This is a genomic window from Lysinibacillus sp. FJAT-14222, from assembly GCF_001278875.1.
Lineage (GTDB): Bacteria > Bacillota > Bacilli > Bacillales_A > Planococcaceae > Lysinibacillus > Lysinibacillus agricola.
On sequence record NZ_LIYL01000016.1, the window covers coordinates 111,315 to 168,985 of the forward strand.

Genomic DNA, 57,671 nt, shown 5'->3' on the forward strand with positions numbered 1-57,671 from the left:
CGAAAGCGAAAGCAACAATGTTTTTTCTGTGCGAAAGCGAAGCAGCAGCAACAATGTTTTTTCTGTGCGAAAACGAAGCGGCAGCAATAAAAGCGGCTCATCGGACACCCCCAGGAAGCTCTGCTCTGCGCGAAAGCGAAGCGTCAGCGGCAAATGTTTTATCTGTGCGAAAGCGTAGCGGCAGCAACAAAGCGCCCAGTCGGAACGGAAATCAACCACACGTATTGGTGATAGACTAAGCATTTGAGGTTTTATTTCTTTCTCCAAGAAAAAAACGCCCACCAAAGTGAGCGTCTCTTCTTCAATCATTTATTCATTTGTACCTTTTTCTACATCATATTGTGTAATCCAGTCACTAAAGCTACCTACATACAGTTGAATATTTTCATAACCTTCATCTGCTAGCACTGCATATAATGGTGATGCTGTAACACCACTTCCACAATAGACAACAACGTGCTCGTCGCGTGCAACCTTGTTGCGTAACGCATCATTGGCTTGCAATTGACCATCTGACTTTAATTGCTCCCAGTCAAAGTTTTTCGCTGTTGGAATATGCCCAGCTACTTTATCAAGAGGCTCCATTTCACCACGGTAGCGAGCTGCAGCACGCGCATCTAATAACGTTGCTTCCACCTCTCCGTCCACAATGGCTTTAACTGCTTCACGCGGAGCATACAGTTCATCTCTCCATTCAAATTCAATTGTAGTCGGTGGATATTTTATAATGTCCTTAGTGAAAGATACTTTTTCCTCGAGAGCAGGGGCACCACCATTCACAATCACTACATTTGGAAAGCCTGCATACGTCAGCATCCACCAAGCGCGAGGTGCAAATGGTGCAGCTCCTTGATCGTAAACGACAATTTGATCCTCATAGCGTAACCCTAATCCTTGAAATATTGCCGCTAGCTTTTCCTTTTCTGGCATTGGATGACGACCATTACTGGACTCCATATCTGATAGCTCCTGCTCTAAATCGACATAAATAGCACCTGGTGCATGACCTTCTTCAAATGCTTTTTTTCCTGCCTCTTTGTTTTGTAAATCAAAGCGAGCATCGACGAAACGGATTTCGTCTAATTGAATATCCTCAACTGATTTGAATACTTTTCCCAAGTGAATCACCTCATGTGTATTGTAATTGAGAGTATATAGCTTTCCAAGAAACTAAGCGGCTTTCTTCCTGAAGTGCAAGTCTTTCTGTTTCAATTTGTTCAAGTGCCTGATGGTAAATATGCAAACGTAATTTCTCCGCTTCCTCAGCAATAAAGGTAATAGCCCATGTCATGAGAGATACTTTTTGTGAATCTAAATAATTTTGCGCATCTGGTTTTGTTAATCCCTCTAGCGCCTCACTTAGCTTCACTTTTTCATTTTTCTCAAAGAATGCCTTTGGATTGCGGAAGTGAGATTTCACTCCTGAATATTTCGTGATATCTGTAAATGGTCCTTCAAAATCAAGTAAATCCGGCTCAGAGGATTCAAACGCTAAGAATGAGAAGCTACGGTTTAATTCTTTAAGCTCACGCACTTCATCTCTAAAGCGCAGTTGCATCTTCTTACTAATAAACTGTGATAAACGGAAGTTTGTTACACGCATTTCTTGCGTAAAATCAAATCGTAAACTTTGCATTACTTCCTTTAAAGCATGCTCTAGTGCTTGCTGAGCTGGCATTGCTGCAAATGTTGATGGATTGTAGCCTTCCTTAAAGAACTCTGGGTAACGATAATACACACGCTGAAGGACATAATAAAGTAATTCATCCAGTTCTTGCTTCGTTTCACTTTCTACCATACTTGCATTAAGCGAATTGAACTTCGATTTTATATGCTGTTCAAGAGTTGCTAATTCCTCTAATCGCTCATCCTTACGCTTTAAGTTCTCTTCTGTCTGCGCAATTAAGTCACCTAAACGTTGCTCCGTTTTATCGACTTCCTCTGCAAGTGCCTGAACAGCCAATGCGCTTAATTCATCATTTAAGAATGTGTGGAAGGCATCCTCGAACGGTGGCATACCTGATGTTAAATCAGCACCCTCTACTTTTTCCTTTAATGCCAGTAAGCTTGACACACCGTAAAGTCGAGGGAAGCGAATGCCAAAGCGTTGTAATTCTGAACGTACATAGCCTTTTACATCTTCCTGTTCTTCTTCTGTTGTCGCTAAATCAATCGCATTGACGATAAAGAACATTTTATCAAGTTCGAAGGCATCCTTCACACGACCAAGCTGGATTAAAAACTCACGGTCAGCTTTAGCAAAAGCATGATTATAATAAGTAATAAACAAGATTGCATCAGCATTTCGAATATATTCAAATGCCACACCTGTATGACGCGCATTAATAGAATCTGCTCCTGGTGTGTCAACAAGTGTCACACCCATGCGTGTTAACGGACTATCATAATAGAAATCAATATTATCGACAAAGCATGATTTATTTTCCTGCGCAACAAATTTTTCGAACTCTTCACGATTAACACGTAATACTTTTCCAAGCTCAGACTTAAATGTTGGGAACCCTTCTTTATATGCACGAATAAATGATTTATGCACATTTAATCGTTCGTCCGATAGCTGCACCGCAAGTCCTTCATCTGCACGATTAAACGCCTCTTCTAAAGAAGAAACCGATAAACCCACTGCTGCGTATGAAGCTTGAATATCCTCTAGCATTTGGTCAGCTGTTTTTAACAGTACATCTGCTGTTTCATGCGGATGCTCTGGTGTCACAGGACGAATTTTATTAATAGCCGCTGTTGTAGGGTTTGGAGATACAGGTAAAACTTTGGCACCCATTAAGGCATTAGAGAACGAAGATTTCCCTGCACTAAATGCACCGAAAAGCGCGATTGTGAAATCCTTTTTCTGTAATCGTTCTACTTTATTTTCTAAGTAACTCGCCACTTCCGCAAAGCCTTGTACATCTTTTACTGCATTTGCCGTATGAAGTGCACGCTTAACTACACCTTCAATAGGAAGGCTTGTTGCACTTACTGCTTGCTGTGCCTCTTCCTGTTGTAACATCTCCTCTTTTGGCTTTAACATTGATTCATCAAACAATCGAATATCTGCTAAATCTTGCTTAAAGGAATGATCCCAATTTGTCAGCTGTTGATTGGCTATCTTTCGTATTTCATTACTTGCCTGATGCATAATACTTGCACTATATTGCTGATAACCCTCTATTTCAAGCACTGCTTGAATGGCATCAACTTTCGCTTGCATTCCAGCCATTTTTAATTTAGATGGAGCAGCTGTTTCAGTAGCAACCGCTTCTAAAGTTGCTGCTTGTGCATCCTTCCAATTATCTGTTTCCTGGATATAGTAGCGTTTAGTCGCCTCTGCCACACGGTTGGCAAAGTTTAGAATGGCATCTCCAGTTAATAGAGCACCAACTTGTACCTGCTGCTCAATAAGTGAGAATGGTAATTCAAAGGCGTAGGCATCAATAGCTGTAGCACGTTCTTCATTTAATGCACTAACATCCTTTAACACCTTTTTCATTAACCCTTTTAAATGTCCAGTAATTTGTGCATGCACAACATTTTGATAGGCACTATAGGCATCCTCTTTGCGACGGTTACGCTCTTCCTCTGTCTTTTTCTTAGCGGTAAATAAGCCCCCCACCTTGAAACCGTCCTGCTGACTCTCTAAATACAGACGTAATTTATCGCGTAAATCTGCAGGCATAATGGCTGCATTCGCCAGTAGTTCTTTACGTTGCTCTTCGAACGTTTCATTCCATGCCTCTACGGAGAACAGTTCAACTTGACGATTTAACTTATTGTACTGCTCTAAAATATCTTTATGGTTTGCCCAGTCATCGGCACTTAAAACATCTTCATCGATGTCTAAACGATCCTGTCTTTCTTCCGTTAAATAATTGTCATGCTCACTTTGTAATAAACGCAGTGTATTTGATGCAGTCTGTACAAGTTGATCCTGCCAATCATTCATACTATCCATAACGATTTTCTTTACGACCTCAAAATCGTTATAAGGGTGCTTAGGCTCTCTTAATGAAGTGAAAAATACGCCCTTCGGTACTACACCCCAAGCCTCAAAGGAATTGTGAACTGTTGCTTTAAATTCCTCAAAGCTTAATTCATTTTCATTATGTTTATCAATCATGTTAACGATTAAATAAACGTTTGGATTGTACTTCATTAATTGCTTTGTAAATTGAAAATTCAATTCTGATTGCACGTGATTGTAGTCCATTGTATAAAATACGATATCAGCAATATGAAGAGCTGACTCTGTTGACATGCGGTGTGCATCATCTGTCGAGTCGACACCCGGCGTATCCATAACAGTAACGCCTAGTGGTAATGTCGATGTGCTATGACCGATTTCAATTTGTGACACTAGATCCCCATTTTTACTTAGCTCTTTAACTGTTTTAAAATCATAGCCTGCTTCAAATTTTACAGGCTTTTCATTATGCATGTAGACAACCGCAAAGTCTTCTTCTGATTTATGGACTTTGACGATATTAGCACTCGTTGGAATAGGGCTTGCCGCAAGTAAATCTTCACCAGATAGAGCGTTAATCATACTTGATTTACCAGCAGAGAAATGGCCCGCAAAGCCAATGACATATTCTTTTTGCTGTATTTTACGTGCAAAAAGTGATGTCTTATCCATACGCTCTGTATCAACATTATGCTGATAGATTATGTATTGTAACGAGGCTTGCTTTAATAGCGCCTCCAACTGTTGTTCAAAATCTTTCATAAAAACCAGTAACCCCTTTATTCATAAATTGTTCATAATTAGTATTCTACCTTATTCGACAAGCAAAGTATAACACTAATTTACTTTAATAAGCATTGATATAAGGGTTTCAGACGCCATATTCATCCATATTGTCCTGTTTAATCAAAAAAACAAAGCATTATTTAGGCCCATTATCAAAACGTGTGGTTGATTTCCGTTCCGACTGGGCGCCTTTGTTGCTGCCGCTACGCTTTCGCGCAGAGCAGAGCTTCCTGGGGGCGTCCGATGAGGCGCTAATCCCCAAGGAGTCGCCCAGCCTCCACTCCAATCAACTTATCTACATGCATACGTTTTAACAAATGTCATCTTCACCTTTTTGGTGATGAGCCAGTATTCTTCTAAAAAAACTACTAATTTCTATTTCATAGAGGATGCACAACTAAGCAAATACTAATTTTCTTCTTATTTTAAGGTAAGGAAATTTAAGTTTAAAAAACTGTTTGATGAGCAATTGAACAAAGATATATGGGGGCAACAATAAATAAATGGAGTGATAAAAATATGGTGAATCATAGGAATCATCGAAAAATTGAGCGACAATGTGCATGTGATTGTGAAGATCGGTTTACATGGCCTCGTATAAAAGCTATTGCCGTATCTTCAATTCCCCCTCCCCCAGTCAATTTCCCTGATGGAACTATTATTCCAACGATAAATAGATATTTCTATATTGTTACATCAGATATTAATTTGACTAATGGGGCGACCCTAGCTGTTAGCCAATTTTGGGATGATAATGGGAACCCAGCAACTGAATTTATGATTTTTAATCCGAATGGCTACGTTAATCTTTATATCAATGCCGTCATGCAGGAAGGTGGAATTTACACTTTAACTCCAACCTCGTTAACTCTGAGTCCAGATAATTCAACAATTTATAGAGGTACTCCAATCATCATAGAATCATTAGGGTTTTCTACCAAGTAAAATTATGAATGGAGGTGAAAATTGTGGCGCTTTCCATTATTAATATAAATGTAAATGTTACAGGCGCTTCAACAAGATTTTTCTATGTTTTAGCTACATCATTAACTATCACAGATGGCACAACGGTTGAGGCTACTACCTTTTTAAATGATAGCAGTACTGCTGCAACTACTTTTCCAATCGTAACAAACGGGTACTATAATTTATATATAAATGGGGTGCTTCAGGAAGGTGGTTCTTACTTAGTTTCTGCAACAGAATTAACATTCCATACTGTTACAGGCACTTTACCAGCAGGAACACCAATTATTGTTGAAGCTGTTGAATTAGTGACTACAATTTAATTATTCTGAGTAAATCGGATAGAGAAATATATGTTGTTGTACGAATCTATCCAATAATATGTTCCATCTATAAAAGAATAAACTTCATATAATTAAAATAATGGATGCCTTAAAATATTTTAGGGCATCCATTGTTTTAATTATCCATTTGACATTTAAGCTCATAAATTTTTTTTGCATAATCCAGTGCATGCGGACCGTCTCCGTGTATACATAATGTTTGCGCGGAAATTTTAATTTTCTTTTGCTGTACTGACACCACTTCATTCGATGTTAAAATACTTTTGACATGTACAAGCATTTCTTCCTCTGTTTGAATCAATGCATTTGATTGTAGTCTACTTACTAAAGTACCATCATCATTGTAATTCCGATCAGAAAAAACTTCTTCATAAACTTGTAAGCCTTTTTCTTTCGCAATTTTAGCCATTTTACTCCCAGCCAAACAATATAAAATATACGCTGGATTTAAATCATATATTGCATTGACAATAGCTGTCGCCATCTCTTGATCATTAGCACTTTGATTATAGAGGGCTCCGTGTGGCTTTACATGATGAAGTGTTTCATTCTCTACTGATACAAATGCTTGCAATGCCCCTACCTGATAGACAATCATATCGTATATTTCCTCTGCACTAAAATCCATATTACGACGGCCAAAACCATCGCGATCAGGGTATCCTGGGTGTGCTCCAATAAGGACATTTTTTCGAATGGCATTTCGTACAGTCTGACGCATTATCGTATGATTACCTGCATGATAGCCACATGCAATATTAATGGACGTCACATAGTTTAAAACCTCTTCAACATTGCCCCTGATAAGAGCATTATTGCTTTCACCCATATCACAATTAATATCCATTGGCATACCTATTCCTCCATTAGTACAAAGTTGATTGTGTTAAACATGCGCATTTGAGCGACTTTATGTAAATCATCTTCATGTATTGTTGCAATTATAGGATAACCCCCAACCGTTTGAGCATCTGCCATTAATACGATAGGTTCACCACTTTGAGGCACTTGAATTGTCCCAAACTGTGTCGCTTCTGAAAGAATATCTTTTGATTCTTTTAGCTGTAGCGCAGCACCTTTTAAATAATAGCCCATACGATTTCCACCTGAAAATTGAAATGGAATGTTTAAAAATTGATGCTGGCTCTCATCCGTAAATAAATCAAAATGTGGGCCTTTAAAAATTCTTACTGTAATAGAAGTTTTAAATGTTGGACGAAAAGGTGCATAAAGTCCTCTTGTAAATCTTAACGTTTTTGACTTCTGTCCGAATATAACGCTACCTTCATTTATTGCGTCACCTAGATTTCCAAGTGGAAAGTACGAGCCGCTTCCAAGTATTGGCTCTATTTGAAATCCTCCTTTAGGCGTAAGATAAACAATAGAGCCGAGACTTACACTTTTTATAGACAAGATATCTCCCTTTGCTAAATGGAAAGTCTTCCACATTTCTACCGGAACATCATTTAACAAACATTTACATTTTGCTCCAGTCAATACATAAGTACCTTCATTTAAAGCTTCAAATTCAAAGCCACCAACAAATATTTCAAATGAAGTTTGGTTTTTGTCGTTACTTAATATATATTGCGCTGCTTGAAATGACACTTTATCCATAGGTCCAGATAGAGGAATACCATACGCCCGATAGCCGTATCTCCCTTGGTCTTGCAAGCTCCCATATACACCTTTCTTTTTTATCATAAGAAGTGGCTTCAATTGCTACACTCCTTTACTTTTTATTTCAATAAACTCCTGTTTTGTTATTTCATAAAATTGTACTTGATCTCCAAGAGAAAAAATAAAAGTATCTTCCCGATGCACATCAAATAAATTTAGCGGAGTCTTACCAATGATATTCCATCCACCCGGTGAATCTAGTGGATAAATCCCCGTCTGTATACCACCTATACCAACAGAACTTGCAAATACAGAATTTCGGGGCTTTTTTAATCGTGGTACAAACAATTCTCTATCTAATTCCCCCAAATAAGGAAATCCAGGTAAAAATCCAATTAGATATACACTATAAAGCTTTGACATATGTATTTTTTTAATTTCCTCATACGATAAACCCGTATAATCCATCACACGATACATATCTAAGGCAAATTCCTCATCATAGCAAACTGGAATTTGTAACTGTCGATTTGTTACATCGTCAACTGTTGGTGAAACTTGCATCCAAAGCCAATGTTCTTGTAAAAAATCTAAATCGATTTTTTGTTTAATATAAGCTGTAACTGTATGATAGCTTGCAACACTTTCAACAAGGTTTTGTTGTAGCATTTTTTTCAGAAAACGATTGAATTTTTGTACTACCAGAAAATTTTCTTGAGATATTTCCTCATGAAATGCAAAACGAATTGTGTGTTGACTAATCCACATCGTAGTAGGAAAATCAATCATTTGTTGCACGAAGGGTCTCCTCGATACAGAGCCTTATAGAAGTTATTAAGTCTTGGATATTCCATCCCGGTATTTTTCCATGCTGAATCGCCAAATCAAATGACGCAGGAATATGAATAAATCCAGCACGGACCCCTTCATGTTGCTTTGCATAAACTAGCCCTTCATACATAATATTGTTGCATAAATAGGTACCCGCCGTATTTGAAATTTCCGCTGGATATCCTTCTTTGCATAATCGATTGACCATATTTCGGATAGGTAAATTCGTTATATATGCATCTGCACCATTATTATAAATGCTCTCATCTACTGGTGTATAACCATTATTATCCTCTTCACCATCTTTAATATTAATCGCAATTCGCTCTGGCGTTATTTTAAAACGCCCTCCAGCTAATCCTAATGAAATAATGATTTGTGGCTTTATCTCAGCAATATATTGTTTCAGCTGCAGAGCAGATTGCTGAAAATCTACAGACAAAATGCGTCCTACAATTTCATAGCCATCCATCTTTTCTCCATTTAAATTTTCTACAATTTGCATTGTTGGATTCATTTTATACTCAAGAAATGGTACAAACCCTGTTAACAATATTTTTGTCATGCTTTCTTCACCTAAATTTCTATAGGACGTTGCTTGATTGCCCATCCATTTTTATTATTTTTAATTACTGGTGCAGATACTGCCATTTGAATAATAGCTTGATTGAAAAGCTTATGAGCCTGAATACATGAATTTAATTCTTCATCATACACAATTTCATCTGCAACTTCTGAAATTATATCTAGTGCCACCCATTTAGGGTAACGCAAGATACTAACAGATGAGTATGTTGGTGTCACTTCCATTTCACGGTAAAAATTAATATTATCCATTTCTTCAATTGGATATTTTTGCGGTTCCCACTTTGTACCGTATTTATAATAACGAGCGCGCCAATAGGCATTTTCCTGTGCGAAGGTTGTGCCTTCAAAAATAATATTTACTTTTTCTGCTACATGCTCTAAATTTTTAGCCTGAATCTCCTTTGTGTCACTATCTGCGTAACGACCAATTCCATATATCTTAGCGCTTGGTAGTGTATAGGAGACAGGGAAAATCGGTGGGCAAGCATATCCTGCAAACGGTTGAACCCATTCACGTGCAGGAATTCCGTGATCGTCAATCACAATATCTGACGCCCATTTTTTTAAGACTATCGGTAAAACATTAGCCTCACCGAATACACTTTTTTGGAATTTCACATGTGCAAATTCTAATCCTACCGCATTGTATCTCGCAGCATGATGTTTCCATTTTGGATGCTCTTGTGTCAATTTTTTCATTATCTCATAGCCATCAGGGTTCGCAAGGGGTATCACGATTATATTGATTTTCTTTAGCACCTCTGGTTGCTGACGAATAATATCCTCCATAAGCTCTAATATAGCAGGGGTACTTGATACTTCATTTGGATGATGTCCCGCTTCAATGATAATTGTATGCTTTTCATTGGATTTCTTTAGCCCTGAAAAATATTCACCAGTAATAGGTTCTGTCACTTCAAAAAACGGAATTAAATTCCCTTTGTATGATAAATCCGCATAATTTATCTTAACTTCAGGAAAATTATTGTACCTGCTTGATAACTGATAGACGTTCTTAATTTTGTATTTTAGTTGCTGATTCACTGTAACTACTTTACGCTTATGCCCCATATGCATTTCAGCATTAGCAAATTGACCGTTTTCATCAAATACAATTCTCTTAGTTGTATAGACTTGATATCCCTCTTCATTCCATTGATAAATCCGCACAAAGCTATGGATAGGTTCATATATATTTTCTTGCATATGGATAAATGGAATAATTCCCCCTGGTGCCTTATATGGTCGATTGGCTATTTGGTTACCTAACGTATAAAAGTAGTCTAGTGTATTAAAATATAAATCTTCATACAATGCCTCGAATGATGAGTTTGCCTCTTGTTTAATGGATAGCTCTTCTTCAATTCCAGAAGAAGTAAAGTCAATTTCAATTCTGTCAAACAACGGAAATAATTGTCCTTGACTAACATTACTTTTATCAATTGGTAATCTCTCCACCATATGTGGTAAGCAGTCATCGATATAATATTTATAAAAACGTTCCCGATCAGACAACACAGCTTTTTCTTGAATAATATCCTCATCTTTAAATAATCGGTAGCCCGCTGTAGTTGGATACGTTTTTTTAATGCCATCCACATAATCTAATTCACTAATTAGAGGATTTAGCACAGCTACTAATAGGTCATCTACATAAACACTATAAACATACTGCTGCGTACATGATAGTTCAAATATTACATTTTCTTTCGGTACCCCGTAATGTATCTCGATTAATTCATCAATCGGATACAGCTCCATAATCCAACGATTTCGTTGCTCTAAACCATTTTTCTTGCTCCCATCCTTACAGACAATTCTCACCTGTGTAAATGGTCTTTGAACAGAGACGAGAACTTCTTCTAATATCCAGTATAATCCTGTTTTAAATGCAGAGCGTACTTTAATTGACTTTAAATTTGAAAATTTTCCAAACAAATCTAAACGATATCGATCTCGATTTTCCTTTGATGCGGTTAAATAGATTTCAGCATCTACCATTGATTGTGTTTCATCTTGTAATGCATTTAAAATATACGAAGCTTCTGATTGGTCTTGCCATTCCTCTTCATATAAGAGTTGTGCTTCATTGACTTGTTTTTCGTTAAGCTCCCAAATACCAAGTAAACCACCTTCAGAAACGTGTTTTTCTTTTGCAATCGAATGAAGAACAGCTGGTAGACATTCTTTCGTTCCTATAATTTGAATGGTATTTTGAGCAACTAGCTCCATCGCATTTTCTATCCCTTGCTTGATGACGATGGACAAATGACGTTCTTCCTGAGTAACAACAGGTAATGCAACCGAAGTAGAATATAATCCTAAACGGAACCCAAGACAGCAAATTTCTTTTAAAATGGCATGTGTCTTAATTTCTTGCTGTAATTTAATTTGTACACTTAAATGTTGTAAGGGATTGGCTTCATCCTTTTCACCTGTACCATACGCTGTCCAAAGATGACTTAAACTCTCATAATAGATAAATGATTTTGTTTCACTTGTATCGGAAATACCTTCACAAGCTAAAGTACTTAACAAAGTCGATAATGATTCCTCTGTTTCATAATAGACAATAAAAGTGGATTCCTTTTTTGTTACATATGTGGTGTGGTGTTGAAAAAATTCCATAGAGAAGTCTTGATTGGCTTGTTGAAATAAATTAAAATCAATTTCATTGGATTCTAAGCCTAATCGCACACAAAAATCAATTAGTCCTAATGGTGCAAGATGAGCAGGTAAATCGATATATAATGAAGGTTTTTTTAACGGTTGATTCATATTAAATAAACTTGAATAAATACTTGTATTCACATTTTCACCTAAACTTTCATATTGGGATCTAAGCGGTCACGTAGCCAATCTCCTAATAAGTTAAAGCCTAATACAGTTAACATTATCGCAATACCTGGGAATACAGAAATCCACCATGCAGATGTCATATAATTTCGACTATCTGCTAGCATCCCACCCCAAGAAGGCACAGTAGGTTCAACCCCTAATCCTAAAAATGTTAAAGATGCCTCTAATAGGATAAACTCTGCAATGCACATTGTTGCTAATACTAAAATAGAGGAAGCAACATTTGGAAGAATATGCTTAAGAATTATTTTAAAATGCGTTCCTCCTATAGCTTTCGCAGCTTGAATATATTCCTGTTCTTTTAAAGCTAAAATTTCTCCACGGATTAATCTCGCAAAGTTAACCCAGTATGTAAGCCCTAGAATAATAATAATTTTCTCTAATCCTGTCCCAAAAACACTCATAATAATGATCGCTAATAAGATAAAAGGTAGACCTAATTGAACTTCTGCTATTCGCATAATTAAATCGTCTATCCATTTGCCAAAATAACCTGAAACAATTCCTAAAACTGTTCCTAGCGCTAAAGAAATGGCCACCCCACAAATACCAACTAAAAGTGACACTCGTGCACCATAAATAATTCTACTTAACAAATCACGACCTACTTGATCTCCCCCGAGTAAATATTGAGATTTTCCTGTATCATCTAACCACTTAGGCATATCTAAGCGATGCCCTAAACTTGCAGCACCTGGATCATACGGGGCGATATATGGTGCAAAAATGGCGCATGATACAGAGGCTATAACTAATAACAAACCTATTATTCCTGTCGGATTGTCCTTTATAAACTTTAAAACTCTTAAAATTTTACTGGTCTTTTTTATTGTTACTGTCTCTATTGCTTGTGTCATTAATTATCACCTCTCCCTATTCGAATTCTCGGGTTAATCAATGAATAACATAAATCAACTATCAAATTGACCATAATCATTATAAGAGCTAAAAGTATTACTCCCCCTTGTACCACTGGATAATCGCGCTGATTAATGGAATCTACAATCAAACGACCAATGCCTGGCCATGAAAATACTTGCTCTACAATAACAGCACCTCCTAACAGCCCTCCAAACTGAAGACCAACAAATGTTACCGTAGGTAATAACGCATTTCGGAAAGCGTGTCTTACGATTACAAGCCATTCTCTAATTCCCTTCGCTCTTGCAGTCGTCACATATTGCATTTTAAGAACCTCAAGCATCGATGTACGAATCAATCGAACTAGAATACCTGATAAAATAAGTCCTAATGCAATCGATGGTAAAATTAATGAACTAAATCCGTCAAATCCTGATACAGGTAGCCATTTTAGCTGTACCGCAAAAATTAAAATTAACATAAAGGCTAACCAGAAGTTTGGAAATGATATGCCTAGCAATGAGAAAATTCGACCAAAAATATCTATCGGTTTCCCTTTATATACAGCAGAAAAAATTCCTAAAGGAACAGCTATTAACAATGCTACAGTCATGCCACCTAAAGCCAGTACTATAGTTGGCCATGCTCGATCCAATAGCATTTCTAGAACTGGACTATTAGAGCGATAAGAAGTACCAAAGTCAAGCGTTAATAAATCTTTCATAAATATGAAATATTGCTCCCAAACAGGCTTATCTAAACCTAATTTAGCTGATAGATCATCAATTGCTTGCTGTGTTGGTTCCCCCGCACCGAACATAATACTTACGGGGTCACCTGTTAAGCGAATAGAGAAAAATATTATTAATGAAACAGCAATTATCACCAACACTGTATGCGATAAACGCTTCAATATATAGGAAAGCATAATTCCATCCTCCTAACTTGAAATGAAAAGGGGCTATCTAAAAGGTACTTCATAAGAAATCTAGCATATTTAAAAATGGTAAAAATCCGCTTCGTCGCAAAACGAAATATCGCTATCAATCCCTGTCGAATCTTTTGCTCTTCCTTGTCCCAAAATGGTTTCTAATGAATCGAAATCTATAGAGTCTAGCGGATTTTTACCTTTATATCAGAAATTAACATTTCTTTGAACATACTTTATCTACTTTTAAGGCAGCACGGTGGTTTACTACTTACTCCACAGTGACGCCTTCAAATCTAAAACGACTGTCATGTGGTGGTTGGAAATTTTTCACTCTCTTATTTACTGCGTATAGTTCTACGTCAGAATATAAATTCACTTCAGCTGCATCTTCATGTAATACTTCTGTCAATTCTTTAAAGATTTTTTCACGTTCTGCACTATCATTAGTAGCACGCTCCTTAGCCAATAATTGCTCAACTTTATCGTTTTTATAGGATGGATTCCAGAACTCTCCCTCGTGATACATTAAATAAGCTGTATTATCGAAATCTAAAGTCCAGCCACCCCAACCATTTTTATACATGTGTCCAGCTTCACCTTTTGGTATTAATTCAGATTGGAAAGTTGTATTCTCTACACTATTAATGGATACTTTTAAACCAACTTCTTCTAGATAGAAAGCTACCGCTTGAGCAATCTCTTTAAATGTTCCATCTGTACCTGGAATATAAAAATCCAATGTTGTTCCCTCAGCAACATTTGCTTCAGCAAGCAATTTTTTTGCCTTTTCCGGATCATACGGATATGGTTTTAAATCTTTGTTATAACCAAAAGAAAGGTCACTTTGGAATGAGCTAATTAAGTTACCATAACCGCCTAGAATTTCTTTCACGATTGTTTCTTTATCAATTGCATAGTTAATAGCTTGACGTACTCGAACATCATCTACAGGTGCTTTTGCGGTATCAAAGCGAATAGAGTATGCAGTAGGGGTTGATACATCCATTAAAGTGATGAAATCTGTTCCTTTTGCTGTCGCTGCTTGAGAAACTTCTAAGCGTGTCATAATATCTATATTCCCTGTTTGTAATTCTGCTAACGCTGTTGCTGTTTCTGGAATGACCTTAAATGTTACTTTATTTAATTTTATTGCTTCTTTATTCCAGTAATCCTCATAACGCTCAATAACTACTTGTTTATCACGTTGATACTCTGTCATTTTGAATGGGCCAGTGCCGACAGGGTTCATGTCAAAGTGCTCTGCTCCATTCTCTGCAATGTACTTTGGTGGAACAATTACTGCACCATAGCCAGATAATTTTGTTAATAGTACAGGATCTATTGTATTAAGGTGCATCGTTACTTCATATTCACCAGTTACTTCAACGCGATCAATTGATGTATAGTTTGAATATTGTGGCCCTTTTTGACCCTCCTCACCTAGTAAACGGTCAAATGTAAATTTAACTGCTTCTGCATTAAAGGGTTCTCCATCGTGAAAAGTAACACCTTGGCGTAATTTAAATACTATCGTTTTATCATCTACATACTCCCAAGACTCTGCTAACCCTGGTTGAATTTCTAAATCCAGCGAACGACTTGTTAAACCTTCAAATACCGATGTTCCAACTGTACTCCAAGCAATCAAATATGTATCGATTGGATCCCAGTTTTGTGGGTCACCTGCAACACGTACGACTAATTCATTGTCGCGTCCTTTTGCTGGATTTTCTCCAGACACTTTTTCATTGTTTTTATTACCATCTTTTGTTGATGTTCCGCTACTACATGCTGATAATATGAGCATCATACATACAAGTAGCAACGTTATCCATTTGTAATTCTTCATACAGTACATCCCCTTTGTTGTAGTATTTATTATTTATTCGCCATAAGGATATGGCTGTGAATAACCTAATTCAGCTGAAATCAGGGCAGCTGTATTCCATAGTCCTTCTAAAAATACGTTTATTTTTTCTTTAGGTAATAGTGATTCTATTCCCGCTATACTTATAGAATATTCTACCTCCCTATTGCTATTAAAAATTGGTACTGCTATTGATACTGTCCCTTCTTCTAATTCCGAAACACTGTAGGCATATCCATCATTTTTCCCCGATTCGATCAGTTCGTAGATTTCTTTGTCTCTTACAGGAGTTCCACTGGCGTATTTTTTACGCGGTTTCTGTAATACATTTTTTATTTTTTCTTCTGATTGAAAAGATAATATTATACGTGAGCATGCACCAGCATATAGTGGCGCTCTTCTCCCTACTCGTGTATATAATAGAACAGGTCTTAAACTTTCGATTTTTTCAATATAAAGACCATCTGTTTCATCCATCACTATTAGTTGAACTGCCAAGTCAAATTTTTGCTGTAGCATTTTCATATATGGTATTGCAAGTGAACGAATTTCAATTGAATTGGCAGCGATTGCTCCTAATTCTATTAATTTATTTCCTAAAAAATAATGATCGCTCAATACTAATTGACCTCCACTTTGAATATAAGGACGTTTTAGCACCCCTAAATCAGTAAATGTCTTAAGAAATCTATGTAAAGTAGGTTTTGGAATATCTGTTTCATTCGCCAATTCATCCAAACTCCATGAAGAGTGTTCTTCTGTAAATAATGTCAAAATGTTAATGCCTTTTTCTAATGTTTTACTCATAATAATCGCTCCATTTTCTCTTCATAAAGTAAACAGGATACATCATGCTTTTCACTAATACTTTTTAAAGTTGGAGGCGTCACTTTACATATTTCCATACAATTTGGGCATCTAGTATGGAAGGTGCAACCAGAAGGGGGGTTTGCAGGATTTGGAACATCTCCATTTAGCACTATACGTTCTTTTTCTTTAGAAGGATGAGATTTTGGTAATGCAGAAAGTAATGCTTTTGTATAGGGATGTTTTGGATTATTAAATAACTCTTGTTTACTCGCGACTTCTACTATCTTTCCTAGGTACATCACCCCTATACGATCACAAAAATGATGCACTACACTTAAATCATGTGAAATGAAAATATATGTAAGATTCATTTCATTTTTCAAGTCTTTCATAATGTTCAATACTTGAGATTGAATCGATACGTCCAGTGCAGAAACAGGCTCATCCGCTACAATAAGCTTAGGATTCGACACAAGTGCTCTAGCAATCCCAATACGCTGTCTTTGACCACCTGAAAATTCATGAGGGTAACGGTCTAGTTGCTTTTGTGTAAGTCCCACTTTTTTGGCCACTTCGAAAACTCGCTGTTTTCTTTCTTCTTTTGTACCAATCCCAAAATTAACTAAAGGTTCCTCAATAATTTTAAAAACCTTCATTCGTGGATTAAGTGAAGCATATGGATCTTGGAATATAATTTGCATATCGCGACGTGTTTGGCGTACCTTTTTTGGACTAAATGATGTTATATTTTCTCCATTGAGTAAGATTTCACCCTCCGTTGGTGTTAGAAGTTGAATCAGTGTTTTTCCCATAGTAGACTTACCGCAGCCTGATTCACCAACTATACCTAGAACTTCGCCTTCATTTACAGTGAATGAAACATCATCTACTGCTTTTAAATAATCAGCTCGCGATCCTGTTAATGGAAAGTATTTCTTTAAATGCTTTACTTCTAATAATGGGCTGACCATCTACAATCCCCCCTCCAATTCACCGTTCTCATATAACCAACATCGTACAGTAGTGCCAATACTAGTTGTAAATAAATCTGGTTTATTTTTACACTTTAAAGTTGCAAAACTACATCGATCGAAAAATCTACACCCTGTTGGCATATCCACCGGCGCAGGTACAACACCATCAATCGACGGTAGATATTCTTGTTCTTCCTCAATATTTGGTAATGAGTTTAATAGCCCTTTTGTATATGGGTGTAAAGGATGATTAAATAGATTTAGTACAGTTGCTTCTTCAACTATCTCTCCGGCATACATAACAATCACTCGCTCACAAATTTCAGCAACGACACCAAGATCATGGGTAATTAAAATGATAGACATTTGCAGTTTCTCTTGAAGGTCTTTCATTAGTTCCAGAATTTGTGCCTGTATAGTTACATCTAATGCAGTAGTAGGTTCATCTGCAATTAATATTTCTGGGCCACATGCTAATGCCATGGCAATCATGACTCGTTGACGCATTCCTCCTGACAATTGATGAGGATATTCATTAACTACTCTTTCTGGACGAGGGATTCCAACTAACCGAAGCATGTCAACGGCACGTTCATATGCTTCTTTTTTAGAAATTCTTTCATGACTAAGTATCATTTCAACTATTTGTGAACCAACTTTATAAACTGGGTTTAGCGAACTCATTGGTTCCTGAAAAATCATCGCTATTTTTTTCCCACGAACCTTCCGCCATTCCTTGTTTGAATTTTTGTTAATATGCATTTGATTTATATAAATATTTCCATTTTGCCAATCGACACCATTAGGTAATAAACCCATAAGTGAAAGGGATGTCATACTTTTACCACAACCTGATTCACCAACAATTCCTAAAGTTTTACCTTTCTCAAGTTGTAAAGAGACACCGTTCACAATTGGAACTTCTTTTTTGTCATGTTTAAAACCTATTTTTAAATCTTTAACTTCTAAAATATTTACTCCCATTTCCGACCTCCGTTCCAAAATATGAAAAGCGATTCCATTTTTTAAAATACTACATAAAACGACAAACTATTTCAATAGTTTTCAGAAAAAAATAAATATTCAATTTTATAAAATTTTTGTACAAAAATAAAAAAATTCACTCTATTTTACTTATTTTTTGTCAAAACAGATGGTTTTCAAAGATTTCTACAAGAGGATTTTTATGAAATTATGGCAAATTATTTTGCTAACATTATATTTTTTGTACAAAAAAAGAGTATGACTCAACAAATTTTGTCGAGGCCATACTCTACCTGTCTTTAAATAATAATTATACTATCAGCTGAAACAAGCTACATTTTATCGAAGTCTATTATTTTAAATGTGCAGTCGCCTGTTTCATAACGTGTTTCCCCACTCCAATATAGATAACCACTGCCGCTCCAATAAATACAAATGTCATCGCTGACCGCTCCTTTTATATAAAAATTTCTATTTGAAAAAACTTAAACGTCAATTTATTGATTTTGAAAATCATTCTCATTAATATAATATAAATTTCCCGCTAATTCGTCAAGACATACTTTCATCTTACCCTTTTTACATGGTAAGATGTAGAAAAGTCGGAAAAAGGATGCGGTAATGATGAGTAATTCGAAGTACTTTCAAACTATTTTAAACGGGACAATTCACGCTTTAAAATCGATTCTACCTATGGATATCGAAGTGAAATCACCAAGTATTATTTCTGAACCCTTTCAACAACAGCAAATGGGTGTATTAATTGGCTTAATAGGAGATTTAAAAGGCCGTGTAATCATTGATTCCTCGCCTGATATATTTAGTGGCATCGGTAATACAATGTTTGGAATGCCTCTTGAAGGCGAAATGCTAGAATCCTTCACAGGAGAATTTGGAAATATGATCGCAGGTAATTTATGTACAACCGTAGGACAAGAAAGCTTAGAAATTGATATCACTCCGCCAACAGTGATGGTTGGCAATACAAAATTATACGGCTTTGAAAAGGCATTTGTACTCCCAGTTACAATTCCCAGCATTGGTGCGCTGACAGTTCTATTAACAATTGAAGAAGAATAGTATTCTAGAATATTGGACTGTTCCAAATGCTATAACTTATGTCACTACCCCTTGCAATTATGAATAAGATTTGTCATTCGCATTAATTAAAGAAGGCTGCCCTATAAGGCTCAAGCCCAATTTTCTAATAGTAAAATTTCCTGAATTATAATAAAAATCACTCCAATTTCAACTTTAAATTGGCCATCTCAATGACTATTGAGGTGGCTATTTTTTATCTCTCCTCAATATTTCACACTTTTTTCACACAATTCGCTAATATGTGTGATTTTTTTCACATCAAACAGAAATTTATTTATATATCATGGCAATTAGAAGGATCACAAAAGAAGCGAAGGAGGAGCAAAAATGGCAAATAAAAAGAAGTCAGATGAGAATTTAAAAGGTTCACTCTATGCAGTATTTGGAGTAGGAATCATTATTATCTTGCTTTGGGTGTACTGCTTCGATTTGTTCATCAATCGTTTTTAATCTACTAAGAAAGGACAGAGACATATGCACTTACATAAGTATGAGAAATATTGGCTTGTGTTTGGAGTTGCTACTTTAGTAGTATTCCTTATCATTCTCGGCATCGGTGCATTTCATCAAGGCTCACATCCGAACAATGGTAAAAAAACACTAGATTATGAGAAAGTAAATGAATTTCCACCTTTCGATAATCCAGGTGTTCATAAAGTCGAAGGTAAAGATTGGGACTATGAAGTGGTTGTTTTAGCATCAGCATTTAATTACAACCCTCCTGAAATTGAAGTTCCACTTGGAGCAAAAGTGAAATTTATCGCAACAAGTGCAGATGTGATGCACGGTTTTGAAATTGCAGGTACAAATATTAATATGATGCTTGAACCTGGTTACATTTCTGAATATGTGACTGAAGTAAATAAATTGGGCGAGTTTTTAATTGTATGTAATGAGTACTGTGGTACAGGACATACGATGATGCACTCTATGCTAAAGGTGGTGGATCCAAATGAGTCTCAATAATAATTTGACTAAGGTGGATCGTCGTGATGCGAAGCTAGCAATGGCACATATTTATGTGGCTTTCATCGCATTGTTATTAGGAGGTCTTGCAGGTTTATTACAAGTTTTCGTTCGTTCTGGTCAATTCACATTACCAGCAGGCATTGGTTACTATCAAGTTTTAACCGTACACGGTGTTTTACTCGGACTTATTTTAACAACGTTCTTTATTTTTGGTTTCCAAATTGCCAGTGTTAGCCGTACGTCTGGGACTTTTACAGCTGGTCAACGTCGTCTTGGCTGGATTGGCTTCTGGTTAATGACAATTGGTACAGCAGCTGCTGCAATAATGGTTTTACTTAACGAAGCAACTGTTTTATATACGTTCTACGCTCCACTGAAAGCACATTGGATATTCTATTTAGGCCTAACATTAGTCGTTGTTGGTTCTTGGGTTGGCGGCGCAGGTCAAATTTTACGGTATGCACAGTGGCGTAAAGAAAACAAAGGAAGCGGAGAACGAAGCCCATTATTATCATTTATGGTTGTTGTCAATAATTTAATGTGGTTCGTTGCAACTCTAGGCGTAGCTGTTTCTGTTCTATTCCAGCTACTTCCTTGGTCCTTAGGCTTTATCGAACGTGTTGACGTAGCACTATCACGTACATTATTCTGGTATTTCGGTCATGCGCTTGTGTATTTCTGGTTATTACCAGCTTACATGATTTGGTATGTCATTATTCCGAAGGTTATTGGCGGAAAAATTTTCTCTGATTCTTTAGCAAGACTGTCGTTTATGCTGTTCTTAATTTTCTCTGTACCCGTTGGTATCCATCACCAATTAACAGAGCCTGGTATTGATAGCACGTGGAAATTCATACAAGTTGTTTTAACTTTTGCTGTAATCGTACCATCTTTAATGACTGCATTTTCGATGTTTGCAATGTTTGAACTCCGTGGTCGTGAATTAGGTGGTAAGGGGCTTTACGGCTGGTTTAAAAAATTACCATGGAAAGATGCTCGTTTCTTCGTGCCATTTATCGGTATGGTAGCATTTATTCCTGGTGGTGCAGGTGGTATCATCAATGCTTCCTACCAAATGAACCAATTAATCCATAATACCATTTGGGTTACAGGACATTTCCATTTAACAATTGCAACAACAGTCGTTTTAACTTATTTCAGTGCGGCATTTTGGTTAATTCCACATTTAACAGGTCGCACACTGACTAAATCTTTAAACAATCTTGGTAATTTTGCAGCTATTTTATGGGCTATTGGTATGACGATTATGTCTTCTGCTATGCATATCGCTGGTTTGATTGGTGCACCTCGCCGATCCGATTACTCTGAGTATGGCGGTGCTCAACAAGCTTATGATTGGATTCCTTATCAAATCGCTCAAGCAGTTGGTGGCACAATCCTGTTCATCGCTATCTTAATCATTCTTTATATTGTGGTGAAATTAGCGTGGTTTGCACCAAAAGGCGAAGAGGAATTCCCAGTTGGTGAAGTACATGCTAACAGTAGTGAGACACCAGCAATTCTAGAAAACTTTAAAGTGTGGCTTGTTATTTTAGTGGCACTAATTCTATTTGCTTACACAATTCCAATTTACGATATTATTTCCAATTCCCCACCTGGCTCTAAAGGCTATAAGCTTTGGTAACAATCTTTTGCCTCTTCATAAAAAAGCGATTTCTCTAGCTGAGAAATCGCTTTTACTTTGCTGAAAAACTATGCGAATGAAATTAAGGTATCATACTACATAAAGTTGGCTATTCAGCAAAAACGAGTGGTTGATTTCCGTTCCGACTGGGCGGTTTACTGGAGGCGTCGGGTTTCTTAGACCTAGTTGACTCGTTCTCGTTTTTCCACTTGAGGTGGGCGTCTTACTGACCGTAAATGCGGGATAAAATTGGGGAGGAACCTTACTCAGTACATTCACTTTACTTCTTTCATAAATTCTCTGAAATTTTCAACGATTTCCTTTGATCTGGTATGGTGTAAATAATGTCCTCCTTCAAATGTTATCACTTTTCCATGTACAGAATCTTTGACTTGCTCTTCATGCAGTGGTATCCATCCTTCCGTTTCGGTATCATTCGCTTGTAAAAAGAAAATAACAGGAAGATTCTTGGGGAAGGTCAAGTTTTCAGCAGCTTTAAAATTAGGGTTAAAATGTTCGCCTTCACTTAGGATGTTCGGATTAAACATGTTTTTGAGCGTAAGGATTCTGATTTGTTCTCTTGTTTCATCATCTACAGTTGGTGCAACCAATTGGTCAGGGCTCAGTTTCATTAACAATCGGAAGAAACCTGATTTTTTGAGCAGTTTATATGTTCCTGATGGGAATGGATCATCCGTACCACCCTGCATTGGAACACTGCTATCGATCCCGACAAATGCACTTACTTCGTTTTCATATTTGTTCACATAATCCAGTCCGTAAATGCCTGAAATGGAGTGGCCCATTAGAGTATATCGGTCAATGTTTAGACTCTGCAATGCTTCATGAATTTCATTTACCATATTCTCCAGGGTTCGTTCCTTTTCCGTTTCATCACTTAGTCCATAACCAAAAGGCTCGATTACTACGACCTTGTAATAAGGAGACAACTCTTTCACTAACGGCTCAAAATCAAGTGCTGGAGCCGCTGTTCCATAACCAGGTAGGAGCACGACGGTTTCTTCGCCTTCTCCTTGAATTAACACATTCATATTTTTTCCGTCTACTGTTACAGACTGACCATAAGATTCTATTTTTCTTTGCTCCGATTTGTTGCTAACCTTATTCACTATAAAAATAATAGCTAGAAAAAGTACTATTGCTATAGCTAAAACTCCTAATAATTTAACTATAATGTTAAACGCTTTTTTCATTATTTTTGCACGAGTGGTGTAGAGCGGCAATTGAAGCTCGTTTTTTATCTGTACTCGTGCCTCCCCTCCCTTTCATTCTCAATTCGTATCTTCTATCCACATCAGTGTATTCCGACTACCTTCACAAACCGTTAAGAACAGCTTATACAACGAATATGTACCTCCTATGACAACAATATGAACGGAGTATGAACAAGTAAAAAAATGCTACGGTTGCAGTATGAATCTCGAACGGGTTCGCTTTTATAAATTAAAAGTGGAAAAATGTTTTCTTCATCTCCCACTGATTGTTAGTTGAACTAATTGGGTTTTTACGCTCAGTTGATCGCCCACCTCGTTGACTCGTTCTCATCTTTCCACTTGAAGCAGCCGTCTTACTGACCGTTAATGCGAGATAATTTCAGGAACCTTTCTCACACTCACTTTATTTCTTTCATAAATTCTCTAAAGTTTTCAGCGATTTCTTTGAATTTGCTATGGTGTAAATAATGTGATCCATCAAATGTTATTACTTTTCCTTGCATTGACTCTTTGGCTTGCGCTTCATGCAATGTTACCCAATTTGCCCTGTCCGTATTATTTGCTTGTACAAATAAAAGAAGCGGAAGATCTTTAGGGAATGTTAAATTTTGAGCCTTTTTAAAATTAGAGGAAATATGTTCCATCTCATTCAGGGTAGTGGCATTATACGAGTTTTTATTTGAAATCATTTTCATTTGCTCTTTGGCTTGATCATCAAATACTAGTTCAGCATAAGGGTCTGTACCTACTTTCTTGATTAATCTCAAAAGACCTGATTTTTCGAGAAATGCGAATGTTTTTACTGGAAATTTGACATCCATACTGCCTTGTGTAGAAACACTAGTATCAATTCCTACAAATGCACTCACTTCGTTTGGATATTTGTTGACATAATCAAGTCCGTAGATACCTGCAATGGAGTGGCCCATTAGCGTAAAATGGTCAATATTAAGCTGCTGTAAAGCTTCATGCATTTCACTGACAATATTCTCAGTGCTTCGTTCTTTATCGGTTTCATCACTTAATCCATATCCGAAAGGCTCAATCGCGACAACTTTGTAAAATGGAGATAATTCATCGATGAGCAGCTTAAAATCAAGTGCTGGTGCCGCTGTTCCATAGCCAGGTAGGAGCACCACGGTTTCTTCGCCTTCTCCTTGAATTAACACATTCATATTTTTTCCTTCTACTGTTACAGACTGACCATAAGTTTCTATTTTTTCTTGCTCCGATTTGTTGCAGACAATATTAACAATAAAAACAATGGCCAGAAAAAGTACTATTGCAATAGCTATAACTCCTATTGCTTTAAGTATAAAGATAAGCGGTTTACCCATCCTCATTTCTCATCACCTCTTCTTTTAGTTTCACTCTCATCTCTCCTTTTCTTATCTATTTATTAGACATCTTATATGGGCCATTAAGGATAGCTTATAGGACGATGATGTACTCCATATGACAACAATATGAACGGAATATGAACAAACAAAAAAAGTTACGGCGTCACATGCAAGAAAGTTTGCATATGACGCCGTAACATGGGAGTACGAGGAAGTTTAAATAATTTGAATGTACAACATGAATCTAATTACTCTGTTGGTGTTGTGATTGGCAAAGTGACAATGACAGTCGTTCCTCGGCCAGGCTCGCTTTCCACTCGGATGTCGCCTTGATGAAGCGATACGATCTGTTTAACGATGGCGAGTCCCATACCACTGCCGTCATACTTACGACTATGGGAACGATCAGCCTTAAAAAACCGCTCGAATATACGCTTCTGATCCTCTAAGGAAATACCAATGCCAGTGTCGGATACTCGGACTGTCACATTTTTGATATCTTGTTTGATGCTGATGTTAATAACTCCGCCATCTTTGGAAAATTTGATACTATTGCCGAGTATGTTCGTCCATACCTGGTTTAATTGATCATGATCAGCCATTAGGCGAACCGCGTTCAAATTGAGCTCGAAACGGATGTTGCGAGCCGACCATTGCGGCTGGATAGCGACGATGACTCGTCTGATTTGTTCATCAAGGCTGAACGTGACCAGCCGCAGTTGCTGTGACTGCGATTCAAGCAAACTCAGCTTTAGCAGGCTATCGCTCATCTTGGACATCCGGTCTGCTTCAGCGATGATAATATCGAGATAACGGCTCCGCTCGTTATCTGCGAGGTTTACTTGCTTGAGCGCTAAAGCATAACCGGATATCGAGGTGAGCGGCGACTGAACTTCATGCGACACATTCGATACGAAATCCCTACGCATCTGCTCAAGTTGCTGCAGATCGTGCATCATTTCTTCGAAGCTGCGAGCTAAAGTACCTAGCTCACCCTTTTGCTTAATATTCAGCTTAACGTTAAAATCTCCACCTGCTATATGTCTAGTCGCTTTTGTCAGCTTTTTGATTGGTTTGACTAGGAACATGGCAGCAACCAGAATCAATAGGCTTCCTGCTATCAACGAATAGGTTGAAAAGTTCAAAATCCACTTTATTACAAAAGAGGTGGAAGGGAGGGCGATCGGTTCTATAAACATCGCTTTCGTTCCCATTTCAGTTGTCAACGGCAACCCTAAGAGAACAGTAGAAACACCACTCGGATTGACTTGAACAATATTTCCATCTAGTACTTTTATCACCTGTTCCATCGTCACAGTGGCAGGTTTGTCTCCGTTAAGCGCTCCATAAGACTGGAACTGACCCGTTTCTTCATAAATTCGAATATGATAGGATTTGAGCTGATTCATTCCACTTACGAATGTGTTCGCTTCACTTAACGGTAATGTCTCATAAATCCGGGCGATGTCCTGACCAAAGTTAAGTAAGGGGATTTGCAGGTTCTCGTTCAATTTATCTTCAAATACCCAAGTTGCTACAAAAAAAGCAATGATCGTGCCCCCGATTACGGAGACTAGAAATATCAGGACTACGCGTGTATATAAAGATTTGATCATTCGTGCACCTCAAGGCGGTAACCAAGCCCACGTACCGTTTCGATACGAAAATCGGCTGTAGTCGCGAACCGTTCGCGCAAGCGTTTAATATGTACGTCTATCGTTCGATCATCTCCAGCGTAATCAATCCCCCAAATTTGATCGATCAACTGCACACGCGTATAGACTTGTCCGGGTGTTCCGGCGAGCTTATAAAGTAATTCGAACTCCTTGAGCGGTAACGTGAGCGACTCCGTCCCCCTCATCACCTTATAAGTCTGTCGATCAAGAATGACGTTGCCTAACTGGATTTTTTGCGTGGAGCCAATTCGGTATCGTTTCAATAGTGCCTTAACACGAACCGACAACTCCAACGGATCAAATGGTTTAGTTAAATAATCATCCGCTCCAAGTTCAAATCCTTTCACTTTTTCCCATGTTTCGCCCCTTGCAGTCAGCATAAGTAATGGAAGATCAGGATTGGCCCTTCTGAGCTCCTTGCATAACGTCCAACCATCCATAATCGGCATCATAATGTCGAGCACGACAAGATCGACATGCGTTGATGTGTAGATGGCCATTGCTTCCTTGCCGTCCTCGGCTTCGACTGTTGCGAATCCGTCGTTGCGTAGAAATAAACAGACGAGTTCGCGAATGTTCGCGTCGTCGTCAGCAACCAGTATAGTAGGCATCCGTTTCCTCTTTTCCATCGCATTATTGAAATAATCATTATACTATAAATTAAATTGAATTACCCCTATTCTTCCTATAACTAAGGACAGGAATATCATTAAATGCACCCTCGTTTGCTTATTCGATTACTGGAACCCCGAACTTGATATGGATGTAAATACCAAATGGACTCAAACTGCCTACGTGGTGATAATTCCCAGATAACTACTACAACTTATGATATCGACATTTATGCAACGCTATTGAAGAAGAACGAAAGCGATAAAGTGCCTCTGTCCACGTCCCAAATGTAAACAATTCACTTGCATAAGACCCACACTTAATAGCTAAAATTTTGCAGGACGTTTCACGATCCGGTCTTTCACCAAAATGCTTCAATGAAAGGGTTAATCATATATTCGTTTAAAGATTGGTCTTTATAGACAGCTTTCTCATCGCCTTTTAGAATAACTAAATTGTTAGTCTTTTCCAAACCTTTCATCTCGCTTTTTCTTTAATTTTTCCATAAGGCGTGAACTAAATTTCTCTGGCGGGGCACCATCAATTTTTTCTTTTGTTCGCGACCTTCTTTAATCCATTTCTCAACTTCAGATGTTCTTCTTCTTTTGGGCATAAAAAACACCCTTTTAGATAATCAAATCCAAAGAGGTGAAACGGTGCAACTTTCTTATAAACGGTTGAGCTTTATTTCAAATCAACAACCACTTCACATAGCATGTATTTTCTAATATAACACTCTAATTTATATTTTTGTGCGAAAGCGAAGCGGCAGCAACAATTGTTTTTTGTGCGAAAGCGAAGCGGCAGCAACAACAGGATTCTGTTTGAGCGAAAGTGAGTAGCCTGGAACAAAAATCACATTCATTGAAAGCGTCACAACATTCATAATAATTTTCTTGACCATTTTGCTTTTAGAAAAGCGATTTCTTTGTTACGAGAAATCGCTTTGGGCTTTAGAGCTGATACAGCTTCGTATATTTTTCTTGTAAATAGTTTGCTAGATATTTTGCGTTTAGGCCTTCCCCTGTCGCCTCCTGTAGCAATTCGAATGGCTTCTTCAGCGCACCGTATTGATGGACTTTGTCTGTTAACCACTCTCGAATTGGTAGAAGCTCACCCTTTTCTAACAGCTCATCAAAGTTTGGAATATCTTTATCCATTGCATGCTTCCATTGTGCAGCGTAAATCATTCCTAGAGCATAAGATGGGAAATAGCCAAACATGCCCCCTGACCAGTGCATATCTTGTAGTACCCCTTTTGCATCTGTCTCAGGACGAATGCCTAAATATTCCTCGTATTTATCATTCCATACTTGTGGAAGATCCTTCGCTTGAAGATCGCCATTGAATAGGTCTCGCTCAATTTCATAGCGAATCATAATATGTAGTGGATATGTTAACTCATCCGCTTCAATGCGAATAAACGATGGCTCCACCATATTAATTGCTCGCAGGAAATCAGCTAATGCTACATCACCAAATTGTACAGGTGAATATTTTTGAAGTTGCTCATAGTTATGCTCCCAGAACTTTTCATTCCTACCAACAAAATTTTCATAAAATAAAGATTGGGATTCATGTATACCCATAGATGTTCCTGTTGCTAATGGTAAACCATCAAGTTTTGCATCGATATTCTGTTCATACATAGCATGCCCACACTCATGGATTGTTCCAAAAATCGCTGAACGGAAATCGTTTTCATCATATTTGGTTGTAATACGATTATCTCCATGATTCAAACCAATCATAAATGGATGGACACTTTCATCTAAGCGACCTGCATCAAAATCATAGCCGAGTTGTGCTAACATTTCTAATGATAATGCACGCTGTGATTCACGAGGGAAATGCTTAAATAAAATGCTTGTATTTGGTTTATTTGGTGAAGCTGCAATTCTTTGCACAAGAGAAACAATTGTTTCACGTAATTCACCAAAAACTTGATCTAAAACATCAGTCGTCATATCCGGTTCATATAAATCTAGTAATGTATTGTATGGAGAACCGTTTTTAATACCCCAATATTGAATAAATTTCTTCTGCCAGCTTATAATTTCCTCTAAATAAGGTAGGAATAACGCAAAATTATTCGTCGCTTTTGCTTCTTCCCATGCTGTTTCTGCTTTAGATTGTAGAATGACGAATTCCTTATATTCATTAGCTGGAATTTTTTTATTTTGATCGTATTCTTTACGCACTTCCTCAACTAAACGTAGCGTAACATAATCGAGATCTGCCTTTTGTCCCTCTAGACCCGTTAGTAATTTCCCTAATTCTTCACTAGTTTGCATGTCAAATAAGGAGGCGGATAATGTTCCAACTACCTCTGAACGTTGAGCTAACCCTTTCTTAGGCGCCCCCGTACGCATATCCCAGTAAATCACACTCAGTGCTTCTTCATAGTGCTGCATTTTTTTCACATAGTCAGTAAATTGTTGTACAGTCATGCTAACATCCTCCTTTTCACGCTACTAGTTTATCATATTTTCGAAAATTTTGTATATTATGGACTTTTAGTATAATTCTACTCCTACAGCTAAATATTGATTCTACAAAAATTTAAAGTTATGTCGAAAAGAATGTGTAGGGATTTTGATCCTAATATTAGATCTTTTAATCAAAACGAGGATTATTATGCTATGTTGCTGCATTTTATTCTCCCATAAGTTGTTTGTATCTCAAGTAGATAATATAGCGACGAGAACAAATACTACCAAGTGGTATGAACATAAGAGCATTTGTTAATGATAGCAATGCAAGCTCTCTACTCCAGTGACCTACAAATAACCTTACAAGAAGAATCCCGAAAAACAAAATAATACCGGCAATAGAGCTTTGTGTAGTTACGATTCCCCTAGTATGATTCATACGAATTTTTTCTAGTTTTCCTTTCCATACTCCTATACTCAATCCAACTATTAAACAACTGATATACATCACAATACTTAAAGGCGTTAATTTAATACTTGAAATAGTAGAAAACATTACACCCATTAACAAAACTGGTATGATCCACAATCGAGCTGGTCTAACTTGTTTCTCCCTTAACATTATAAGTACAATGACAATAAAGACGACCAAGTAGCTACTCATTTCTTTCCCTCACTTTATTTTAAAAGTATAATTTAACCTCAAACTGAAGATGTAGTGAGAACGACCTTCAGGAAGTGGGTCTTTCAATTCGTTTCTTCATTGAGAAAACTTCATCAAAAAATGCAATAGACTATTTATTATAGCCTATTGTTTAATTTGATGGGATCAAAATTTCACCTTGAGCAATGAGATCAATAGGATTGGAATAAGTATTAGGTTTACTTTTGGTTCATCACAAAGTTAGGGGTGTTAAAATGTATATCATTGAGGTCGAGACTAGGGGATTAGAGATAGTTACAGATGAAATTTGAAGCAAATGTACACCAGCCCAGTTGGAAAGGAATTTAGCCTTATTTATTTATTACCGCTGGGATTATATACTCTTTCATTAACGGCCATCTATCTCGTGGATTCATGATGACTTCTGAACTAATCGCCACAACCATATTCATTTTTGGCATACAACAAATCATATTGCCTCCATCCCCTATAGCTGAATATGTAGAAAGCCCATCCTCTTGTCGTAGCCACCATAAATAACCGTAATTGTTAGGGTTCATCTCCGTTGAATCACAAATCCATGTCTCTGAGAGAACTCTATTATCATCCAAAATGCCCTTATTTAAATAGAGGTAGCCAAATCGCGCCATATCACGAGTAGTTAATGTTAGCCCCCATCCACCGGTCGAATGACCGTTTGGATCATGTACCCACCCCTTAACGTTTTTCCCGAATAAATCATCAAACCCATATGCGTTCATTTTATAGTCAGGAATTTCTTTCATGCCAAGCGGTGTAAACAAATGTTCATTGGCGAACGCTCGTGCACTCTTGCCTGTACTTTGAGTAAGAATAGCTGACAATAAATGTGCTCCAGCTGTGGAATATTTAAAAGTGCCTAAATCCCCGTTTTTACCCATTATATCAAGTGTATATTTTATCCAATCCTGCTGTTGACATAGAATATCTAGCGGCTCATGCCAATCCTCATATGGATATGGTACTGTCATCGTAAGAAGATGCCGTATAGTAATCTGTTGTTTCTGCTTATCAGCATCAGAAATATATTTTGGGAAAAAATCTATCACTTTCTCTTCCACGCTTTGAATATATCCTTTATCAATAGCGATGCCTATAAGTGCAGATAGTACACTTTTTGTTACAGATGCTACATGGTGACTATCATCAGGACCTTTGCCATTAAAATATTTTTCATATGCTAAATGACCATCTTTAATGATAATAATGCCATTTATATTGTGATAATCACTTTTTATCGTCTGTTCTAGCTTAAAAAGTTTTTCATTGTTCATATATATGCTTTCAGGTTTTACCGCTTGCCAATTTATTGTTGTTTGCATAGGAACCTCCTAATTGTCATTTTTTCTTTACAGGAAAATACACCTCAGTAACAAACTCCTCAGGGGCGTTTACTTGATTTGGATCTGTTACATATATTTCATATGGCGGCAATATCAGCTCGTAACCCTCATTTTCAATCCACTTCATCAAATTAGCGTAAACAGAGGTCAATTCCGGATAAGCTCCCTTTAAAACAGATTTAGCACAGAGGCTACCAGGCAAATCTCTCGTTCCTTTGACAGACTCAGCTATCTGAATAGCAAACTCGGTATCATTGCCAGCTGGATTAAATTCAGGGCTATGGTAAATCGTCATTGGCTGACCAAGTAAAGTGAGCTTTTCCTTCGCAATTCTTTCATATAACTCGCTAAAATAATGACCATATCCCGATGCATAATCATCACTGCTCAATATCAATCGCTTATAAAGGATATTCATTGGCTTTGTTTCAACAAGCTGTACTTCAATATCCTCAAGGTACGACATGATTGGTACTCCTTTTTCTAAGTTTGAAATATCATGACTCAGTTGTTTTACAAGATATTCAAAAGCCTTTAGTTTCTCTTGCATTTCATTTCTCTTTTGGTTAAGCGTTGAACAAAGCATTTCTTCGGATTGATCCTCTTCTAAATCCAACATCGTTTTAATTTCTTCAAGAGAAAAATGATAGGATTTTAAACGGTTGATATAGAGCATCCTTTTTAGTTGTTCGATGGAATAATACCGATAACCGCTTTCAGCATTAATCTCATCGGGATTAATTAATCCGATTTCATCGTAATATCGAAGTGTTTTTGTAGAGACACCACATATTTTTGAGAATTCTCCTATTGATAGCACAAAACCACCTCACTCATTTATTTGTTACTTGCTACAATTCATTTATACACCTTCCCCTAAGGACAAAGTCAATCAAGACTTATACTTTTATCTCTTTATCTTTTACTTTCCTTGACTGAAAACTTTTATTGACCGCTTAGTACAAAAAGGATATTCTATTAATGTATATGGGAGGAGGATAAATTTGAATAAACGAGGCAGACCCCGAGAGTTTGAGTATTCCTCAATTGTAGATGTCGCCATGAAAACCTTTTGGAAAAGAGGATATGAGGGGTGTTCTACACAGGATTTATGCAATGATACTGGAATTGGGAAAGGCAGCTTATACAATACTTTTGGTAGTAAACATGAACTGTATAAACAAGTATTAGAACGCTACCATGAGTTTGGAATTAAGGAACAGAAGGAATTATTAAATGCTCCAATCGCATTGAAAGAGCGGTTAAGTAATTTTTTCGAATGGGCATTAAAGGAAGATTTTGAGAAGATTGATCAAAAGGGTTGTTTGTTAATAAATGCCAGTGTGGAGAGCGCAAAGAATGACGTAATGGTTCAAGAAATTTTCTCACGGCATGTTGAACTTCTTAAACAAGCTATTGAAAAAGTAATGGAGGAAGGATTGCAAACTGGCGAAATTTCAAAAAAGCAAACAGCCGAGGAATTAGCTAGTCTATTTTTAAGCAGTTATTACGGGTTTCGTGTTCTTAATGTTTCGATGCAAAATCGGATGTTGTCTGAACAGATTATGAACGGAACATTAGAATCTATTTTCGGCGCTTAGTGCGCTCTTTTTTAGCACGAATTTTGTACCGAACGTTACAATAATGAATTTAGGAGTCTTTTTATGCCATCGATCATTTATTTACTAGCTTTAGCAATTTTTTGTATGACTACATCGGAATTTATGGTTGCAGGTATGATGAACGAACTTGCTCTCGCATTTCAGGTTCCTATATCTTCAATCGGTTATTTAATTACAGCTTATGCAGGAGCAATGGTAGTAGGAGGACCTATTTTAACTGCAACTCTTTTACGAATGCGCAGTAAACAAGCTTTATTACTTTTAATGTTTGTATTTTTAATTGGCCAGTCGCTCGGAGCTATTGCTTGGAGCTATGATAGTATGATGGTTTCACGAATTATTACTGGTATTGCTTCATCTTCAGCATTTGGTGTAGCCATTTCCTTTACTGCAACATTGGTTCCGCCTAATTCGAGAGGTAAAGCTGCATCTACTGTACTTGCAGGTTTAATGATCGCAACAGTCATAGGCTTACCTATAACAACGATTATCTCGCAAAATTTTGGTTGGCGTATTAGTTTTGGGTTTGTTTCTATTCTCGTACTAGTGTCCGGGATTATGATTCAGTTGTTACTCCCCTCATCACCAAACAAAGAACTATTAAAATGGAAAGACGAGCTCATGCACTTTAAGAATATTCATCTTTGGGCAGCGTACATAACAAGTATGTTTATTATAGGTGGTACGTTTGCAGCGTTTAGTTACTTCACCCCTATCTTTACAAATATCACGGGCTTTTCAAGCGAAAGTATTCCATACTTACTTGCTCTCTATGGAAGTGCAACAGTAATCGGGAATATAGTGATTGGCAAGTTTGCTGATAAATATACAATGGAAACACTTTTGAGTGGATTGATGATTTTAATCGTAGCATTGTCTTTATTTGCTTTAGGAGCTGAAAATAAATACATTGCCGTTATTACTACTATTTTTATTGGCTTGACTGGTGTTTCAATGAATCCAGCCATGGTAGCGAGAGTGATGAAAACAGCTACTAATAGCACGATGATTAACACCATTCATAGTTCTTTTATTACGCTTGGTATTGTTATTGGTTCATCACTAGGCGGCCTAGGTATTAGTAATGGATTTGGCTATATATCACCACTGTGGATTGGCGTTTGTTTAGCTACCCTAGGGTTACTATCATTATTTCCTTATTTACATAAAAGAAAGGATAAATAATGTTTCTAAATAGATACAAAAGTTGGGGTGTAGCTTTGTGACGCTTCTCCTCCAAACGTTCCAGCGACAACTCCTTCCTTTATGATGCTCTATCCGCCTCTTCTGTTACTATGGGCTCAACGCGTAGTTTCTTGTCCGTATGCCGTATGCCCAAAGAAATATTTAATATCTTAAATAGGAACTATTACATTTTGAATGAGTAAATGAAAGAAGCTCTCCTCGTCGCCTTCACGATCAAAGAGAGCTTCTTATTCTATATAAATACGGGGGAATTTTAACTAGCTTTCAAGATCAATTATGCCTCGGCATAATTGCGTCCGGAATCGGCTTTGTGCTTGCACAAAGAACTCCTTTCCGATTTCCGTGACATCCGCCGGAGGCTTTAACTTCTTTCAGCGGATGTTTGGACACTCGCTGAAAAGTGACTTAAAACCGCATTCATCTCACCACCTATAGAGGTGGGAGACTTCTGCTGAAAGAAGTTAAATGTTCGGTTTCCAATCAAACATTTTTTAAGAGCTAAATGTTATAACAACAAATATATAGTTGGGGATCCTACATATCTTATTGTTGTATAGAGTCTGATTACCCTATGTTTTGACAAATTGTTAATACTTGTTTGACGGCTTCTGCCGATTGATGGAGCGCCGTTTGTTCTTCATTTGTAAGGTGCAATTCTATGACCGATTCAATGCCATTGCCACCTAATATTGTCGGCACCCCTAAAAATAATTCGTGGTAACCGTACTCTCCTTCTAAAAGGGCGATAGAAGGAATTATTTTACGCTGATCTTTCATAATGATTTCGACCATCTGTGCACATGCAGCAGCTGGCGCATAATAAGCACTACCATTACCTAACAAACCAACAATTTCTCCGCCACCTTTACGTGTACGTTCTACGATTTGCTGTAGTCTGTCTTGAGGAATCAGTTTTTCTAATGGGATCCCTCCAGCATAGGAATATCGAATTAGAGGAACCATTTCGTCTCCATGTCCACCTAAAACAAATCCTGATACATCCTCTGGTGCAATTTGCAGTTCTTGTGCTACAAATGTATTAAAACGCGCTGTATCTAATACACCTGATTGACCGATGATACGATTTTTTGGAAAGCCTGTTTCCTTATAGCAAACATAGGTCATGGCATCGACTGGATTGCTTAATATAAGGACTATGCTGTTAGGTGCATAGTGTTTGATTTGTTTAGAAACTTGTTGAATGATTTTTGCATTCGTCGTCACTAAGTCATCACGACTCATACCAGGTTTACGAGGAATACCAGCTGTAATAATGACAATACTTGCTCCAGCTATATCCTCATAATTGCTCGTTCCTTTAATAGAAACATTAAACTTTTCGATTGGTCCTGTTTGTAATAAATCCAACGCCTTTCCCTTTGTCGGATTTTCCACTTCTGGAATATCTAACAGGACAACATCTCCTAGCTCTTTTTGGGCTAAAAATAAACTTAATGTCGAGCCTGTATGACCCGCTCCGATAACAGCGATTTTACTTTTTCGAAATGTCATTAAGCCTCACCTCGATTTTCAGTAGCTGCTGTTTCTGTCGTTTTTTTAGCACGCGTTGATGTTGAAGCTGATGCTGGCTTTTTCTTTGGTGCTTCTGGCCCTTTAATCATTTGAAAAACATCTTCATCTGGTCTAGGAATTACGTGAGCACCTAATAGTTCTCCAACGCGCATTGCAGCGGCTTTTCCAGCTTCTACTGCTGCTTGGACAGAACCAACATCACCTTTCACGACGATTGTCACAATTCCACCATCAACGAACTCTTGCTTGACGATAGTTACATCTGATGACTTTATCATCGCATCAGCAGCTTCGTAAGAGCCTACTAATCCTTTTGTCTCAATCATTCCAATAGCGCTACTCATTCTCTTCACCTCGCATCACTTCTGTAGAATCGATAATACCTATAACGACCGCATCGATAGGCAACGGATTTTCTTTCATAATATATCGGGATGATCCACCACTTGTAATGAGCACATCATCTCCAATTCCTGCCCCGATACGGTCAGCTGCAACAATTTCTGTACGAATCGGCTGTTGATTGGAATCGATTGGTTGAATAATTAATAATTTTAAGCCATTCAACCCTTCTTCTTTACGTGTTGCCCATACACTACCTATCACTCTTCCCATCTGCATGAACTTCACCCTCTTTATCCCGCATAGATTATACTAAAATTACTCAGAGCGAATTGTTAACGTCTTATTCAACTCTCGTATTTTGTCATAAGCCAATGCTGTCACAATTGTTTTTTTGGGAACAACAATTTCTCGTGCTTCTATTTCAAGTACTTCTACTTGCGAAAGTAGCTTCTTATCAAATTGATAGCTTAATGGTCTTTCAGCTTGACTTACGATTGGCGGAAGTTCTTTGACATTCATTTGTTCATTAGCCTGAGCATTGACAATCTCTGCAAATGCGCCTTGTTGGATTAAACCTGCATTTGCCTCATCTGTATCGATATGCATCTCCAAGCGATAACGCTCTGAAACGCGAATCGTTACATTTGATAAAATAATCGATCTTAAACCTTCTATTTTAATTTGTACCGATTGTCCGTCCACTACTTGGAACCGAGCACTGTCAGCTGGTGACATATGAATATGAGCTTGCGCAATAATAAGTCCTTCATTTAGCACGACACTGCCCTTTGGACCAATAAGTGTCACAGGACTTGAACCTTTAATATCTCCTGATATTCTTAATGGTGGCTTAACTCCTAGTTTCATCGCATCTGTCCAACTAATTTCTACTTGGGATAATGAACGAGCTGGACCTAAAATGCGTACTCGCTCAACGGAACCCTTTGGACCAGCAATAACAACTGTTTCCTCAGCAGCGAACTGTCCTGGCTGTGAAAGCTCAAACTTCGGTGTTAATTGATAATTCTCACCAAAAAGCTGCTCCACTTCCGCTTGAGCAAGGTGGACATGTCGTGCTGATACACCAACAGGGATTTTTCCGTCATGTTGAGAGGAAGGCTGATTTTTTAAAACTTGCTGCAATACTTCTTCAACAACTTTTTGGATTAAATTTTCCTGCATCTAACCCCCTCCTTACGTCAATGATCTGATAATTCTTCCTTGGGCTTGTTGTTCAATAAAGCCCGCATTCGCTTCATCTGTATCAATATGCATCTCTAAACTAAAATCGTTCGACACACGAACTACAACTCCACGAAACGTCACAGGTCGCTCACTATCCACTTCAACAGATACTAATTCATTATTTTGTACGTCCAATGCTAGCGCATCTTCTTCCGTCATATGAATATGTGCCTGTGCAACAATGACTCCCTGCTTGATAATTATTTCTTTTTCTTGATTAATTAATTTGATGCTAGCCGAACTTTCGATATCACCCGATTGCCTTAAAGGAGGGGTTAATCCTAATTTCATTGCATCTGTTCGACTAATTTCCACCTGTGTTGCCGCTCTTACAGGACCTAATACACGTACATTGTGAAGGACACCTTTTGGCCCCTCAATGGAGACACGCTCTTTGGCTGCAAATTGTCCTGGCTGCGAAAGATCAAAATCCTTCGTTAGCTTTGCATTTGGACCAAAAAGTGCCTGTAAATCCTCTTCACTGACATGTATATGACGAGCTGAAATGGCCACAGGAAATGTTTTTGTCGCTGTTTTCACGTTAGCCACCTCTATTATATTGTTGTTGGAAATGAAAGCAGGATGAGGTACAATGTGTAGCATCCTGCCTTCCATTTATGATGTTCTATCCGTCGCTTTGACTTTTCCATCCGTCGTTTCGGGCCTTCATTCCGTCGCTTCGACTTCTATCCGTCATTTCGGCTCTTCTTTCCGCCGCTTCGACTCTTCTTTCCGTCGCTTCCTAGATTCTTTCCGTCATTTCGGCTCTTCTTTCCGCCGCTTTGGCTTCTATCCGTCGTTTCGGTGTCTCTTTCCGTCACTTCGGCTCTTCTTTCCGTCGCTACAGTGATTCTATCCGTCGCCTTTGTTCGGACTATAAATAAAATTAAGCCTCTGCTTTTGGTAAAATTAATTCCAACTCATGGTGTGGGCGTGGGATTACATGTACAGATAGAAGCTCTCCAACACGTTGTGCCGCTGCAGCTCCTGCATCAGTAGCTGCTTTTACTGCACCTACATCACCACGAACTAATACAGTGACAATACCGCCACCAACATGTACTTTTCCTACTAAATTAACGCTAGCAGCCTTCACCATTGCATCCGCTGCTTCAATTGCTCCTACTAGTCCTTTTGTTTCTACCATTCCTAATGCTGTACTCATTTGTCATTCCTCCAAATTATTTATTTTGTAATGTGATTTGTTTTAATACTTGATCAACAATTTGTTGAACTACTGCTGTATCCAAAGATGGATCTTGTGCCTTAATATTCTCTACTACTGGTTGTACTAAGAATTCTGGTTTCGGCACATCTACATCTTTAATGCCATAAGCCATACGTTTAATATTCAATAAATGTCTCGCTGTAATGTTATCGGACGTAATATTGCCACCAAACGTACCACACCCTAATGTAAAGGATGGTGCCAATCCAGTAGTTCCACCAACAGCGCCAATAGATGATAATGTATTAACTACAATTCTGGACACTGGTAATTCAACTGAAAACTGCTCCGCTAATGCTGCATTTTCTGTATGAATCGAACATGTATGTCCACGCCCACCAATATTCAGTAGATCAATCATCACTTGTTTTGCCTCTGTGCTATCCTCTACTGTGTATAACGCAAAAATCGGTGACAGTTTTTCCAGTGAAAATGGAATATTTTTGCCGATCATTGTTTCCAGACCAACAAGTACTTTTGTCTCTTCTGGTACAGTAATATTGACAGAATCTGCTAAGCATGCTGCTGATTTACCTACAATTTGAGGATTTACTTTCCCAGGAACAGGAGAGATCAACTTCTCCATCTTCACCTTCTCTTCATCACTCAAAATATACGCATTGTTTTTCTTTAACTCTGTTAAAACTTGCTCTGCAATGGCTTTGTCTACAATAATTGATTGCTCTGTTGCACATATTGTGCCGTTATCAAAAGACTTACTTTGTACAAGCTGACGAACCGCTTTAGGAATATTTGCTGATTTTTCAATGTAAGCCGGGACATTTCCTGGGCCTACACCGTAAGCAGGTTTGCCTGAACTATAGGCTGCTTTTACTAGTGCACCGCCACCAGTCGCTAAAATTAAGTGAATATCTGGATGCTTCATTAATTGTTGCGTAGCCTCCATAGAGGACATTGTTAAACAATGTAGCAATCCTTCTGGTGCTCCTGCTTTTTCTGCAGCTACTCTACAAACCTCTAAGGCTTCCTTTGTACACTCAGCCGCATATGGGTGTGGGCTTAGTACGAGAGCATTTCTAGTTTTCAATGAAATAAGTGTTTTAAAGATAGCTGTTGATGTTGGGTTTGTCGTTGGAACAATGCCCGCGATCACTCCGAACGGACTAGCGATCTCTGTAACTTTCTTCATTCGATCGAAACCTACGACACCAACAGTCTTTAAATCTTTAATATCTTCATAGACATCTCTAGAGGCAACCTCATTTTTCATTTTTTTATGATTAGGTATGCCCATCCCTGTTTCCTGAACAGCCATATTTCCCAATCGTTCTGCCTCTTTGAATGCCGCATCGGCAACAGCCTTGACAATACTATCTACTTGCTGCTGTGAATACTGCATGTAAGCAGCCTGTGCAATATTGGCACGTTTCACGGCGTCTCTCATTTCTTGAATGGCTAATAAATCTTTATCTAACGTGGCCATAAAGCCCCTCCTTTCTAAATAACTGGATTTCTCGCTAAATTCTCAATAGCTTCTCTAAAAGCATCCGTTGCCGCTTGGCAGGAAGATTGGCTACCGCTTAATAAGCCGCCACCATAATTGGTTTCAGATGGTGGCCCAAAGAAAACCTTTAGCTCCACTTCTGCCGCCTTCAATGCTGCATCTAAACCAACAACAGCCTCAAGTGGCGGTGCTATTAAATATGCGAGGGCAGTCCCAGCCTTAACATTCGCCAACTCTGCCAAATACGTACCACAGCTTGCTACTGTATGTGCAAAAAGAGCGTGGCTTTCATTTTGAAGAATAGCTTCAAAATACGTATCAAACTGGATTTTCTGCTGAATCGCATCTAAACCACTGCGTATTTCATCAGGCGAGCTACCAGCAATGATGCCAATGACCTCACCGGATAACGGTCCAGATGCATGTGCCGCTCCAGCATAAAAGCTTTTTGCATAAACAACATCAACATCAGCTTTTTTCGTTGCTTCGTCCAACGCTACATATCCAACATCATCTATTGTCAGAGTTACGAGTCCAATGCTATTGTGATATGGCTTTAAATCTAATTGCTCTGCTAATTCACTATTCACTCTTGGAATGATTTGCATTGCCAAAATTTCTGCCATAATTTTTTGAGGATTCATTGCTTGCCCCCTAACTTTCTTTTGCCACAAGACCTACTCCACTTGCCTTGTAATGCAATATTTTTTGAACGACTGTTCCTAAATAAGCACCTGCCTCTAATGGCGGAATACCACCTTTATGAATGTTCGAAACGACCATTCGATCAGCTTCTACTGTGCCCATTCTAGGTTGATAGCATATATAGGCACTCATTGACTCCGCTGATACAAGTCCAGGACGCTCACCGATTAAATAAACGATCACTTCTGCTTGTAAAAGCTCGCCAATTTCATCCATTAGAGCAACACGCCCTTTATCAATATAGAAAGTAGTTCCTATTTCAATATTTAAATTACGAAGACTTTGCTGTAACGCTAAATATACATCTTGCACATTTTCTTCAATCGCACTAGCACTTAATCCATTAGAAATAATAATTTGTACTTTAGGATTTTTTTGGCATTTCGATTGAATTACTGTCTTTGATTCATCGGATAAACGACGACCTAAGTCCGGTCTTGTAATGTACTCTTCTTTATCTGTCACTCTTGTTGTTACTTGAAAGACATCAAGCTTTTGTAGTAGCTCCTCTGTCACTTCTCCATATACTGCATCTACTGCCGCCGCATGATCGAGTCGGAATTTCAGCCAAGTTTTTGTTTTTGGTCTTGTCCCAGCTCTTCCAATACCTATCCTTGCTGGTGTATGCTTTTTGGCTGCTTGTACACTTTCAGACAGTTCATCCTCTTCAAATTTAAAGACTGTGGCAGCTGCCGAAGCGTAAGATGGTTCATCATAATTTACACTGGAATACGATTGTTCATGATTACGTGCTTCATTATGAAAAAGCTTAATTAATGGTTCATTTGATTGTACAGTTGGGCTTGGACTTGCTACTTCATCAGCACGATGAGCTATCGTATCATAGAACTTAATAAGTGTTTCCTTTTGTTCTTCTTTCTGTATAGCTGATTCATGTGGAGAATTGACTGATGTATTATTGTTCATCTTTTCCATAACGAGCTGTGTAATCATCGATACTAGTTGTTCATTCAATGGACTCACCTACCTTTCAAATATAGATAAATCGCCAGCTCTTGCAGATAGACGACCATTTTCATAAATGCCCATTTTTTCTAACCACACTAGATATTCAGGAGCTGGTTTTTTACCAAACGTTTGAAGTAATGTTGCGACATCATGGAAGCTCATTGACTGATAGTTCAGCATGATATCGTCGCCCATAGGTGCAGCGATAATAAAGTTGACACCAGCTGCTGTTAGTAAAACACTTAAATCTTCAACATCATTTTGGTCTGCCTTAATATGGTTTGTGTAACAAATATCAACGCCCATTGGGATACCATGCATTTTGCCCATAAAGTGATCTTCTAGGCCCGCACGTATAACCTGCTTGTTATTGTATAAATACTCAGGTCCAATAAAGCCAACGACGGTGTTTACAATATACGGATTAAAATGTCTCGCAAATCCGTAATTACGTGATTCGAGTGTTACTTGGTCAATGCCCATATGTGCCTCAGCAGATAGCTCCGAACCTTGTCCAGTTTCAAAGTAGAATAAATTCGGGCCAGTTCCAGTTCCTTGCTTTTTCACAAGCTCTTCTGCTTCTCTAATTAGGTCGGCAGAAATACCGAACGAGCGATTAGCAATTTCTGTCCCAGCAATACTTTGGAAAATCATATCTGCAGGTGCACCTTGTTTAATGGCCTTCATTTGTGTTGTAATATGTGCTAATACACAGTTTTGTGTAGGAATCGACCAATCATTGATAAACTCCTTTGTCGCTTGCAATACTTTTTTCACACTTTCAACAGAGTCATCTACTGGGTTAATCCCAATGACCGCATCGCCAATACCATAGGACAATCCTTCTTTTAATGAGGCAATAATACCGTCAATATTGTCTGTTGGATGATTTGGCTGCAATCTCGAGGAAAGTGTACCCTTTTGTCCGATCGTAATATTGCAAGTTGACAATATTTCTACTTTATTGGCAGCATGTACAAGATCTAAGTTGGACATCAGCTTTGTTACTGCCGCAATAATTTCTGAATTCATGCCCTTGCTTAATCGTTTTAATTCCCGATCGCCTGTTTCATTAGATAAAATGTATTCTCTTAGTTGCTCGATACTCCAGTTTTTAATTTCTCCATATATTTGCTCATTGATATCACCTTCAATAATGCGTGACACTTCGTCATTTTCAGAAGGAACTAATGGATTTTCTCTTATATCCTTCACTAACAGCTCACTTAGAACGGCTTTTGCCGCAATTCGTTGCTGTACAGTTTCAGCCGCAATTCCAGCTAGCTGATCGCCTGATTTTTCTTCATTGGCCTTGGCCATTACATCTTTTAATGAATTAAAATTATATTTTTCTCCACCAAATATCACCGATAGATTCACATTCATCCTCCTTACTTTGAGTGGAAAGCAAGTGTTTTTACTACGACTGGGACAACACCAGATGGTAGTACTTCCCCAATGTCGATATAATCACCCGTTTCTACTTTGATTTGATCGATGCAAATGATGGGAACTGTTTGATTAATCGCTTGTATCGTTTGCCCAATAATCTTTGCATAATCCGATTGAATGACTATGATAATTGGTATTTCCTTGGAGCTTCTCGTTGCTAAGTACTGCAAAATGGCCTGACATAATGCATGAACATCCTGGAAGCTTAAATAGGGTAACTGACTAAAATAAAGTGCAAATGGAGAGCGATTCTCTTGGCTAGAAAATAGAGCATCAGCCCGTTCTACAGCTGTCTTCACTGTATAGTCGAATTCTTTGTTGTTCGTTTCCAAATAGCAATTGAAAACAGGTACATTTTTTAAAGGCAATACTTCTGCATCTACCTGGATCGTCGCACCACTAATTTCAGTTGTTTGCGTGCCTGCACCAGTCACTGTTGCCCGCGCTGTTTCCTCTGGCTTTATCCATAAAAAGGTTTGCAACTGCTCGTGCTGTAAAAGTTTTTTTGCTAATTTTTCGCCGATATCATCATATTGACGTTTTGTACAATCATTTTCATATATACAAGCAGCTACTCCACCGGAAAAGACGATTGCTTCAACTGGTTTATCCCAAGTTGGCAAATGTCCTAGCAATAATGGATGCCGTTCATCTGTTATTTGTCCACTCAGCGTCATCGCTACTATATCCACCATTTCTTGGATCAATTGTGTGACACGTTCATCCTCTGCAGAATCACCAACCTTTAATGGATTTGACCATTTCTCCATAAGCTTCATAATCGGTGGTGAAACCGATTGGACAATTCCGTTCTGAAATTCTATAAGTCTTCCACCGACATGCAATGTACACGTACCAATTACTTCACCGAACTGCATGACTGCAATATTTGCTGTACCGCCACCGATATCAATATTTGCGATGACTTTGGCAGTATTTTTAGACTGCTGTAATGTACCTGCACCCTTTGCTGCAATGATGCTCTCTAAATCAGGCCCAGCAGTAGCAACTAAAAAGTGCCCGGCTGTATCTGCAATCGTATGGACAACCTCACTGGCATTATCCTTTGTTGCAGATTCGCCTGTAATGATAATGGCACCTGTTGAAATATCTGCTGGTGAAATTTGGGCCAGTTGATATTGTTGAAAAATAAATTGTTCAATTTTTTCCATATCGATAATTTCTTTATTGATAAACGGCGTTTTAATAATAGGACTTTGATGTATAACCGTTTTTTCAATGATTTCTATCCGTGGCACGTGCGTCACACCAGCAACATTTTTCAGTAGAAAACTACTAACAACCATCTTTGTTGTACTTGTACCAATATCAATGCCTGCACTATAAATTTTTTCTGTCTTCAACTTACTCCTCCCTCTCGCCACTATGGGCAATACATGAGATAAGGACTATCACGATCCTTCACAAATTGACGAATTTCTTCGTCAGAATTGAGCTGAATAAGTGGCGCAATAAACTCAATACCAAGCTTTTGCCACGAAGAAGTTTTCACAATAGGACCACGTGTCATGACATTTTGTAATAATGCTGTTGCTCTTTCTACATCTGCAAGGGGTGCATCAATTTTTGTAATGACACCAATTTGTATTTTTGGAATTCCTAAGCTAAATTGCGGTGGAAAAACACTTTTTGATGACGTGGCATCCTGCAAATAAATCACATGTGTCACTTCAAGCGATGTTGCCATAATATTTTTGTAATACATCGGATTTTCAATATATTCTCCAGGTGTATCAACAATCCAGTCATCATAAACGAGCGCCTGTGTTTTATTGGCTTGTCCGTCTTTCCCTAATAACGCATTCATCAGTGTCGACTTACCTGCTTGCACACCGCCTATAATCATTACTCGATTTTTCATACGGCACATCCTATGACTTAGTTATTTTTGATGGCGTATAGCCTAGCATCTCTGATAAAAAGCGATTAATTTCTAACATCGCCATTTCAACCTCAGACACACTGCCAACAATAACGAGACTGCCAGTAAAACGATCTAAAAATCCTAGTCTTACATTGGCTGCCTTTGTTGCTAAATCCCCTGCAATAATAACTGTTTCACTCGGTGTACATGTCATGATGCCAAGTGCACCGGCTTCTTGTATGCCAAGCTTTTGAAACATATCAGGGTCAGGATTAGCTATCAAATGGCTCAATGTTAGTTGCTTACCTGGCACAAACTCCTGAATAAACCGTTTCTTTTCTTCACTCACACGTCATCACCTCTTTCGAGTTTTTTATCTAATCAAGACTTTTGCTCTGCTAGATATTCACCTTCTTTAATAATGCCTGCCTCGCGATCCTCTTGTTCTAATCTAAGAGCTGTTGGAACAGATAGCTTATAAGCTAAAATAATTGCGATAACACCAGCTAAAAACTTACCAGCAATAACCGGTAAAATAATAGTCGGTTGGAAGTTAGCCGTAAACGATAAATGATCTCCTAGAAGGAATGCTGAACAAACACCAAAGGCAATGTTAATAACCTTATCTTTCGGTGGCATATGTCGAACCAGTGTAAACATGGCTAAAATATTAGCAATTGTCGCTAAAATACCTGCGCTTCCTACTGACGATAAGCCTAATTTTTTACCTGCTGCTTCTAGAGGTTTCGATGCATATTTTCTAATTAAATACACCATTGGGAATGCACCCGCTAGCATAATACCGATATACCCAGCTGTTTCTAGTGCGCGGAATTGATCGATTTCATCTGCCATGATTGGATCAAAGCCCCATGCACCAAAGACCTTTGTAAATATACCTGTGAAAATTTCTACAATCGAGAACACTAGTACAAGCTTGATAGCAGCATCCATCACACGTCCAAAAATCATAAAACCTTTGATCATGCCATTTGGTATTAGCTTGAGGCCTAACGCAATTAACACTACAAAAATAAATAAAGGCAATAAATTAATTAATATTTGTAAAACTGAAATGGCAAAAACATATGTTGGTGCCGCTGTTGTACTAATGACTTCACGAACATCTGTATTAAACATCACAATCAAAATTGAAGAAATAAATGCTCCAATCGGAATTGTTAAAACACCCGCCATAATACCTAAAGCCATATATTTATGATCCCGCTTATCTAACATGGCAAGCCCCATTGGAATAGAGAACACGATTGTTGCACCTGACATAAATCCAACAACTAAAGCCATGACCCATCCTTCATAGGATTCTTTTAACGCATTGGCTAATTGATATCCTCCCATGTCCGATGCTAAAATTGTCGTTGCCGCAATTGCAGGATCAGCACCAATCCATTCAAAAATTGGACTAATAAAATGACTTATAAACCACGTTAAGTAAGGTATAGCAGCCATGATTCCTGCAGCAGGTACAAAAATATGTCCAACCGTATGAATACCATTCATAAACTCTTTCCCGATTCCATATTCAGCATCTCGAATTGCTCCGATTGCCCCTAAAACTGCACAAATCATAATAATATAAACGATAATCGTTCCTACCATTGCCATCCTTCTCATCACCCCTTTATTTTTATCTGTCTATTTTATCTATATAAAAAAAAGACGCATTTAAAGAGGAATTCTCTTTAAAGCGTCTTTGCTTCAACTATTTACTTGAAAGGTATTGATAATGCGCCTAGCTATAAGCGCCATTTCCTGTTGAGTCTGCATACTCTCACTGCGAATTTTTTTATAAGCTTCGTCCTCACTAAGATTTTCTGACTGCATTAGCAAACCTTTTGCTCGTTCGATTATTTTTCGCTTTTCTAATTCTGTTTGTTTATACAGCAATTTCCCATTAAGACGGTTGAACTTATCAATCTGGTGAAATGCCACCTCCAACGCTGGAAGGACATTCTTCTCAGAAAACGGTTTCATAACATAGCCTAAAATATTGTCCTGCTTCATGTACAATAACAATTCTTTTTCACTATAAGCTGATATAAATAGCACCGGTATACCGAGCTGCTGTTCAATTATTTTGCTTGCCTTTAAACCATCTAGCTTCGGCATTTTAATGTCCATTAATATTAACTGTGGCTTATGTGTAAGAGCCAACTCAATTGCTGATTCTCCATTATTCGCTTGTGCTACTACTTCGTAGCCATTATCTTCTAGCATAAACTTCAAATCAATCGCAATAAGTGACTCATCTTCGACAATCATAACTTTCCTAGTCATTTAGGATAAATACCTCCTCGCTTACAGGAAACTGAATTTGAGTATGTGTACCTTTTTCACTAGGGATAATTGAAAATGTGCCAGCTAAATCATATTCAACAAGCCTTGTAATAATCTCCATTCCAAATGATGCCTTCACCTCTTGCATTCCGACGCCGTTGTCAGAAATATGAAGTGAAATAGTGGAAGCATCCTGTTGAAATTGTATATCGATTGTTCCTTCCTCACGACCGATAAAAGCATATTTTAGTGCATTTTGCAGTAGCTCACAAATGATTAATGCGAGCGAAACAGCTTTTTTAGCATGACAAAATAACTGTACATTATCGTGATGAAAGGTTAATTGAATAGATGGTGTGTTGGATGTCCCAACCATTTTATGCCCAATCTTTTTAGACAACGCGATAACGTCTACTTTCTCTTCAGCGTTATCCTCATTTTCTAAAATAAGTTCATAGACAGATGAAATACTATATATTCGATTTAATGCCTCTTGAAAAGCACTTGCATTTGAAACTGACAAGTCATTTCGCATTTGCAAACGCAGTAGGCTTGTAACTGTCTGTAAATTATTTTTCACACGGTGGTGAATTTCTCGGATAGCAAATGTTTTCATCATTAGTTCATTTTCTTTCAGTTTAAGCTCTGTAAGATCATGAATAATGAGGAGTGTCACTTTATCGTTCTGATCACGAATAGGAATTTTCTTCACAATAAAGGATTTACGATCAATCGTAATTTCTAAGAAAAAGACATCATCGCCCTTATCATAGACCTCCTGTAAAAAAGGTAAAATCTTATTCAATGCAACGTTGTCAAAACGTTCTAACCCTGATAGCTCCGATATAAATCGGTAGCCTGCGGGATTGCTATAGATGACTTTGTTTTCATGATTTGTGAGAATAATAGATTCTACTAGCAAATCAGAAACAACTGGAATCGGTTGAGAATTTGGCTCTACGATATGCTCAATTAATGCAAAAGGCATATTTTGAAAATCATCCTTAGGTATTGTCTGCATAACCACCTTTTTTTCCTGGATTAACACTGCAATAACCTGTTGTTGGTCATTAAAGAGAGGGACAACGTTTTGTTCAACCGTTATACCTTCTTGTGTGATCGCTCTAGTAATTGACGATTTTTCTTTATTTTTAAAAGCAGCAAATACTGCTGGTTCGAAGCTTTCAAATACAAATTTGCCAATTACGGATTTTTCGTATAAGTCACCTTCTTTTTTTGGGAATGCCTCTGCCACAACAATTGCATGCGGTAAGTTTTCCATCATACAATCTATGAACATAAAACAATCTGTCAAATCAGCATAGTATGTTAGTGTAGCTTCTACTTCTAGTAACTTTGCTATATCGGTTGCAGATAAGGTCGTATATTTTCTACACAAGGATTGAATGTTCGACAGGCTCAAGCCCCCTATCAGTGAATAATCAAAATTGAATTTGGCTATTCTAAAAATTTCTTGTCATCATTATAAACCTTTTGCAAAATTATTTTCAATAGAAAAAATAATTTATTTTAATAATTTTCGTTGCATTACATAGAACTATATAGCTTAAAAGAGAAATATTCAACACTTTTTTCAAATCCGCCTGCATTTTACGACAGAATTATTATTTCACTATATTAAAAAAGCGAGATTGCAACGGATGCAACCTCGCTTTTTTCTACTTTATTTCTGGTGTGACAGCTAATATGTTTTCAAATGTTTTACGTTGTTTTGCTTCTTCTTCATTCAACAAAATATGAATATCTCCATGGTCGTTTGAAGTACGAATTAAACGCCCCATTCCTTGCTGCAAACGAAGCTGCATAAATGGTAATTCCACTTCTTCATATGGATTTTCCGCAAATGTACGTTTCGCATCAAATAATGGATCATGCGGAGGGAAAGGTAAATCATAAATAATGACACGCGTTAATGCCTCCTCCGGCAAATCTAAACCTTCCCATAAATGATAGGAGCATAATGTTTTGATCGTGCCTTCTTGGAAATCACGAACGATTGCTGATAGTTCACGGTCCCCCTCAAACGCTACATACATCCGTTCCATAAGAGGTAACTCTGCTTTGAAATCTAACATTGCTTGTTTCGATTTAAATAAAATTAAAGTTTTTTCACCATCACGTAATAGCTGCTGAACACGTGCCGTTTTCTCCTTTTGAGAAAGCTCATGTAAATAAATTTTCATAACTTCTTCATAATCAAAAGGAGAGGGAACAGAAAACGATTGATAATCACGAATTCCTAAACTATAGGAAATGTATGAAAAATCTTTATTGACCGATAAAGTTGCTGAAGAAAATACTATTGGAAGTTTTTTAGAGAATAATTTTTCTGCTAAAACTTCTGTGATGAGACGCGGCATAATTACGAGCGTTTCCTCTCCATCCGTTTCCTCTAACCAATCGACTGCATCTCCTTGCGCTATGAAAATACGTAAAGATGCTTCGTACTGTTCTAAATACTCTTCTGCCATATTTAATTCATATTCTGGAATCATATACATTTCAGATTCAAAAACAAATTCCTCGAGCAATGTTTCGACATCCTCAATAAGTTGTTTACCGTATTTCAACAGATTTGGCGATTTATTTATACGTTTACGCTCTTCTTGAGAAGTTACTAGATCATCTCGTAGCTGGTCAAAAAATAGCTCGTGATCATCTTGTAATTTTTCCATCGCATATAGTGTACGTTCTCGCACACCATCAACCATCAAACGCTCCAATAATGTAACAATTGTTGTCGCCTGTACTTTATACGTCATTGCTTTTTGCGCAGCATATTCTAATAAATGACCTTCGTCTAGCACCATCATCGATACTTCAGGCAATAAAGCTAGTTGCCCTTCACGTTCACGAGACTCCTTAGTTGCTAAATGCTCCATCAAAAAATCTTGCGAACAAATGATTAAATCCGTCGATTTACGATAATGTGCACGATGTAATGTTTGACCACATCGATTACGTAGATCACATACCGAGCACTGCATAATCGAGTTATAGTTTACTTTTTGCCAATCTTCATCACTGACAGTTGAATATTCGCTGCGTTCACCATAAGGTTGTATAGCAATCATCGAGCCTTGTGCATATACTCCATCAGGTATAGTAAATGCAATATCATCGATCCATTCATCGGTTTCTACTTTTTCAGCTTCCTCAAAGCGCTTTAAGCATAAATATTGGTCTCGTGACTTTGCTAAGCGGACATCAATTTCAAGACCTAACGTTTTCTGTAATTTATAAATATCGCCGCCCTCTTTTACTAGCTGATCAATTAAGGTTTCATCTGCACAAGCAATAAGGGCTGGTTTACCAGTATAGCGTGCATAGGATACAGCTGGCAGTAAATAGGCAATTGTCTTCCCAGTGCCCACCCCTGCTTCAGCAAAGAGCACATTTTTCTCTTTTAGGGCCTGCTCAATTTGATAGGCCATAAAAATCTGCTCATCACGGCATTCAAAGCCCTTTTCAGGTAATTCATCGTAAAGGACGTCACCCATCCAGTCACCTAATGACTCAAAAAATGAGCGATCCTTTGATAATACAAATGGTAAAGATTTACGCAATTGACGTTCCCCCTCTAACTATCTGGTCCTATTATACGCGACGAAACGGAAGATAAGAAAAAATCTTATCTTCCGTTACCGTTTGTTAATCTCTCTTAGACTTTTGCCCCCAGAATTGGTAATAATTCGTTTCAATAAAGCCATTGAATAATTTACGTTTCTTCGTCGATTGACGACCATACAATTCTTCAAAGTTTTTCATTGAGGACAGCATGTACACAGACCAAGTCGGATAGTCTTTCATGATTTTTCCTAAATCACGAATTACCTGCTCCACGACTTCAATGTCACCAATACGCTCTCCGTATGGTGGATTACCAATCATCACACCATCTGTTAGCTGCGTTGTAAAGTCACGTGCTTGCATTTGCTTGAACGTGATCATATCACCGAAGCCCGCTTCTATTGCATTTTCTTGTGCAATACTTACCATGCGATGATCTATATCAGTCCCGATAATTTCTAGTGGTTGATCATAATTCGCTAAGCTTTCTGCTTCATCTCGCACTGCATCCCAAATTTTCGCCTTCATCCATGGCCAATTCTCTGAAATGAATTCACGGTTATAGCCCGGTGCAATATTTTGTCCAAGCATCGCTGCTTCTAATGTAATTGTGCCAGAACCACAAAATGGATCAACAAACGGTCGATTCGGAGTCCACTTTGAAATTTGGATGAGCGCTGCAGCTAATGTTTCTTTTAACGGTGCTTCGCCCTGTGCTTGACGATAACCACGCTTATGCAAGCCAGCGCCCGATGTATCAATGGTAAGTGTAGCCACATCTTTTAAGATTGAAACTTCAATTTTATAGGTAGCACCGGATTCGTCTAAAAATCCTAAACGCTTATAATGCTGTTTCATGCGCTCTACTATTGCTTTTTTAGTAATTGCCTGACAATCAGGTACACTAAATAATTTGGATTTTACAGACTTCCCCGATACTGGAAAAGCTGCATCAACTGGTAAGTATTTTTCCCAAGGTAGGGCTTTTACACTTTCAAACAACTGCTCAAAAGATTTGGCAGGAAACTGTCCTACAACAATTTTTACACGATCTGCCACACGTAGCCATAAGTTTGTTCGTGCAATTGCCGTTTCGTCACCTTCAAAATACACTTTGCCATTATCAACTGTTGTTTCATAGCCGAGTGCCTTTACCTCTTGTGCCACAATCGACTCTAAACCCATTGCAGCAGTTGCTACTAATTTATAGTTTGCCATACTCTAATTCCTTCCTTGATGCTCAATTTTCCAATACTCCATAAACTGAATGAGTTCGTGAAGCGGTAATGGTTTGCTGTAATAATAGCCTTGGATTATATCACAGTTCATTTTACGTAGTATATCCACTTGTTGTGCCTGTTCTACACCTTCAGCAACAACTTTCATTTTTAGGCGATGCGACATTTGGATAATCGCATCCACTACTGCCTGTTTTTCATCGAGTGAGCCAATATGCTGAATAAAGCTTCGATCTATTTTTAAACAATCTAGTGGGAAGCGAACTAAATAACTAAGAGACGAATAGCCTGTCCCAAAATCATCAATAGAAATTTTAAAGCCCATTTTTTTGAGTCGAACTAGCTTACTAACTGTTTCGTTTGCGCTGTTCATCACAGTACGTTCAGTAACTTCTATTTCAAAATTGTTAGCAGGCGTGTTATAACGCTCTAATATCGTTTGAATGGAGTCTAAAAAGTTTTGCTGCTTAAAGTGAATGCTTGAAATATTGATGGCAACTGGAGTTTTATAGCCACATTGACGCATCTCAATAACTGCCTCACAAGCTTTTTCTATAATTACTTCGCTTAAAGGAATAATTAACCCTGTTTCCTCAGCATAAGGAATAAATTCTGCTGGTGACACAAACCCTAACCTTTCACTATTCCAACGAACAAGTGCCTCTACGCCTTGAATTTGTTCATTTTCCATAGATATTTTAGGTTGGAAATGCAGGTCAAATTCCCGATTTTCAATTGCTCTCCGTAGTTCCGAATCTAATAATAAAACACGCTGAGAGTCAGTCTTCAATTCATCAAAATAAAACGCAAAGCTGTTAAGGCCATTCTTTTTTGAATAGGTCATTGCCTTGTCAGCACAATGAATCAGTTGCTCCGTTGATTCACCGTCTGATGGATACATACTGACACCAATACTCGTAGAAATAAAAATATCCTGCCCATTAATATCCATTGGCTGTTCAATAATCCCAATAATTTGTTCAGCAAAGTTTGCGGCTTCTCTGGCGTTTTTCACGTTTGTTAACGTAATAATAAACTCATCGCCGCCATATCTTGCAATGATATCTTTATTTTTTATCAATGTTTTTATGCGCTTTGCCACTTCTTTTAGAATGGTATCTCCGACTGCATGACCCAATGTTTCATTAATTTGCTTAAATCTATCTAAATCTAAAAAATAGACTGCATGCTGTACTGAATGAGAAATAGTAGAAGTTGATTCTAATAGGCTATCCATTCTTTCTATATAAGCAAATCGATTTGATACATCCGTTAATGAGTCCGTTAATAAACGCTTTTCTAGTTCATTTTCTACTATTTTTCTTTCAGACAAATCTGAGAAAATACCACAGTAATTTGTAATCTCTCCCTCATCATTGGCTACACCGACAATTGATAACCATTCTGGATATACGTCTCCGGTTTTACGACGATTCCATATTTCTCCCTGCCAAATGCCTTCTTGTCGTATCTCTTGCCACATATCTAAATAAAACTGCAATTCATGGACACCTGACTGTAGAACTGCTGGCGTTTTCCCAATCACTTCATCACGCTTATAGCCAGTTACAAATTCAAATGCAGGATTAACCATTTCTATTTTTTTATATTTATCCGTAATCATGATGCCTTCAGATACATTTTCAAAGATTTTCGTTATTAAGGCAGTAGGATATTTTGAAATCGAATTTAGCTTCTCCAGACTATTCCAATTGTTCACTCCGTTCATGTTTCTGCTCCATCCTATCTCTCTATACTACCCTCATTTTTTAGAAAAGCGCATTTACGCCAGCCTACTCGTATGTAGACAAATATGTACATCGTGCGATAACAGTTTTTAGATGTTTTGTTTAGAATCGTAGCGACAGAGGCATGATCAACAGTGTACTGTCTTATTCTCAAACGTATATCGCGCATGTCTAGACATGAATCAATTATGCCTCGGCATAATTGCGTCCGGAATTGGCTTTGTGCTTGCACAAGAACTCCTTTCCGATTCCGTGACATCCGCCGGAGGCTTTAACTTTTTCTTACTGTATTCAAAAGAAAAGCTCTCCACCAAATTGGAGAGCGCTTGTTATTTCATAGATAAGCATCAAAAAATTCCGTAAGCCATGTTTTGTTCCCGAGTACTCAAACAGCTGACGCCTCGTACGACCGGGTAGTAATCATCTATCTACAGAGTGAACTCTGTCCCTCTATCCGTTCAATTCCTTCTAGAGAGTGCCCCTACCATAATTTGGGTTTCTCACTCGTGGGGTTTACCTCGTTCCACCTTGCATGTTTCCAAGCAAGCTACGTCACTGTGGCACTTTCAGGAAGTTTCAACCATATCATTAAGACTTAGGTTTTCCTTCCGCCGTCAGCCTTTACAGCTGCCTTACCTTATTTTTTCAGTAAGCACGAACACTACAGTCATCTCAGAACCGTGTGAGCATGGACTTTCCTCTACGACGTCTAGCGCCGCAGCGATTACCCGAATTTCATGATGTACAAAAGATTATACTAGAGTTTTATGATAAATACAATATAATTAATAAAAATTATTCGTACAACTTACTTCCAAATACATGTTTTTCTAAATTTGAAAGACGTTTTAAAATATCAAAGTTTGTCGTACCAGCTGCTGCTGATGCCACAGGTTGTCTCTTAGGTGTATTATCAATTTCTTCTTTTAACTGTTTATTCTCTTCACGTAGCTGGGCCACCACTTTTTCGAACGTTTCATAGTCTTGAATAATCTCATCAAGAAATGAATCGACTTCTTCTACATTGTAGCCTTTAAAGTTTTTCTTAAATTCCTTTTCAAGGATCATTTTTGACGTTAATTTAATGTCCATTCACATCGCCCTTCCTAACACTACATACACGATTTCATTATAGCATACTTCATCACATTATATCGTCTGAAAACATCAAATGTAAGGCTAAACTTGTCGTTTCTTGCGCTTACCCGGGAAATTATTTCTTATTTCCTAATCTGTGTAACCTCTTTTCCCAAGAAATTTCCCATTTTTGCTTTTGTTCCACTCTCCATTGCTCATTCTTTTTAATTAATTGTATGCCTTCTTGCGTATAATAAAGGGCCTGCTCATAATCTTTCATTTGATGCTCATATATCATGGCTAACTGTTCTAATACATGCAACTTTTTTCGTGGATCAACAAAATGTAGAGAAGCCACAAAAGCATCAATCGCTTCACTAAACTTTTTATTTCTTTTATGCTGTATTGCTAAATAATATTGAGCATTTCCTGCTTCAAGTGCATCAAATTGGGCCGTAACCTTTTCTAAAACCTTTACGCTCTGTGAACTCTCTTTTAAATCAGCATACCATTTCCCAATATTCGTGAACGTTTTTGCAGATTCTTCGCTTGTCTCTTCAAATAGCAAGTTTGTAGAATGGACATAAAGCGTTATAAGGGATAGTAAATCCCATTCATTATGAAGAAGAACTTTCATAAGTGCATCTGGAACACCGCTTTTAATTGCATCTAAATAAATAATCGGTGCAAGATAGCCAGGTATATCTCCGATGCGAAAAAAACCAAGCTTCTCTTCTTCCACAGATTTTAATTTCATTCTTTCCATATCATTTTTCCATAAACGCTTTGAACTATGCAACAAATCGATTTGCCGTTGAGTACGGAGTTTAGGTAATTCTTTTTGGTTGAGTGTCCAACGTGTTTCAAGTTGCGGCCAGTCAAAGCTTTTTCCATTGTAGGTAATAACCGTCGCTGTTTTTTGCCAAAGCTTTGATTCAAAAAGTAACGCTGCCTCATGAGCAGGATCGGCTAAAATATATTGAGTTAAAATAAAGCTTTCATCTTCCTCTGATACTTCTAAAAAACCGAGAAGAAAAATTTGTGTACCTACACCCTTCAAGCCAGTAGTCTCCGTATCAAAAAATAGTACCTTTTCTTGCATTTCTAGCGCATATGGATGTTCAAACCTTGCCTCTTGCCATTTTACTAATGCCTCAAAAAATGACTGCAACTTATAATGACCATGCTGAAAACTAAACGGATAACGCACTTGTCGTTTAAAAACAATACCGAAATCATTTTCTACAACTGTCAGGCCCGCCTTTTCCCACTGCTCAGTATAGCTTGGAGCAACAGGTTTTTGATAAGCAGGTTTATCCTCTTTTTTTATAGTTGTTGTCGTTTTTTTACCGAGCATTTTTTTCATTTGTAAAATTTTATTTTCGTAAGACATTTACTTCACTCATTTTCTGCATATTAATTATGCCTCGGCATAATTGCGTCTGGAATCAGCTTTGTGCTTGCACAAAGAACTCCTTTCTGATTCCATGACATCCGCCGGAGGCTTTAACTTCTTTCAGCAGGTGTTTGGACACCCGTTGAAAAGTAGCTTACATCCGCATTCATCTCATCACCTATAGAGGTGGGAGACTTCTGCTGAAAGAAGTTAAAATTGCTAAAACTTATAGTACTTTTTTCTTCACTACTGTAATCATAACGCATCTTTTAGTTTCTGCACAAAGAGAAGGTAAAAGTAGTAAGGCTAGTCAAGTGTTCTTGTCACTTTGCTTTCGTTTCAGAGCAGCTTTCCGCGGGTAAATTTAAATGGATAAAGTTAATCAACACACCAGATAAAATAATTGAACAAATCTTTTTCGGATAATTTTTCGAAGGAATTGAGCATAGATTCTTCATCACAAATAGTACAGACATAACTCTTAATTTTTAGAGTATGAAAACAATCCTCAACTTGTAAAGTATCACATCAGGTGTGTTTAGTAACCATTTTTATCCATTCAAATTAATTAGAAGGCTCTGATTTCCGCTACGGGCGAGCGTCGAGCCGCTTCCTCCGCTATGTTGCCACTTGTTTTCAGGCAGATAAAACAGTATTGCTGTCGCTTCGCTTTCGCATGTAAAACATTCGCTCAGCGCAAGGTCCCGCTTTTCCCGTGGGAAGCTTTGCTCTGCGACGAAAGCGAAGCGACTACGGTACAGTTAGGATGTATTATAATACAATGAATAATTATAGAATGGAATACAGTGGAGTTGTCTCTAATGCTGTTCACGAAATTGGACACTCGTTAAAATTAGTACACCCGGGTCAGGGAACACAAAGTAAAACGTCAGTCCCTTCTGGTAAAAAGGCTGTTAGTATCGGTCCACAATCATGATAAGAAAGAATTAATTAAGAAATGGGGAAATTAAGGAGGTTTTAGTATGTTGAACACTTCTTCGAAACGTATCATCACACTGACAGTTGTTATAATCATAATCTTTTTATCTTTGTTATTATTAATGAATAAGAAAAAAACGATTCCAGAGGTTCAGGTAGACGCAAATGAAATTACATTTGAAACTCCTGAAGAACTGGATGCTGCGGCAGATCTCATTATTATCGCATCTCCATCTAAAGAGTTTATGGACCGTGAACACAAGGTAACATTCT

53 protein-coding genes and 1 other RNA gene (1 of these 54 only partly in view) are annotated in these 57,671 nt (G+C 37.8%); 11 read left to right on the plus strand and 43 right to left on the minus strand.

Annotation, left to right across the window (positions count from 1 at the left end; genetic code table 11):
• A partial coding sequence (locus tag AN161_RS29520; protein ID WP_158002990.1) for a hypothetical protein occupies positions 1-239 on the plus strand: 239 nt, incomplete at its 5' end.
• Positions 240-309: 70 nt separating this feature from the next.
• Here AN161_RS29520 and AN161_RS07370 read toward each other — a convergent pair.
• Both AN161_RS07370 and AN161_RS07375 read right to left on the minus strand, forming a co-directional pair.
• Entirely contained in the window at positions 310-1,119 is an 810-nt protein-coding gene (locus AN161_RS07370; protein ID WP_053593720.1) for a sulfurtransferase, read from the minus strand.
• A gap of 10 nt (positions 1,120-1,129) precedes the next feature.
• A complete protein-coding gene (locus tag AN161_RS07375; RefSeq protein ID WP_053593721.1) occupies positions 1,130-4,741 on the minus strand; it encodes a dynamin family protein in 3,612 nt (1,203 codons plus the stop codon).
• A gap of 543 nt (positions 4,742-5,284) precedes the next feature.
• Between AN161_RS07375 and AN161_RS07380 the strand changes: the two genes are divergently transcribed.
• Together AN161_RS07380 and AN161_RS07385 are read left to right on the plus strand one after the other, a co-directional pair.
• The gene (locus AN161_RS07380) at positions 5,285-5,710 is read left to right on the plus strand and encodes a DUF4183 domain-containing protein (protein WP_053593722.1); all 426 of its coding nucleotides are present in this window, start codon (positions 5,285-5,287) and stop codon (positions 5,708-5,710) included.
• A 23-nt stretch (positions 5,711-5,733) separates the two neighbouring features.
• A complete protein-coding gene (locus AN161_RS07385; protein WP_053593723.1) occupies positions 5,734-6,054 on the plus strand; it encodes a DUF4183 domain-containing protein in 321 nt (106 codons plus the stop codon).
• Positions 6,055-6,190: 136 nt separating this feature from the next.
• Here AN161_RS07385 and AN161_RS07390 read toward each other — a convergent pair whose 3' ends face one another.
• The 11 genes from AN161_RS07390 to AN161_RS07440 all read right to left on the minus strand — a co-directional run bounded on the left by AN161_RS07390 (position 6,191) and on the right by AN161_RS07440 (position 18,400).
• Entirely contained in the window at positions 6,191-6,928 is a 738-nt protein-coding gene (locus AN161_RS07390) for a 5-oxoprolinase subunit PxpA (RefSeq protein ID WP_053593724.1), read from the minus strand.
• Between the two features lie 2 nt (positions 6,929-6,930).
• Positions 6,931-7,794, minus strand: coding sequence for a biotin-dependent carboxyltransferase family protein (locus AN161_RS07395; protein WP_053593725.1), 864 nt, complete (start codon positions 7,792-7,794; stop codon positions 6,931-6,933).
• A 3-nt stretch (positions 7,795-7,797) separates the two neighbouring features.
• Complete coding sequence (pxpB, locus tag AN161_RS07400; protein ID WP_241774522.1) at positions 7,798-8,484, minus strand: 5-oxoprolinase subunit PxpB; 687 nt, start codon at positions 8,482-8,484, stop codon at positions 7,798-7,800.
• Positions 8,477-9,091: a pyroglutamyl-peptidase I gene (locus AN161_RS07405; protein ID WP_053593727.1), complete on the minus strand. Its 615-nt coding sequence runs from the start codon at positions 9,089-9,091 to the stop codon at positions 8,477-8,479. The genes pxpB and AN161_RS07405 overlap by 8 nt, the downstream gene beginning before the upstream one ends.
• 11 nt (positions 9,092-9,102) lie before the next feature.
• Positions 9,103-11,925 (minus strand): M14 family metallopeptidase, encoded by a 2,823-nt coding sequence (locus AN161_RS07410; protein ID WP_053593728.1) that lies wholly within the window; start codon positions 11,923-11,925, stop codon positions 9,103-9,105.
• 8 nt (positions 11,926-11,933) lie between these two features.
• The gene (locus AN161_RS07415) at positions 11,934-12,830 is read right to left on the minus strand and encodes an ABC transporter permease (protein WP_053593729.1); all 897 of its coding nucleotides are present in this window, start codon (positions 12,828-12,830) and stop codon (positions 11,934-11,936) included.
• Positions 12,830-13,762 carry a nickel ABC transporter permease gene (gene nikB / locus AN161_RS07420; protein ID WP_053593730.1) on the minus strand — a complete coding sequence of 311 codons (933 nt, stop codon included), beginning with the start codon at positions 13,760-13,762 and terminating at the stop codon, positions 12,830-12,832. Before nikB ends, AN161_RS07415 begins: the two co-directional genes overlap by 1 nt.
• 271 nt (positions 13,763-14,033) lie before the next feature.
• Complete coding sequence (locus AN161_RS07425) at positions 14,034-15,614, minus strand: ABC transporter substrate-binding protein (protein WP_053593731.1); 1,581 nt, start codon at positions 15,612-15,614, stop codon at positions 14,034-14,036.
• A 33-nt stretch (positions 15,615-15,647) separates the two neighbouring features.
• Positions 15,648-16,439, minus strand: coding sequence for an IclR family transcriptional regulator (locus tag AN161_RS07430; RefSeq protein WP_053593732.1), 792 nt, complete (start codon positions 16,437-16,439; stop codon positions 15,648-15,650).
• A complete protein-coding gene (locus AN161_RS07435; protein WP_053593733.1) occupies positions 16,436-17,413 on the minus strand; it encodes a dipeptide ABC transporter ATP-binding protein in 978 nt (325 codons plus the stop codon). The genes AN161_RS07430 and AN161_RS07435 overlap by 4 nt, the downstream gene beginning before the upstream one ends.
• Positions 17,414-18,400 (minus strand): ABC transporter ATP-binding protein, encoded by a 987-nt coding sequence (locus AN161_RS07440; RefSeq protein ID WP_053593734.1) that lies wholly within the window; start codon positions 18,398-18,400, stop codon positions 17,414-17,416.
• A 624-nt stretch (positions 18,401-19,024) separates the two neighbouring features.
• Between AN161_RS07440 and AN161_RS07445 the strand changes: the two genes are divergently transcribed.
• From AN161_RS07445 to AN161_RS07455, 4 genes are all read left to right on the plus strand, one after another.
• Positions 19,025-19,480 carry a chemotaxis protein CheX gene (locus AN161_RS07445; protein ID WP_053593735.1) on the plus strand — a complete coding sequence of 152 codons (456 nt, stop codon included), beginning with the start codon at positions 19,025-19,027 and terminating at the stop codon, positions 19,478-19,480.
• 348 nt (positions 19,481-19,828) lie between these two features.
• Entirely contained in the window at positions 19,829-19,951 is a 123-nt protein-coding gene (locus AN161_RS30965) for a hypothetical protein (protein WP_255505077.1), read from the plus strand.
• A 24-nt stretch (positions 19,952-19,975) separates the two neighbouring features.
• A complete protein-coding gene (locus AN161_RS07450) occupies positions 19,976-20,467 on the plus strand; it encodes a cytochrome b5 (protein ID WP_053593736.1) in 492 nt (163 codons plus the stop codon).
• Positions 20,454-22,115, plus strand: coding sequence for a b(o/a)3-type cytochrome-c oxidase subunit 1 (locus tag AN161_RS07455; RefSeq protein ID WP_053593737.1), 1,662 nt, complete (start codon positions 20,454-20,456; stop codon positions 22,113-22,115). Before AN161_RS07450 ends, AN161_RS07455 begins: the two co-directional genes overlap by 14 nt.
• Positions 22,116-22,390: 275 nt before the next feature.
• On the opposite strand, the gene AN161_RS07460 is transcribed toward AN161_RS07455, so the two are convergent.
• The 8 genes from AN161_RS07460 to AN161_RS07495 form a co-directional block, all read right to left on the minus strand.
• Entirely contained in the window at positions 22,391-23,329 is a 939-nt protein-coding gene (locus tag AN161_RS07460) for an alpha/beta hydrolase (protein ID WP_053593791.1), read from the minus strand.
• Between the two features lie 419 nt (positions 23,330-23,748).
• Complete coding sequence (locus tag AN161_RS07465; RefSeq protein WP_053593738.1) at positions 23,749-24,693, minus strand: alpha/beta hydrolase; 945 nt, start codon at positions 24,691-24,693, stop codon at positions 23,749-23,751.
• 245 nt (positions 24,694-24,938) lie between these two features.
• A complete protein-coding gene (locus tag AN161_RS07470; RefSeq protein WP_053593739.1) occupies positions 24,939-26,306 on the minus strand; it encodes a HAMP domain-containing sensor histidine kinase in 1,368 nt (455 codons plus the stop codon).
• Entirely contained in the window at positions 26,303-26,977 is a 675-nt protein-coding gene (locus AN161_RS07475; protein ID WP_053593740.1) for a response regulator transcription factor, read from the minus strand. Before AN161_RS07475 ends, AN161_RS07470 begins: the two co-directional genes overlap by 4 nt.
• Positions 26,978-27,931: 954 nt before the next feature.
• Entirely contained in the window at positions 27,932-29,428 is a 1,497-nt protein-coding gene (locus tag AN161_RS07480; RefSeq protein WP_053593741.1) for a carboxypeptidase M32, read from the minus strand.
• Positions 29,429-29,633: 205 nt separating this feature from the next.
• A complete protein-coding gene (locus AN161_RS07485) occupies positions 29,634-30,074 on the minus strand; it encodes a CcdC protein domain-containing protein (protein WP_053593742.1) in 441 nt (146 codons plus the stop codon).
• Positions 30,075-30,424: 350 nt separating this feature from the next.
• Positions 30,425-31,435, minus strand: coding sequence for a serine hydrolase (locus tag AN161_RS07490; RefSeq protein ID WP_053593743.1), 1,011 nt, complete (start codon positions 31,433-31,435; stop codon positions 30,425-30,427).
• Positions 31,436-31,451: 16 nt separating this feature from the next.
• Positions 31,452-32,276 carry a MerR family transcriptional regulator gene (locus AN161_RS07495; protein WP_053593744.1) on the minus strand — a complete coding sequence of 275 codons (825 nt, stop codon included), beginning with the start codon at positions 32,274-32,276 and terminating at the stop codon, positions 31,452-31,454.
• 184 nt (positions 32,277-32,460) lie between these two features.
• On the opposite strand from AN161_RS07495, the gene AN161_RS07500 reads away from it, so the two are divergent.
• Together AN161_RS07500 and AN161_RS07505 are read left to right on the plus strand one after the other, a co-directional pair.
• Positions 32,461-33,057 (plus strand): TetR/AcrR family transcriptional regulator, encoded by a 597-nt coding sequence (locus AN161_RS07500; RefSeq protein WP_053593745.1) that lies wholly within the window; start codon positions 32,461-32,463, stop codon positions 33,055-33,057.
• 63 nt (positions 33,058-33,120) lie between these two features.
• Entirely contained in the window at positions 33,121-34,263 is a 1,143-nt protein-coding gene (locus AN161_RS07505) for an MFS transporter (protein WP_053593746.1), read from the plus strand.
• 585 nt (positions 34,264-34,848) lie between these two features.
• On the opposite strand, the gene mdh is transcribed toward AN161_RS07505, so the two are convergent.
• From mdh to AN161_RS07610, 22 genes are all read right to left on the minus strand, one after another.
• A complete protein-coding gene (gene mdh / locus AN161_RS07510) occupies positions 34,849-35,796 on the minus strand; it encodes a malate dehydrogenase (RefSeq protein ID WP_053593747.1) in 948 nt (315 codons plus the stop codon).
• Positions 35,796-36,161, minus strand: a complete 366-nt coding sequence (locus tag AN161_RS07515) for a BMC domain-containing protein (RefSeq protein ID WP_053593748.1) — start codon at positions 36,159-36,161, stop codon at positions 35,796-35,798. Before AN161_RS07515 ends, mdh begins: the two co-directional genes overlap by 1 nt.
• Positions 36,154-36,438 carry a EutN/CcmL family microcompartment protein gene (locus AN161_RS07520; RefSeq protein ID WP_053593749.1) on the minus strand — a complete coding sequence of 95 codons (285 nt, stop codon included), beginning with the start codon at positions 36,436-36,438 and terminating at the stop codon, positions 36,154-36,156. Before AN161_RS07520 ends, AN161_RS07515 begins: the two co-directional genes overlap by 8 nt.
• 39 nt (positions 36,439-36,477) lie before the next feature.
• Positions 36,478-37,344, minus strand: a complete 867-nt coding sequence (locus AN161_RS07525; protein ID WP_053593750.1) for a phosphate propanoyltransferase — start codon at positions 37,342-37,344, stop codon at positions 36,478-36,480.
• A 12-nt stretch (positions 37,345-37,356) separates the two neighbouring features.
• Positions 37,357-37,947, minus strand: coding sequence for a phosphate propanoyltransferase (locus tag AN161_RS07530; RefSeq protein WP_053593751.1), 591 nt, complete (start codon positions 37,945-37,947; stop codon positions 37,357-37,359).
• A gap of 346 nt (positions 37,948-38,293) precedes the next feature.
• Complete coding sequence (locus AN161_RS07535; protein WP_053482447.1) at positions 38,294-38,572, minus strand: BMC domain-containing protein; 279 nt, start codon at positions 38,570-38,572, stop codon at positions 38,294-38,296.
• A 16-nt stretch (positions 38,573-38,588) separates the two neighbouring features.
• A complete protein-coding gene (locus AN161_RS07540; RefSeq protein WP_053593752.1) occupies positions 38,589-40,079 on the minus strand; it encodes an aldehyde dehydrogenase family protein in 1,491 nt (496 codons plus the stop codon).
• Positions 40,080-40,093: 14 nt separating this feature from the next.
• Positions 40,094-40,744 (minus strand): ethanolamine utilization microcompartment protein EutL, encoded by a 651-nt coding sequence (eutL, locus tag AN161_RS07545; protein ID WP_053593753.1) that lies wholly within the window; start codon positions 40,742-40,744, stop codon positions 40,094-40,096.
• Positions 40,745-40,754: 10 nt separating this feature from the next.
• Positions 40,755-41,780, minus strand: a complete 1,026-nt coding sequence (gene eutC, locus AN161_RS07550) for an ethanolamine ammonia-lyase subunit EutC (protein WP_053593754.1) — start codon at positions 41,778-41,780, stop codon at positions 40,755-40,757.
• Positions 41,781-41,789: 9 nt separating this feature from the next.
• A complete protein-coding gene (locus AN161_RS07555) occupies positions 41,790-43,160 on the minus strand; it encodes an ethanolamine ammonia-lyase subunit EutB (RefSeq protein ID WP_053593755.1) in 1,371 nt (456 codons plus the stop codon).
• 5 nt (positions 43,161-43,165) lie between these two features.
• Positions 43,166-44,590 (minus strand): ethanolamine ammonia-lyase reactivating factor EutA, encoded by a 1,425-nt coding sequence (locus tag AN161_RS07560; protein WP_053593756.1) that lies wholly within the window; start codon positions 44,588-44,590, stop codon positions 43,166-43,168.
• Between the two features lie 20 nt (positions 44,591-44,610).
• Entirely contained in the window at positions 44,611-45,108 is a 498-nt protein-coding gene (locus tag AN161_RS07565; protein ID WP_053593757.1) for a EutP/PduV family microcompartment system protein, read from the minus strand.
• A gap of 10 nt (positions 45,109-45,118) precedes the next feature.
• On the minus strand, positions 45,119-45,460 hold the full coding sequence (locus AN161_RS07570; protein WP_053593758.1) for a BMC domain-containing protein: 342 nt from the start codon (positions 45,458-45,460) through the stop codon (positions 45,119-45,121).
• Between the two features lie 32 nt (positions 45,461-45,492).
• Positions 45,493-46,737 (minus strand): ethanolamine utilization protein EutH, encoded by a 1,245-nt coding sequence (gene eutH, locus AN161_RS07575; RefSeq protein ID WP_053593759.1) that lies wholly within the window; start codon positions 46,735-46,737, stop codon positions 45,493-45,495.
• 93 nt (positions 46,738-46,830) lie between these two features.
• Positions 46,831-47,409: a response regulator gene (locus tag AN161_RS07580; protein ID WP_053593760.1), complete on the minus strand. Its 579-nt coding sequence runs from the start codon at positions 47,407-47,409 to the stop codon at positions 46,831-46,833.
• Positions 47,402-48,832 (minus strand): histidine kinase N-terminal domain-containing protein, encoded by a 1,431-nt coding sequence (locus AN161_RS07585; protein WP_241774518.1) that lies wholly within the window; start codon positions 48,830-48,832, stop codon positions 47,402-47,404. The genes AN161_RS07580 and AN161_RS07585 overlap by 8 nt, the downstream gene beginning before the upstream one ends.
• A gap of 256 nt (positions 48,833-49,088) precedes the next feature.
• Positions 49,089-50,996 (minus strand): ATP-dependent DNA helicase, encoded by a 1,908-nt coding sequence (locus AN161_RS07590; RefSeq protein ID WP_053593762.1) that lies wholly within the window; start codon positions 50,994-50,996, stop codon positions 49,089-49,091.
• Between the two features lie 85 nt (positions 50,997-51,081).
• Positions 51,082-52,218, minus strand: a complete 1,137-nt coding sequence (locus tag AN161_RS07595; RefSeq protein WP_053593763.1) for a class I SAM-dependent RNA methyltransferase — start codon at positions 52,216-52,218, stop codon at positions 51,082-51,084.
• Between the two features lie 3 nt (positions 52,219-52,221).
• Positions 52,222-53,967 carry a GGDEF domain-containing phosphodiesterase gene (locus AN161_RS07600; protein WP_053593764.1) on the minus strand — a complete coding sequence of 582 codons (1,746 nt, stop codon included), beginning with the start codon at positions 53,965-53,967 and terminating at the stop codon, positions 52,222-52,224.
• A 374-nt stretch (positions 53,968-54,341) separates the two neighbouring features.
• Positions 54,342-54,722: RNase P RNA component class B (gene rnpB, locus AN161_RS27425), an RNA gene on the minus strand.
• A 59-nt stretch (positions 54,723-54,781) separates the two neighbouring features.
• Positions 54,782-55,078 carry a cell division regulator GpsB gene (gene gpsB, locus AN161_RS07605; protein WP_053593765.1) on the minus strand — a complete coding sequence of 99 codons (297 nt, stop codon included), beginning with the start codon at positions 55,076-55,078 and terminating at the stop codon, positions 54,782-54,784.
• A gap of 121 nt (positions 55,079-55,199) precedes the next feature.
• Positions 55,200-56,456, minus strand: coding sequence for a ribonuclease H-like domain-containing protein (locus AN161_RS07610; RefSeq protein ID WP_053593766.1), 1,257 nt, complete (start codon positions 56,454-56,456; stop codon positions 55,200-55,202).
• A gap of 784 nt (positions 56,457-57,240) precedes the next feature.
• On the opposite strand from AN161_RS07610, the gene AN161_RS29525 reads away from it, so the two are divergent.
• Both AN161_RS29525 and AN161_RS07615 read left to right on the plus strand, forming a co-directional pair.
• A complete protein-coding gene (locus tag AN161_RS29525) occupies positions 57,241-57,396 on the plus strand; it encodes a hypothetical protein (protein WP_158002991.1) in 156 nt (51 codons plus the stop codon).
• 46 nt (positions 57,397-57,442) lie between these two features.
• Positions 57,443-57,671 carry the beginning of a hypothetical protein gene (locus tag AN161_RS07615; RefSeq protein WP_053593767.1) on the plus strand. The gene runs 365 nt beyond the window's last position, so the window shows 229 of its 594 coding nt (coding positions 1-229); it begins with the start codon at positions 57,443-57,445; its stop codon lies off the right edge, out of view.

What these genes read in the sequence shown, in the direction of transcription:
- AN161_RS07375 (WP_053593721.1), bottom strand. Translation starts at nt 4,741, where the DNA reads ATGAAAGATTTTGAACAACAGTTGGAGGCGCTATTAAAGCAAGCCTCG.
- AN161_RS07380 (WP_053593722.1), top strand. Translation starts at nt 5,285, where the DNA reads ATGGTGAATCATAGGAATCATCGAAAAATTGAGCGACAATGTGCATGT.
- AN161_RS07390 (WP_053593724.1), bottom strand. Translation starts at nt 6,928, where the DNA reads ATGCCAATGGATATTAATTGTGATATGGGTGAAAGCAATAATGCTCTT.
- pxpB (WP_241774522.1), bottom strand. Translation starts at nt 8,484, where the DNA reads ATGATTGATTTTCCTACTACGATGTGGATTAGTCAACACACAATTCGT.
- AN161_RS07405 (WP_053593727.1), bottom strand. Translation starts at nt 9,091, where the DNA reads ATGACAAAAATATTGTTAACAGGGTTTGTACCATTTCTTGAGTATAAA.
- AN161_RS07415 (WP_053593729.1), bottom strand. Translation starts at nt 12,830, where the DNA reads ATGACACAAGCAATAGAGACAGTAACAATAAAAAAGACCAGTAAAATT.
- nikB (WP_053593730.1), bottom strand. Translation starts at nt 13,762, where the DNA reads ATGCTTTCCTATATATTGAAGCGTTTATCGCATACAGTGTTGGTGATA.
- AN161_RS07425 (WP_053593731.1), bottom strand. Translation starts at nt 15,614, where the DNA reads ATGAAGAATTACAAATGGATAACGTTGCTACTTGTATGTATGATGCTC.
- AN161_RS07430 (WP_053593732.1), bottom strand. Translation starts at nt 16,439, where the DNA reads ATGAGTAAAACATTAGAAAAAGGCATTAACATTTTGACATTATTTACA.
- AN161_RS07435 (WP_053593733.1), bottom strand. Translation starts at nt 17,413, where the DNA reads ATGGTCAGCCCATTATTAGAAGTAAAGCATTTAAAGAAATACTTTCCA.
- AN161_RS07440 (WP_053593734.1), bottom strand. Translation starts at nt 18,400, where the DNA reads ATGGGAGTAAATATTTTAGAAGTTAAAGATTTAAAAATAGGTTTTAAA.
- AN161_RS07445 (WP_053593735.1), top strand. Translation starts at nt 19,025, where the DNA reads ATGAGTAATTCGAAGTACTTTCAAACTATTTTAAACGGGACAATTCAC.
- AN161_RS30965 (WP_255505077.1), top strand. Translation starts at nt 19,829, where the DNA reads ATGGCAAATAAAAAGAAGTCAGATGAGAATTTAAAAGGTTCACTCTAT.
- AN161_RS07450 (WP_053593736.1), top strand. Translation starts at nt 19,976, where the DNA reads ATGCACTTACATAAGTATGAGAAATATTGGCTTGTGTTTGGAGTTGCT.
- AN161_RS07455 (WP_053593737.1), top strand. Translation starts at nt 20,454, where the DNA reads ATGAGTCTCAATAATAATTTGACTAAGGTGGATCGTCGTGATGCGAAG.
- AN161_RS07460 (WP_053593791.1), bottom strand. Translation starts at nt 23,329, where the DNA reads ATGAAAAAAGCGTTTAACATTATAGTTAAATTATTAGGAGTTTTAGCT.
- AN161_RS07465 (WP_053593738.1), bottom strand. Translation starts at nt 24,693, where the DNA reads ATGAGGATGGGTAAACCGCTTATCTTTATACTTAAAGCAATAGGAGTT.
- AN161_RS07470 (WP_053593739.1), bottom strand. Translation starts at nt 26,306, where the DNA reads ATGATCAAATCTTTATATACACGCGTAGTCCTGATATTTCTAGTCTCC.
- AN161_RS07475 (WP_053593740.1), bottom strand. Translation starts at nt 26,977, where the DNA reads ATGCCTACTATACTGGTTGCTGACGACGACGCGAACATTCGCGAACTC.
- AN161_RS07480 (WP_053593741.1), bottom strand. Translation starts at nt 29,428, where the DNA reads ATGACTGTACAACAATTTACTGACTATGTGAAAAAAATGCAGCACTAT.
- AN161_RS07485 (WP_053593742.1), bottom strand. Translation starts at nt 30,074, where the DNA reads ATGAGTAGCTACTTGGTCGTCTTTATTGTCATTGTACTTATAATGTTA.
- AN161_RS07490 (WP_053593743.1), bottom strand. Translation starts at nt 31,435, where the DNA reads ATGCAAACAACAATAAATTGGCAAGCGGTAAAACCTGAAAGCATATAT.
- AN161_RS07505 (WP_053593746.1), top strand. Translation starts at nt 33,121, where the DNA reads ATGCCATCGATCATTTATTTACTAGCTTTAGCAATTTTTTGTATGACT.
- mdh (WP_053593747.1), bottom strand. Translation starts at nt 35,796, where the DNA reads ATGACATTTCGAAAAAGTAAAATCGCTGTTATCGGAGCGGGTCATACA.
- AN161_RS07515 (WP_053593748.1), bottom strand. Translation starts at nt 36,161, where the DNA reads ATGAGTAGCGCTATTGGAATGATTGAGACAAAAGGATTAGTAGGCTCT.
- AN161_RS07520 (WP_053593749.1), bottom strand. Translation starts at nt 36,438, where the DNA reads ATGCAGATGGGAAGAGTGATAGGTAGTGTATGGGCAACACGTAAAGAA.
- AN161_RS07525 (WP_053593750.1), bottom strand. Translation starts at nt 37,344, where the DNA reads ATGCAGGAAAATTTAATCCAAAAAGTTGTTGAAGAAGTATTGCAGCAA.
- AN161_RS07535 (WP_053482447.1), bottom strand. Translation starts at nt 38,572, where the DNA reads ATGAGTACAGCATTAGGAATGGTAGAAACAAAAGGACTAGTAGGAGCA.
- AN161_RS07540 (WP_053593752.1), bottom strand. Translation starts at nt 40,079, where the DNA reads ATGGCCACGTTAGATAAAGATTTATTAGCCATTCAAGAAATGAGAGAC.
- eutL (WP_053593753.1), bottom strand. Translation starts at nt 40,744, where the DNA reads ATGAATCCTCAAAAAATTATGGCAGAAATTTTGGCAATGCAAATCATT.
- AN161_RS07555 (WP_053593755.1), bottom strand. Translation starts at nt 43,160, where the DNA reads ATGAATGTGAATCTATCGGTGATATTTGGTGGAGAAAAATATAATTTT.
- AN161_RS07565 (WP_053593757.1), bottom strand. Translation starts at nt 45,108, where the DNA reads ATGAAAAATCGAGTAATGATTATAGGCGGTGTGCAAGCAGGTAAGTCG.
- eutH (WP_053593759.1), bottom strand. Translation starts at nt 46,737, where the DNA reads ATGGCAATGGTAGGAACGATTATCGTTTATATTATTATGATTTGTGCA.
- AN161_RS07580 (WP_053593760.1), bottom strand. Translation starts at nt 47,409, where the DNA reads ATGACTAGGAAAGTTATGATTGTCGAAGATGAGTCACTTATTGCGATT.
- AN161_RS07595 (WP_053593763.1), bottom strand. Translation starts at nt 52,218, where the DNA reads ATGGCAAACTATAAATTAGTAGCAACTGCTGCAATGGGTTTAGAGTCG.
- AN161_RS07600 (WP_053593764.1), bottom strand. Translation starts at nt 53,967, where the DNA reads ATGAACGGAGTGAACAATTGGAATAGTCTGGAGAAGCTAAATTCGATT.
- gpsB (WP_053593765.1), bottom strand. Translation starts at nt 55,078, where the DNA reads ATGGACATTAAATTAACGTCAAAAATGATCCTTGAAAAGGAATTTAAG.
- AN161_RS07610 (WP_053593766.1), bottom strand. Translation starts at nt 56,456, where the DNA reads ATGTCTTACGAAAATAAAATTTTACAAATGAAAAAAATGCTCGGTAAA.
- AN161_RS29525 (WP_158002991.1), top strand. Translation starts at nt 57,241, where the DNA reads ATGAATAATTATAGAATGGAATACAGTGGAGTTGTCTCTAATGCTGTT.